General features: G+C 43.3%; 50 protein-coding genes (2 of these 50 cut by a window edge). 35 read left to right on the top strand and 15 right to left on the bottom strand.

The genetic code is table 11. The features are described from left to right. The 14 genes from Bovatus_RS20035 to Bovatus_RS19970 form a co-directional block, all read right to left on the bottom strand. A protein-coding gene (locus Bovatus_RS20035; protein ID WP_004297314.1) for a helix-turn-helix domain-containing protein crosses the window boundary here: on the bottom strand, nucleotides 1-1,081 show its start. 2,870 nt of this gene lie to the left of the window's left edge; 1,081 of the gene's 3,951 nt are visible here — the first part of the coding sequence; the start codon lies at nucleotides 1,079-1,081; its stop codon lies off the left edge, out of view. 713 nt (nucleotides 1,082-1,794) lie between these two features. Next, complete coding sequence (gene tnpC / locus Bovatus_RS20030) at nucleotides 1,795-3,360, bottom strand: IS66 family transposase (RefSeq protein ID WP_004296722.1); 1,566 nt, start codon at nucleotides 3,358-3,360, stop codon at nucleotides 1,795-1,797. A gap of 86 nt (nucleotides 3,361-3,446) precedes the next feature. Beyond that, nucleotides 3,447-3,797: an IS66 family insertion sequence element accessory protein TnpB gene (gene tnpB / locus Bovatus_RS20025; RefSeq protein ID WP_004296723.1), complete on the bottom strand. Its 351-nt coding sequence runs from the start codon at nucleotides 3,795-3,797 to the stop codon at nucleotides 3,447-3,449. Next, the gene (locus Bovatus_RS20020) at nucleotides 3,785-4,189 is read right to left on the bottom strand and encodes a hypothetical protein (protein ID WP_004296724.1); all 405 of its coding nucleotides are present in this window, start codon (nucleotides 4,187-4,189) and stop codon (nucleotides 3,785-3,787) included. The genes tnpB and Bovatus_RS20020 overlap by 13 nt, the downstream gene beginning before the upstream one ends. A 403-nt stretch (nucleotides 4,190-4,592) precedes the next feature. Beyond that, a complete protein-coding gene (glmM, locus tag Bovatus_RS20015) occupies nucleotides 4,593-5,981 on the bottom strand; it encodes a phosphoglucosamine mutase (RefSeq protein ID WP_004297312.1) in 1,389 nt (462 codons plus the stop codon). Between the two features lie 42 nt (nucleotides 5,982-6,023). Next, the gene (locus Bovatus_RS20010) at nucleotides 6,024-6,719 is read right to left on the bottom strand and encodes a DUF4827 domain-containing protein (RefSeq protein WP_004297311.1); all 696 of its coding nucleotides are present in this window, start codon (nucleotides 6,717-6,719) and stop codon (nucleotides 6,024-6,026) included. 118 nt (nucleotides 6,720-6,837) lie between these two features. Continuing rightward, a complete protein-coding gene (locus tag Bovatus_RS20005) occupies nucleotides 6,838-7,875 on the bottom strand; it encodes a DHH family phosphoesterase (protein ID WP_004297310.1) in 1,038 nt (345 codons plus the stop codon). Nucleotides 7,876-7,921: 46 nt separating this feature from the next. Beyond that, the gene (locus Bovatus_RS20000) at nucleotides 7,922-10,015 is read right to left on the bottom strand and encodes a ComEC/Rec2 family competence protein (RefSeq protein ID WP_004323610.1); all 2,094 of its coding nucleotides are present in this window, start codon (nucleotides 10,013-10,015) and stop codon (nucleotides 7,922-7,924) included. A gap of 8 nt (nucleotides 10,016-10,023) precedes the next feature. After that, nucleotides 10,024-10,674 (bottom strand): ribulose-phosphate 3-epimerase, encoded by a 651-nt coding sequence (gene rpe / locus Bovatus_RS19995; protein ID WP_004297307.1) that lies wholly within the window; start codon nucleotides 10,672-10,674, stop codon nucleotides 10,024-10,026. Between the two features lie 98 nt (nucleotides 10,675-10,772). Then, complete coding sequence (fmt, locus tag Bovatus_RS19990) at nucleotides 10,773-11,744, bottom strand: methionyl-tRNA formyltransferase (protein WP_008776731.1); 972 nt, start codon at nucleotides 11,742-11,744, stop codon at nucleotides 10,773-10,775. A gap of 71 nt (nucleotides 11,745-11,815) precedes the next feature. Beyond that, the gene (locus Bovatus_RS19985; protein WP_004297305.1) at nucleotides 11,816-13,609 is read right to left on the bottom strand and encodes a chloride channel protein; all 1,794 of its coding nucleotides are present in this window, start codon (nucleotides 13,607-13,609) and stop codon (nucleotides 11,816-11,818) included. Further along, nucleotides 13,610-14,173, bottom strand: coding sequence for an L-threonylcarbamoyladenylate synthase (locus Bovatus_RS19980; protein ID WP_004297304.1), 564 nt, complete (start codon nucleotides 14,171-14,173; stop codon nucleotides 13,610-13,612). A gap of 202 nt (nucleotides 14,174-14,375) precedes the next feature. Then, the gene (locus tag Bovatus_RS19975; RefSeq protein ID WP_004297303.1) at nucleotides 14,376-16,001 is read right to left on the bottom strand and encodes a RagB/SusD family nutrient uptake outer membrane protein; all 1,626 of its coding nucleotides are present in this window, start codon (nucleotides 15,999-16,001) and stop codon (nucleotides 14,376-14,378) included. Nucleotides 16,002-16,026: 25 nt separating this feature from the next. Continuing rightward, nucleotides 16,027-19,053 (bottom strand): SusC/RagA family TonB-linked outer membrane protein, encoded by a 3,027-nt coding sequence (locus Bovatus_RS19970; protein WP_004323608.1) that lies wholly within the window; start codon nucleotides 19,051-19,053, stop codon nucleotides 16,027-16,029. A gap of 489 nt (nucleotides 19,054-19,542) precedes the next feature. Between Bovatus_RS19970 and Bovatus_RS19960 the strand changes: the two genes are divergently transcribed. The 24 genes from Bovatus_RS19960 (at nucleotide 19,543) to Bovatus_RS19845 (ending at nucleotide 44,271) form a co-directional block, all read left to right on the top strand. After that, the gene (locus tag Bovatus_RS19960; protein ID WP_004297299.1) at nucleotides 19,543-19,974 is read left to right on the top strand and encodes an acyl-CoA thioesterase; all 432 of its coding nucleotides are present in this window, start codon (nucleotides 19,543-19,545) and stop codon (nucleotides 19,972-19,974) included. A gap of 207 nt (nucleotides 19,975-20,181) precedes the next feature. Further along, the gene (locus Bovatus_RS19955; RefSeq protein WP_004297298.1) at nucleotides 20,182-21,705 is read left to right on the top strand and encodes an HAL/PAL/TAL family ammonia-lyase; all 1,524 of its coding nucleotides are present in this window, start codon (nucleotides 20,182-20,184) and stop codon (nucleotides 21,703-21,705) included. A gap of 1 nt (nucleotide 21,706) precedes the next feature. Beyond that, nucleotides 21,707-22,435, top strand: coding sequence for a 3-oxoacyl-ACP reductase FabG (fabG, locus tag Bovatus_RS19950; RefSeq protein ID WP_004297297.1), 729 nt, complete (start codon nucleotides 21,707-21,709; stop codon nucleotides 22,433-22,435). 26 nt (nucleotides 22,436-22,461) lie between these two features. Further along, entirely contained in the window at nucleotides 22,462-23,685 is a 1,224-nt protein-coding gene (locus Bovatus_RS19945; RefSeq protein ID WP_004297296.1) for a beta-ketoacyl-[acyl-carrier-protein] synthase family protein, read from the top strand. A gap of 21 nt (nucleotides 23,686-23,706) precedes the next feature. Further along, a complete protein-coding gene (locus tag Bovatus_RS19940) occupies nucleotides 23,707-23,958 on the top strand; it encodes an acyl carrier protein (RefSeq protein ID WP_004297295.1) in 252 nt (83 codons plus the stop codon). Between the two features lie 2 nt (nucleotides 23,959-23,960). Further along, complete coding sequence (locus Bovatus_RS19935; RefSeq protein ID WP_004297294.1) at nucleotides 23,961-24,878, top strand: LpxL/LpxP family acyltransferase; 918 nt, start codon at nucleotides 23,961-23,963, stop codon at nucleotides 24,876-24,878. Between the two features lie 18 nt (nucleotides 24,879-24,896). Continuing rightward, nucleotides 24,897-25,967 (top strand): class I SAM-dependent methyltransferase, encoded by a 1,071-nt coding sequence (locus tag Bovatus_RS19930; RefSeq protein WP_004297293.1) that lies wholly within the window; start codon nucleotides 24,897-24,899, stop codon nucleotides 25,965-25,967. Then, nucleotides 25,964-26,401 carry a hydroxymyristoyl-ACP dehydratase gene (locus Bovatus_RS19925; RefSeq protein WP_052587878.1) on the top strand — a complete coding sequence of 146 codons (438 nt, stop codon included), beginning with the start codon at nucleotides 25,964-25,966 and terminating at the stop codon, nucleotides 26,399-26,401. Before Bovatus_RS19930 ends, Bovatus_RS19925 begins: the two co-directional genes overlap by 4 nt. Next, nucleotides 26,398-26,841 (top strand): acyl-CoA thioesterase, encoded by a 444-nt coding sequence (locus tag Bovatus_RS19920; RefSeq protein ID WP_004305454.1) that lies wholly within the window; start codon nucleotides 26,398-26,400, stop codon nucleotides 26,839-26,841. Before Bovatus_RS19925 ends, Bovatus_RS19920 begins: the two co-directional genes overlap by 4 nt. Beyond that, complete coding sequence (locus tag Bovatus_RS19915) at nucleotides 26,826-28,598, top strand: beta-ketoacyl synthase N-terminal-like domain-containing protein (protein WP_052587874.1); 1,773 nt, start codon at nucleotides 26,826-26,828, stop codon at nucleotides 28,596-28,598. Before Bovatus_RS19920 ends, Bovatus_RS19915 begins: the two co-directional genes overlap by 16 nt. Next, nucleotides 28,591-28,872: a phosphopantetheine-binding protein gene (locus Bovatus_RS19910; protein WP_004297289.1), complete on the top strand. Its 282-nt coding sequence runs from the start codon at nucleotides 28,591-28,593 to the stop codon at nucleotides 28,870-28,872. Before Bovatus_RS19915 ends, Bovatus_RS19910 begins: the two co-directional genes overlap by 8 nt. 3 nt (nucleotides 28,873-28,875) lie before the next feature. After that, on the top strand, nucleotides 28,876-30,066 hold the full coding sequence (locus Bovatus_RS19905) for a beta-ketoacyl-[acyl-carrier-protein] synthase family protein (RefSeq protein ID WP_004297288.1): 1,191 nt from the start codon (nucleotides 28,876-28,878) through the stop codon (nucleotides 30,064-30,066). Between the two features lie 24 nt (nucleotides 30,067-30,090). Beyond that, nucleotides 30,091-31,089 carry a beta-ketoacyl synthase chain length factor gene (locus tag Bovatus_RS19900; protein ID WP_004297287.1) on the top strand — a complete coding sequence of 333 codons (999 nt, stop codon included), beginning with the start codon at nucleotides 30,091-30,093 and terminating at the stop codon, nucleotides 31,087-31,089. Further along, a complete protein-coding gene (locus Bovatus_RS19895; RefSeq protein ID WP_004297286.1) occupies nucleotides 31,086-31,763 on the top strand; it encodes a polysaccharide deacetylase family protein in 678 nt (225 codons plus the stop codon). The genes Bovatus_RS19900 and Bovatus_RS19895 overlap by 4 nt, the downstream gene beginning before the upstream one ends. Nucleotides 31,764-31,776: 13 nt before the next feature. Further along, nucleotides 31,777-32,412, top strand: a complete 636-nt coding sequence (locus Bovatus_RS19890) for a LolA family protein (protein WP_004323602.1) — start codon at nucleotides 31,777-31,779, stop codon at nucleotides 32,410-32,412. Continuing rightward, the gene (locus tag Bovatus_RS19885) at nucleotides 32,387-32,947 is read left to right on the top strand and encodes a hypothetical protein (protein WP_004324728.1); all 561 of its coding nucleotides are present in this window, start codon (nucleotides 32,387-32,389) and stop codon (nucleotides 32,945-32,947) included. The genes Bovatus_RS19890 and Bovatus_RS19885 overlap by 26 nt, the downstream gene beginning before the upstream one ends. A 3-nt stretch (nucleotides 32,948-32,950) precedes the next feature. Further along, the gene (locus Bovatus_RS19880) at nucleotides 32,951-33,385 is read left to right on the top strand and encodes a 3-hydroxylacyl-ACP dehydratase (RefSeq protein ID WP_004297282.1); all 435 of its coding nucleotides are present in this window, start codon (nucleotides 32,951-32,953) and stop codon (nucleotides 33,383-33,385) included. After that, on the top strand, nucleotides 33,382-34,572 hold the full coding sequence (locus Bovatus_RS19875) for a DUF2062 domain-containing protein (protein ID WP_004297281.1): 1,191 nt from the start codon (nucleotides 33,382-33,384) through the stop codon (nucleotides 34,570-34,572). The genes Bovatus_RS19880 and Bovatus_RS19875 overlap by 4 nt, the downstream gene beginning before the upstream one ends. Further along, entirely contained in the window at nucleotides 34,569-38,426 is a 3,858-nt protein-coding gene (locus Bovatus_RS19870) for a trifunctional MMPL family transporter/lysophospholipid acyltransferase/class I SAM-dependent methyltransferase (RefSeq protein ID WP_004297280.1), read from the top strand. The genes Bovatus_RS19875 and Bovatus_RS19870 overlap by 4 nt, the downstream gene beginning before the upstream one ends. Nucleotide 38,427: 1 nt before the next feature. Continuing rightward, nucleotides 38,428-39,918, top strand: coding sequence for a phytoene desaturase family protein (locus tag Bovatus_RS19865; protein WP_052587873.1), 1,491 nt, complete (start codon nucleotides 38,428-38,430; stop codon nucleotides 39,916-39,918). Then, nucleotides 39,911-41,608 carry a C45 family peptidase gene (locus Bovatus_RS19860; protein WP_004297278.1) on the top strand — a complete coding sequence of 566 codons (1,698 nt, stop codon included), beginning with the start codon at nucleotides 39,911-39,913 and terminating at the stop codon, nucleotides 41,606-41,608. The genes Bovatus_RS19865 and Bovatus_RS19860 overlap by 8 nt, the downstream gene beginning before the upstream one ends. Next, on the top strand, nucleotides 41,592-42,887 hold the full coding sequence (locus Bovatus_RS19855; RefSeq protein ID WP_004297277.1) for a phenylacetate--CoA ligase family protein: 1,296 nt from the start codon (nucleotides 41,592-41,594) through the stop codon (nucleotides 42,885-42,887). The genes Bovatus_RS19860 and Bovatus_RS19855 overlap by 17 nt, the downstream gene beginning before the upstream one ends. A 56-nt stretch (nucleotides 42,888-42,943) precedes the next feature. Then, nucleotides 42,944-43,513: a hypothetical protein gene (locus Bovatus_RS19850; RefSeq protein WP_059365526.1), complete on the top strand. Its 570-nt coding sequence runs from the start codon at nucleotides 42,944-42,946 to the stop codon at nucleotides 43,511-43,513. A 17-nt stretch (nucleotides 43,514-43,530) separates the two neighbouring features. Further along, nucleotides 43,531-44,271 (top strand): hypothetical protein, encoded by a 741-nt coding sequence (locus Bovatus_RS19845; protein WP_004297275.1) that lies wholly within the window; start codon nucleotides 43,531-43,533, stop codon nucleotides 44,269-44,271. A gap of 277 nt (nucleotides 44,272-44,548) precedes the next feature. On the opposite strand, the gene Bovatus_RS19840 is transcribed toward Bovatus_RS19845, so the two are convergent. Continuing rightward, nucleotides 44,549-45,409 carry a phosphodiester glycosidase family protein gene (locus tag Bovatus_RS19840; RefSeq protein ID WP_004297274.1) on the bottom strand — a complete coding sequence of 287 codons (861 nt, stop codon included), beginning with the start codon at nucleotides 45,407-45,409 and terminating at the stop codon, nucleotides 44,549-44,551. 263 nt (nucleotides 45,410-45,672) lie between these two features. On the opposite strand from Bovatus_RS19840, the gene Bovatus_RS19835 reads away from it, so the two are divergent. From Bovatus_RS19835 to dnaG, 11 genes are all read left to right on the top strand, one after another. Then, nucleotides 45,673-45,894 carry a DUF3791 domain-containing protein gene (locus Bovatus_RS19835; RefSeq protein WP_004305471.1) on the top strand — a complete coding sequence of 74 codons (222 nt, stop codon included), beginning with the start codon at nucleotides 45,673-45,675 and terminating at the stop codon, nucleotides 45,892-45,894. A 23-nt stretch (nucleotides 45,895-45,917) separates the two neighbouring features. Then, nucleotides 45,918-46,373 (top strand): DUF3990 domain-containing protein, encoded by a 456-nt coding sequence (locus Bovatus_RS19830; RefSeq protein WP_004297271.1) that lies wholly within the window; start codon nucleotides 45,918-45,920, stop codon nucleotides 46,371-46,373. Next, nucleotides 46,370-46,600, top strand: a complete 231-nt coding sequence (locus Bovatus_RS19825; protein ID WP_004297270.1) for a hypothetical protein — start codon at nucleotides 46,370-46,372, stop codon at nucleotides 46,598-46,600. Before Bovatus_RS19830 ends, Bovatus_RS19825 begins: the two co-directional genes overlap by 4 nt. 205 nt (nucleotides 46,601-46,805) lie before the next feature. Next, nucleotides 46,806-48,524, top strand: coding sequence for a single-stranded-DNA-specific exonuclease RecJ (gene recJ, locus Bovatus_RS19820; RefSeq protein ID WP_052587872.1), 1,719 nt, complete (start codon nucleotides 46,806-46,808; stop codon nucleotides 48,522-48,524). Beyond that, nucleotides 48,517-50,427 (top strand): RecQ family ATP-dependent DNA helicase, encoded by a 1,911-nt coding sequence (locus tag Bovatus_RS19815; RefSeq protein ID WP_004297268.1) that lies wholly within the window; start codon nucleotides 48,517-48,519, stop codon nucleotides 50,425-50,427. Before recJ ends, Bovatus_RS19815 begins: the two co-directional genes overlap by 8 nt. 38 nt (nucleotides 50,428-50,465) lie before the next feature. Next, entirely contained in the window at nucleotides 50,466-51,428 is a 963-nt protein-coding gene (locus Bovatus_RS19810) for a tetratricopeptide repeat protein (protein WP_004297267.1), read from the top strand. Nucleotides 51,429-51,728: 300 nt separating this feature from the next. Continuing rightward, nucleotides 51,729-52,577, top strand: coding sequence for a prephenate dehydratase (locus tag Bovatus_RS19805; protein WP_004297266.1), 849 nt, complete (start codon nucleotides 51,729-51,731; stop codon nucleotides 52,575-52,577). Then, the gene (locus Bovatus_RS19800; protein WP_004297265.1) at nucleotides 52,552-53,730 is read left to right on the top strand and encodes a pyridoxal phosphate-dependent aminotransferase; all 1,179 of its coding nucleotides are present in this window, start codon (nucleotides 52,552-52,554) and stop codon (nucleotides 53,728-53,730) included. Before Bovatus_RS19805 ends, Bovatus_RS19800 begins: the two co-directional genes overlap by 26 nt. Nucleotides 53,731-53,820: 90 nt before the next feature. Next, the gene (locus Bovatus_RS19795; protein ID WP_004297264.1) at nucleotides 53,821-54,882 is read left to right on the top strand and encodes a bifunctional 3-deoxy-7-phosphoheptulonate synthase/chorismate mutase type II; all 1,062 of its coding nucleotides are present in this window, start codon (nucleotides 53,821-53,823) and stop codon (nucleotides 54,880-54,882) included. Between the two features lie 155 nt (nucleotides 54,883-55,037). Next, complete coding sequence (locus Bovatus_RS19790) at nucleotides 55,038-55,811, top strand: prephenate dehydrogenase (protein WP_004297263.1); 774 nt, start codon at nucleotides 55,038-55,040, stop codon at nucleotides 55,809-55,811. Between the two features lie 106 nt (nucleotides 55,812-55,917). Beyond that, nucleotides 55,918-57,671: the 5' portion of a DNA primase gene (gene dnaG, locus Bovatus_RS19785; protein ID WP_004297262.1), read on the top strand. 328 nt of this gene lie beyond the right edge of the window; only the first 1,754 of its 2,082 coding nucleotides appear in the window; it begins with the start codon at nucleotides 55,918-55,920; its stop codon lies off the right edge, out of view.

Below are 57,671 nucleotides of genomic sequence, written 5' to 3'. Positions count from 1 at the left end.
CAAACCATAATCCTCCATATTCATCTGTCAGTATCGAACGTACTTGTCTACTCAAATTAGGTGACATACGATTCAACATCAAATTGGTAGCGATCGAATATTTTTTGGCGTACATCACAGCTCCCTGCCCGTCCGATGCAATCCAAAGCAACCCTTGACGCGGTTCCCTATAAATTCCATAGATTCGGATATTACGATTGACGATCTCTTCTTCATACTTTTTAGAAGTACGTAAACGAATCAATCCATTAGCACGAAATCCAATGATAATATCTTCATAAAAGGGAACAATCCCTGTTATTACTCCATATTTCTGAACGAGTGATGAAAGATTACGAATATAAATCTTGGATTTACGAGAGATATCATACATATATAAATCTCTGTCACAATCTACGAAACAAAAAATACCATTCTGATAGAAAATATCTTCAATTGCTTTCGAATGGAACTTGTTTGTTGAGATAGATAATTTCACCGACAAACTATCCGTATCAAACCTATTGAGTGAGTAATTAAGAATTTGTCCCGTACTAGGTGGAAATACCCAAAGCCCCCCATCATCGGTCACAAATGCACGTCGTTCCATACTATCCACTGGTAAAACAGAAGTTTGTACCCGGATAAAACGTTGATGATGCGTATTATAATAGTAAATTCCGTCTCCGGTAAGTATCCAAGTGTTTCCCTGATTATTAGAATGAACATAATAATCACCTGAAAAATCATAGTTGGCTACCACTTGCCTCGCCTTTTGCGAGAAGCGGTTTACTCCCAAATGGGTAGAAATCCATAAGCAACTGTTATCTGCCTGCGAAATGGAATGAATCACGTTATTGCTCAACGTTTTGCTTTCTGAAAAATCAGAGCGAAACACTTCCATCGTCTTTCCATCCCAACAGTTCACTCCATCATACGTGCCAAACCACATCAGCCCCACATTATCTTGAAAAAGACAAAGCACTGCACTATTGGATAAGCCTTGTTGATAATCTACTTTTGAAAAGAAATAAGTATCATTGTCAGCTATAGCAGCCAATGATCTCATCATTATAAATAATGCTATCAGTTTTATTTTCATGTCGTACGTTTATCAATAAGCTGTTCAAAACCTGTTAGGCCTCTTGCTGATACTGTTACGGACATTAGTAACATTACTGGCAACACTTGTACCGTTTGCATGTTTTTCAATTTGTTAGTTCCTTCCTAGTCTCAACAGAAGTGTATACACAAAAGAAGCGCGAGACCGCTAAACTTATATCCAAGTGCAGGTTCTGGACTACCTCTGTGTTGAATACAAGCAAAAACAGCTCACGCCCTTGACTGTATATCAGCACCTAGGTGCAACATACAAACCAAAGGGAGAACGTTTTGTTTATTTCCTCAACACAGCTCGAATTGTCCAGATTCGCACTTGAGAAAAAGCACTAAACGCTTCCTTATAATAAAAACGTCCTAAAGGACAGTACAAATATACTACAATTTTCCTTTAATTATCCTTTTCACATATCAAATCTACATATATAAGCCGTTTATTTATCATTGATTATAAGATCTATAAACCTTTGTATATCACTAACCTCCTTATACTATATCTATTCTAACGAAGTAGAGAAGTAAGCTATATAGATTAGTTTCCTCTCAATACTGCTTACTTCTCATGTAATCTATTAATAGAAAAGTTGCTCTTGATTAAGTCCAAACTTTCTTTTTATTAACAGTAAAGTTGCTTTTCAGTAAGCGTCTCCGCGATTCTATATAGTGTATTAAAATAAAAAGGCTAATGATCCCTTTTTAGTCATTAGCCTTTTCCCATCTGTCAGGAAGCAGTTCCCTGTATTTTTCAATTGGTGTGTTCGGTTGCCATTCGGCTGTTCTGTTTATCACATCCGTGAGATACTCAAATAGATTCACTTTATGCATCCTACAAGTGAGTGCTATCGTATAGAGTATGGCGCCTCGTTCGGCCCCCTTATGGCTGCCGAAGAACAATGAGTTTTTTCTAGATAAGGATATGTACCGGTTCATCCGTTCAACCATATTGTTGTCCAGATAAGTGTCACCATAATTAAAGATGTCCACCACTGCATTCCACTCATTGCGAAGATAGGTAATGGCTTCCTGCAGTTCGCTCTTAGGTAATAAATCCCCCCGTTCTTCTATTTCATCAAGCACATCTTTTATTTCTCCGAGTATGTCCGGCGCATACTTTTTTCGATGCATAAGATTCTGTTCTACCGTCCATCCCTCAACCCCAACTTTATGCTTATGCTCGTTTTGATAAAGTGCGTTTATCAGCTCCACGATTCTTTTTGCATCCGGCTCCTTCTCACCGCAATCTATAAATTTCCGTTTTATATGTTGCAAGCACGGGATGCGTGTGATATTGGGATAAGCATCGCTTTCGAGCTTCCGGTAAGGTGAGTAACCATCGCTTTGTATGATACCTTTGCAACTGCCTAATTCGTTAAGAATAACTCTTTCAGACCGGGAGCCGTCATCATAGAGCAAGTATATCATCCTGGTGTTTATGCCGACAACCACCCAAAGGTATCCCTTCCTGACTCCTTTTCCCTTGCTGTTCTTTTCTGGGACGAGTATTTTGTAATAGGTTTCATCGGCTGCCTTATAAGGATCACTCAAAGCTGTCTGCCGGATGCACTTATAAAGATTTTCGAAGAGGTTTGAGGCTTTCTCTATCAACTTATGAGCCGTAGGTTTCTTCAGCGTAAAGCCATGACTCTCGAAGTAGTTGATGATTCTTTCAACAGGTAGCGATTGTATATAACGTAATTCCATCAATCCGGCAATAAATGAACCGTCATAGCTGGAATTCAAGAAGGCCGAAGCCGGTGTTTTTCCCTCAAACAGGCGACCTTCTTGCGTATAGGTGTGTATCTTGTAGACATGCTTGATGAAGCGCATGGGTACACATTCATAGCGGACGCATATTCTGGGAACAGTGGTAAACAACCGGGCCTTATTGATGTCAAAATCGGGATCATCGGGATAAACGACATGTTCTTCTTCCTCCATCTCATAATGCATGTCACGTTTGGCCCCATTGTTCTTTCTTGCTTTACGCTTATCTGCTTTTTCCGCTTCTATCTTCTGTCGCTCCTCTTCGGATATGGCAGATTGGGGAGCCTGTTGCTGTTCGGATGTGTTGGATACAAGTTTGGCGAGTCCCTTAGTAAGGCGCTGTTGCTTGCTAAGAGATTCGCCTTTTTGAAGGAGTGCCTCTTTAAGGGAAGAAACCTCCTTTATCAAAGCATCTATTTGGTCCAAGAGTCTGTTGTTGTCATCTCGTAATCCCTTGATTTGTTCCTTCAATAACTCTATGATCTCATCCTTTTTCATGGCATAAAGATATAAAAAATCAACGAATTGGCCAAATAAACCGGATGATATCTTTAGCGCAAATATCTAATAATCAGAATGTTGAATTAGATCCTAAAACGCTTTCTCAACCGTACAGACTTTAATGACACTCCATTTAAGATAAAAGACAAAACCTGATAAGAAATCTCGTAATTACCTGTATTGGGGTTAAATGTCGGTAACTCAAAACTTCCACCTTCGAGGCGCTTGTAGTACAGAAGAAAGCCATCGCCATCCCAACGCAGTATTTTTACACTTTGTCGGTTTTTACCAAAGAATAAAAAGATATCTCCGGAAACGGGAGACAAGTCCTTCATTTCCGATCGTATAATTTTGAATAAACCGTCAATGCCAAGGTTCATACGAACAAAGCCCTGGTACAGATAGTATCGATTGGCTGATGTTAGAGAATACATGGATCTCCCTCCTTTCTTTCGTAATCGCGCAACATTTTAATAACACCACCGGGTGTGGCCCGTTTGACCGAAATGGTGGTTCCACTGTTAAAGGTGATTGTGATCCCGGCAAGACTAAACTCTTCTTCCGACAACATGGCGGGTGCTATTTGAGTGAATGAAGGAGAGGAAGTTGTCGGTTGGGAGGGTTCAACGCCGCCATAATAATCACGGACCACATCTGCCTTGGCTTGTTTAACGCTATAGCCCCGTCTGGACATCCAGGAACTCATACCACCAAAAGTGGTATGCTGATCGCGGCAAACATCGGCTAAAGAACAATTGTAGTCTACTTTCAATGCTTCAAGGAAATGTTTCCAAGTTTTTCCAAATCGATTTTCTGCTAAATCCATAATGCTTCATTTTTATACATAGCAAAAATATAAGAATGAAAAAAGGGCGACAAGATAGAATCGCGGAGACGCTTACGCTTTTCATCCCTTCCAATCTATAAATGCAAGCTTCATTTATAAAAACAAAGGTTCCATTTTTAAAAACAAAACTTGCATTTATAAAAATGAAGCTTGCATTTTAAGTTTGTAAATAACAAAAGAGAAGTTTACTATTGGACGAAAGGAAGTTTAGACTTAATCAAAAGAAACTTTATTGTTAATACTCAAGGAGAAGAGTAACTATCATTATTCAGTGGATATCATCCTAATAAAAAGTCTCGTATATCAATGAGACAACTTATTCAGTTATCTTTATGATATACGAGACTCAAATGTTATAAATAAAATCCTATTTTACAGGATATTATTTTGCTAATTCATTAATCACATCCATTATCTTCTGACCGATTTCCTCGGCAGCTTCCATAGTAGAAGCTTCACTATACACACGGATGATCGGTTCTGTATTACTCTTGCGCAAATGCACCCATTTGTCGGCAAAGTCTATTTTCACACCGTCGATATCGTTGATTTCTTCGTTCTTATAGATTTCCTTCACTTTGGCAAGGATAGCATCTACATCGATTTCCGGAGTCAAGTCTACACGGTTTTTAGCAATGAAGTAAGGAGGATAAGTAGCACGGAGCTCGCTAACCTTTTTTCCTTCGTGAGCCAGATGGCTAAGGAATAATGCGATGCCTACCAATGCATCACGTCCGTAGTGACTAGCAGGATAAATTACTCCACCATTTCCCTCACCGCCGATAACGGCATTGGTTGCTTTCATCTTCGTTACAACATTTACTTCGCCTACGGCAGAAGCGCTGTATTCCATTCCATACTTGCGAGTTACATCACGCAAAGCACGAGTAGAGCTCAAATTAGAAACAGTGTTACCGGGGGTATGTTTCAGTACATAGTCGGCAACAGTAACCAGTGTATATTCTTCACCGTACATTACGCCATTCTCGCAGATCATTGCCAGACGGTCAACATCGGGGTCTACAACAAAAGCTACATCGGCCTTTCCACCTTTCATTAAGTTCATGATGTCACCGAGGTTCTTTTCAAGCGGTTCGGGGTTGTGCTGGAAGTTTCCGGTAGGTTCACAGTAGAGTTTCTCTACATGTTTCACACCTAAACGTTCAAGAAGTTCGGGAAGAATGATACCGCCTACCGAGTTTACACAGTCAATAGCTACCCGGAAATCAGCTTTTTTGATAGCTTCTACATCTACCAGGTCAAGAGCCAATACACTGTCGATATGTTTCTGATTATAAGTCAGGTCTTTGCGGTAAGATCCCAGATGGTCGACATCGGCATAGTCAAATTCTTCAGCTTCAGAAATACGAAGTACTTCGTTGCCTTCGGCTGCATTCAGAAATTCACCATGTTCATTCAGCAATTTTAGTGCGTTCCACTGTTTCGGGTTATGAGAAGCTGTCAGGATAATACCGCCACAGGCGCCTTCCATTGTTACAGCAAGTTCTGTGGTCGGGGTAGAAGCAAGATCAATGTCTACTACATCCCAGCCCATTCCCATCAATGTGCCGACTACTACGTTTTTTACCATTTCACCGGAAATGCGGGCATCACGTCCCACAACAATCTTATTACTCTTTGCCTTGCAGGTTCTACGAATCAAAGTAGCATAAGCCGAGGTGAATTTTACAATGTCAAGCGGGTTCAGTCCTTCTCCCGCTCCTCCGCCAATAGTTCCGCGGATTCCAGAGATAGATTTGATTAGAGTCATAGGTTCTTTAGTTAAAGATTTGATTTATCTAATGTTAGTGCTTTAGCTTTTTGCTTTCTCGAACTTCCGGATATCATAGAAATAAGGATTGACATATTGTTGTGCAGTTGTATGTCCCATCTTAGAAGGTACAATTAGGCGTACATGGGCATTATTACGCAAATATGGTAAAGCAATCAGCCATCCGGATGGAATTGCAGTTCCATAACCATTAGCAACTGTCCACAAATAGTCATAATCAAAATCACCAGATAAAACGATTCCATAAACAGTAGATGAGTTTTGCACATAACGGAATGTTAATGGAGACTTATAATATTCAGAAATATCCATCCATTTTTCCAAAGGAACATTGAAACATGTAGTATCTCCTGTCATCATATCCTGTTCTACATAGCGGGTACAAATGACATTATTGTTAGCAAAAGTATCTACCTCATTAATAACTTCAACTCCATTCTTATCCTCTTTTCCTCCACGATCTACGATCTGCATATATACGCCATTGGAGAAAGCAACGTATTCGTCATATCCATTCCCCGCTTCTTTAGAAGCTGTAATCGTATCCCGTTCAAACTCTTCCAGTGAAATGACACGGATATCATTATCTTTGATGAACTTATTCACCGCATTTTTCTCGTCTTCCAGCATTTCTGCATAAGTCTTCGAATTGTCGCATGCCTGGAACAGACTTCCGGCGGTTAACAAAGAGAGAAATAAAAATACAAGTTTCTTCATTATCTGTTATTTAGCTATATTCCGCACAAATGTATCTCAAAATCATTAAAAGTTGAAAGGGGGAAGTTGAAAGTTCGTATCTTTTAACCTTTCCATATTCACTTTTAACCTTCCATCTTTAGCTTTTCGCTGTTAGTAAAGGTTTATATTTCTCAAGCGCTTTCTCAAAGACCGCTTTTGCCTCTTCCATCGTTCCGAAAAATTCACCGCCCGAAGCATTCAAGTGGCCTCCTCCATGGAAGAATTCGGCAGCTAACTGATTGCATGGGAAGGTTCCTACTGAACGAAGGGATATTTTAATCATCGGTTTCTCGGTATCTTCCCTCAAGAAGCAAGAGAAACAGACATTTTTAATGGAAAGGGGAATATTAACAAAGCCTTCGCTATCGCCTTTTATATAGTTAAATTTGCTTTGCTCTGCTTTTGTCAGGGTGATTAGAGCCGAATTAGATTCCGAATACACAGTCATGTTCGATAATACATATCCCATCAAACGTAAACGGCTCTCCGAATAGGTGTTGTACACCTTACGATAAATATCATCTTTATCGATTCCTTTAGAAAGGAGTTCGCTAATGATAAAATAAATCTCCCGGTTGTTCGAGTTATAGGTGAACCCACCGGTATCTGTCATCATCCCTGTGTAGATACATTCTGCGCCTTCCTTAGAGATATCACTGAAATATCCCATACGGCAGATGAGACGAAATATCAGTTCGGAAGTAGAAGATATTTTGGGATAGGACATTACTATCTTACAGAAATCTTCGGGATATAAATGATGATCGATCATTATTTTACGTGCCGGAGAAGCGGCCACAGCATCTGCCATATCGTCGATACGCTTCAGTGCATTGAAATCGAGGCAACAGATGACGTCTGCTTCGGCGATCAATTTATCTGCAAAGTCTTTGTAACGGTCATACAACAGGATATCCTTACTGCCCGGCATCCACCGCAGAAAATCGGGAAAAGCATTCGGCACAATTACGTTTACTGTTTTCTCTTGTGAATCTAAAAAATGATATAATCCCAATGAAGAACCGATAGCATCGCCGTCAGGAGAAACATGAGATACAATTACTATTTTGTCAGCTCGTTCAAACCATTTAGTAAAATGGTCTATTTTGGCTTGTTCAATTACTTTCGTCAACATACTCTTATACTTTATCAAGGTGCAAATGTACGATAAATCTTTGTACTTAGAGCAAAAAGCGGACAGAACCTTCGTCGGATAGCGAGATAAACCGCAGACCGGATTGCTTGCATTCGCTTTCAAGGAGGTGTCTGCGGTATTCCGAGAGAGATGCGTCCAATATGACGTAAGAGAAAGAAAAGATTCGGGTGAGCTCTTCCAGATGTCCGTCATATCCTTTGCATAAGTAAAGATACTGAATATATAACGGAGAAACGGTGGTTTTGTTCCGCCAATGGTTATCATTTATTACACAAATATGACAGCCATGATAGGATATAATCTGCTGCTGACGATTAAGTTCCATATACCGGCAATCGGCAGTTATTTCTTTGGGAGGCAGAAGATGATGATGCTTCCAATAGTTAGCAGCCATGCGCTTCAGACGTTTTTCATTGGAGATAGTATCTACATAGTTTATCCAGGAACGTCCATCGCTCTCAATGCAATGTACTGCAGGGCAACCGCGCACGTTATAAAAGACCAGGCTTGTCCGGGGACGATCTAGCCAATATAATGTTGAATGATAAGTCCCCAGTAATAAGATAGAAAAAAGACAAATCAATAAATTCCGGTATCGACGGTTCATGAAATAATAGGTTAACAAAAAGCCAACGATATAGATACCCAATATTTCTGACTGATAAAGCCAGATTCCATCTATAGAAGCGTAAGGAAGCTGTTCCACCCATCGGACGAAGAAGTTAAGTCCTTCCAATAGTTTCTTAACACCTTCGGCCACTACGATCTGAAGCCACGAAAGAGGAGTCAGAAGAAGCATAATGACAGCAGCATACAGGATAATCGTAATGAAAGGAATAACAACCAAGTTCGTCAATAGAAAATGTACAGAGAACCGGGAAAAATAAAACATAACAAGCGGAGCCGTTCCTATTTGTGCAGCAACAGACACACTCATCAGTCCCCAAATATATTTTCCTATTCTACCTTTCACCGTAATCAGGTGATAGATTGGTTTTTGAATCAATAGGATGGAAGCAACAGCAAGGAAAGAGAGCTGGAAACCAACATCAAACAACCATGCCGGATTACAGAATAGCATCAACCATGCAGCTGCCGCCAATGTATTTAGAGATAGCGGTTGGCGACCAACCATATCTGCCATTGCTAAAATTGAAAACATACTGACCGAGCGTACTACCGAAGGAGAAAGTCCTGTGAAAAAGGCAAAAGCCCATAATAGGATAAGAAGAAGAACAGAACGTATAGCTCTACCTATATTTCCTCTTCGGGCAATAGGTTTCAGTATGAAAAAGAGCAGTGTATATAAAAGCCCGATATGCAAACCGGATAGAGCTAGAATATGACTTGCACCGGCCACCGAATAACTCTCACGAACCGAATCACTTAATTCCGTTTTGTCTCCTATGGTCAGTGCTGAAAGTACAGCCAGTTCATCACCGGAAAATCCCAGTTTCTGATAAAGTGAAATCATCCTTCTTCGGCAAGAGCTGGCTATACTTTTGAGATCAAGGTTATTCATCCCGTCCTGTTTTGTCCATTTCCCGGATGCAACATATCCTGTTCCACTGATTCCTTTCCGCATCAGGAAGCGGGCATAATCAAATTCATCAAAGTTCCGATTGTTGAGAGGGGGAGAAATACGGGCAGAAATCAGCAGTTCATCTCCACTTTTCAACCGGGTAACGACCGAATCTTGCTGTAGATAAAGAATTACAGCACGTTCTATCGGATATGTGCCGGCAGTATCACGACGTTCCTTTAATAATGTCTGGCAGAGGTAGGTATGTTCTTTCGCTTGAGGTGCATCCGTTATTAAAACCCGATACACTGTTTCTTCTTCCGGAAAAGAGTAGACAGCGTGTTGTAATTGCCAAGTTATTCCAAGCCATCCTCCTATAAAACAAAGGATAGAGACTGCTAATCCAAAGCACCATCGCAATGAATGGCGTTTCAGGAAATAAAGAACAAACAATAAAGCAATACAAAGTCCAAAGGCTAGAACACTCCAAAAAGGTTCCCATGAACGGTCAAAAAAATGATCTCCACAAAAAACGCCTGTTATCCAAGGGATAATCAGGCGTATATAGGGATATCGATGGATGTAAAAAGTACTCAACAGATGAGTTACAGTTCGTGCAACTGACGAATCATCGCCTCCGGATCGGGTGCCGCAAAGACAGCATTACCAGCCACTAACGCATCGGCTCCCGCCTCAACCAAGCGGGCACCTGTTTCCAGATTCACCCCACCGTCTACTTCAATGAGCGCTTTCGAACCTGTCCGTTCAATCAGGGCACGCAGCTCACGAACTTTTTCTACTGAATGTTCGATAAACTTCTGTCCGCCAAATCCCGGATTCACGCTCATGATAAGCACCATATATACATCCCGGATAATATCTTGTAAAAGAGCTACAGGAGTGGCTGGATTGATAGTTACAGCAGGCTGCATCCCAGCTTCTCTGATTTGTTGAATCACCCGATGCAAATGCGGGCAAGCTTCATAATGCACATTCATCGTATGGGCGCCCAACGCTTTTACCTCCGGAATAAACTTTTCCGGATTCACAATCATCAAATGCACATCCAGCGGTTTCTGGCTTAACTTCGCCACATATTTCAGTACCGGAAAGCCAAATGATATGTTCGGAACAAATACTCCGTCCATAATATCAATATGTACCCACTCCGCTTCACTGCGGTTTACCATTTCAATATCCTTTGCCAAATATCCAAAATCGGCAGAAAGAATGGAAGGAGCGATAATCGGTTTCATAATTCTTTTATTTTAGGTTCTAGCCGTCTCTTATTCGGGACGCTTTATTCTATTTATAATCTAATGGCTTGCTCGTTTTAATCTGCTCATCCGATTAATTACTTCATCAGACAACCATCTTCCAGGTGATATCCACGAAGCAATTCATCTATTTTCAGACGTTTTTTACCGGGAAGCTGTAAAGAAAGAATAGATACAAATCCATCCGGTACAGCTACTTTCATGAATTTCTTTCCATCGGTCACAATTGTTCCTGTAGCTAATTGATGTGATTCATAAATCTTCTCGCTTTCAAATATCTTCACGACCACTGCTGCTCCTTCTTCAGAAGTAATCAGTTCACTCCAAGCAGCAGGATAAGGTGATAATCCACGGATAAAATCATATATCTTCTTCACCGGCTGATTCCAGTCAATCCGACAGGTTTCTTTAAAGATCTTCGGAGCAGGACGAAGTTCACCGACAACCGCCATTTCTTCTTGAGGAATCGGTTTTACCGTTCCATTCAATATAGCGTCTACCGTTTCAAGAACCAGTTTTCCTCCCAGTACCATCAACTTATCATGTACCACTTCCACATTATCCGTATCTGCAATAGGTACATGTACTTGCTGAATGACTTCTCCGGTGTCTATCTCGTGTTTCAAAAAGAAAGTAGTAATTCCAGTTTCCGTATCACCATTGATAACCGCCCAATTAATGGGGGCAGCTCCACGGTATTGAGGAAGCAAAGAAGCATGAAGATTGAACGTACCCAGTCGTGGCATATTCCATACCACTTCCGGCAACATACGAAAAGCAACTACAATCTGCAAGTCCGCCTTCCATTCACGCAATGCTTCTACAAAAACCTCATCTTTTAACCTTTCCGGTTGAAGTAACGGTAAATTTTGTTCAAGCGCATATTGCTTTACAGGAGAATACTGGATCTTATGTCCGCGTCCGGCAGGCTTATCGGGCATTGTAATCACACCCACTACATTATAACCGCCTTCTACTAATTGACGCAGGGCCTCTACCGCAAAATCGGGAGTCCCCATATATACTATTCTTAAATCTTCTTTTTTCATAATCGTCTTATAATCTGCATAGCAACCTGTTATCTGCATAAACCCGGCTCCGGCATCTTGCCGATTGTCAGTTAGTCTTCAGAGAAATGTACCAATACTTGCCGGTATGAATTAAATATCTTCGATTTAGAAACAAATCCCTGATATCGCCCTTCTTCATCCACTACCGGAAGATTCCAGGCTTTCGTATCATCAAACGTCTGCATCACCTGTTCCATTCCATCCGTATCAAATATCTTGGCAGGGGCAGATGTCATTAATTTATTAACAGTGAAACGGTGATAAAGTTCTTGCCGGAACATGATGTTACGAATGTCGTCAAGAAGTACAATACCTAACAATTCACCTGTTTTTTTATCTGTCACCGGGAAGACATTTCGATGGGAAGCAGCAATTGCTTTCACTAATTCGCCCAAATCCATTTCCGGATGTACGACAACGAAATCTTTCTCCACCACATTCTCCATCTTCATCAACGTCAACACGGCTTTATCCTTATGGTGTGTAAGCAACTGTCCCTTCTTAGCTAAACGCATCGAATAGATACTATGAGGTTCGAAAGCTATAATGGTCAGATATGAACTTACAGATACAATCATCAACGGAAGAAATAAGTCATATCCCCCTGTCAATTCGGCGATCAGGAACACCCCTGTCAACGGAGCATGCATAACGCCACTCATCACTCCCGCCATCCCCATCAATGCAAAATTCTTTTCCGGCAAATAAGCGGAGAAAGCAAAGTCATTGCTAAAATGAGAAAAGACAAACCCGGCGATACATCCCAAATAAAGCGAAGGCGCAAAGATACCACCACAACCACCGCCACCATTCGTTGCACTGGAAGCAAAGACCTTCAGCAGAATAATCAGCATCAGATAAACCAGCAGCAAATTGCCATAGCCATAAAACATAGAATTGTTCATGACCGTATCCCACTCTGCCGCAGACGTTCCATTCAGCAAAAGATTAATGGTATCATATCCTTCACCATAAAGAGGCGGGAAAAGGAAGATCAATATACTCAACATCACACCACCGAAAGCCAGTTTCTTATAAGGGTTGTTGAGTTTACCAAAGACACCTTCCACCGAATTCATGGCACGCGTAAAGTACAATGAAATCAGTCCGCAAAAAATTCCCAGTAAAATAACAAAAGGAATACGCTCCAGTTCGAATGCCTGATCCAGATGAAACTTAAACATAGCCTCCGTACCGGTGATTATATATGAAACGGTTGCCGCTGTCACGGCAGAAATCAGCAGGGGAAGTAAAGAGGACATGGTCAGGTCGATCATCAAAACTTCCAATGTAAATACCAATCCCGCAATCGGAGCTTTAAAAATGCCGGCAATCGCACCTGCCGCGCCACAGCCGACGAGCAACATCAGCGTGCGGTGCTCCATCTTGAATACACTCCCTAAATTGGAACCGATTGCCGAACCTGTCAGTACAATCGGCGCCTCTGCTCCAACCGATCCACCAAACCCGATGGTGATCGCACTGGCAATGGTAGAGGACCAGATATTATGTCGCTTGATACGTCCCTGTCTACGGGAAATAGCATATAGAATTTTGGTGACTCCATGGCTGATGTCATCCTTTACAATATTACGAACAAACCAACCTGCAAGAAAAATCCCGACTACCGGATATACCAAATACAGGTAGTTAGCTTCCGTTGCATTAAAATTATCAGTTAGGAAATTCTGTATCTGATGGATAAAGAATTTCAATATTAATGCGGCAAACGCTGTGAAAATTCCGACCAGGAAACTTAATATCAGAATAAATTGCTTCTCCTTTATATTCGCTTCCCGCCATTTGATGCAACGCTGTAATAAACTAAGTTTTTCTCCCTTCATTTATTCGCGAATTATCTTTATCACTCCACCTTTTTCCAACTTAATAATACTTGAGGGTCTCGGCCGGCTCATATCGTCCTGGCGAAAGCCAACGATATAATCTACCGCCGATTTGATTTCATCACTGATTTCGCTAAAATTAGCCGCACCCGGCTGCCCGCTGACATTAGCCGAAGTAGAAACGATTGCTTTACGGAACTGCTGACAGAGTCGTCTGGAAAAATCTTCATTCGTCACCCGAATCCCTACACTACCATCCTCGGCCAGCAAATTCGATGCTAAGTTACGTGCTCCGGAATAAATAATCGTCAACGGCTTGTCGGCAACTTCAATCAAATCCCATGCAACATCAGGCACATCCTGTACATAAAAATCTACTTTAACCGGAGAGTCTACCAAGACCAGCATAGCCTTGCTGTCAGCGCGCTTCTTAATCTCATACACGCGGCGTACAGCCTCTTCATTAGTCGCATCACAGCCTATACCCCATACGGTATCGGTGGGATAAAGGATCACTCCTCCTTCATTCATCACCTGACAGGCTTTTTTAATATCTTCTATCATTTCTTGATTAATTTCCGTTAAGAACAAGATGCAAAAATAACACTTTTATTCCATTTAGTGAAATCTAGCCCGACGTTTTTAAGTCCCTCAAAAATATAGATTGACACAACAAACCATACAAAAAAGAAAGAACGATGTAAATTAAGAGATAACCTACATCGTTCTATAAAAAACAGATCATTCAAAAAATCAACCCCTAACGCTATCTATTCTTCCAACTATTGTCCAGATTCGGGTTCAAAATCACATCTTCATAGGGATAAGGAACATACATCTTACTGTCATCCCAAGTTCCGGTGACCGTTACTGCTTCTTTCCTGAAAACTCCGGACACCACTTCAATAGGCTCATTTTTCTTACGGAATTCAAAATGATCCTTATACCGGTACATTCTGAACATATCCCTGGCTCTGCTCGCAATACCGCCCCAATAATAACCGGCCATTTCCCAACCATGTTCATTGTAGGCTGCTTCCGCCAGTTCATCAGGAGACATATCCGTCGTATATCTATTTGTTTTTTCACCGTCTGCCCTGTTGCGCACTTCGTTCAACACTTTAACCGCCTGTTCATTGATTTCTCCCGCACGGCCTGTTGCTTCGGCATACCAGCAATATACTTGCGAAAGACGTAATAACTGGAATGTTTTCTCCCCCGATGCATTGACTACGGCAGGATTTGTATAATCAAATTCAGTTCCGCGTACAGCACCTTCCACGGTCTTCATAAATACAGGTGCCACTACCTCGCGGGAAGCAGGATCGGTATCATACCACCAATCATATAGTTTCCCGTCGCTAAGCATGATTTTCGGGAAATACGTAGCATCTTTACGAGGACCTTCGGGGAAGTTCATCCAGAAATTAATTTCTCCATTCGTATCTCCCCAACCGGCCTGTTTCATATCTTGCAGGAAATCGGTCAAGGGAGCGGATTGTCCTGTCGCATCCCTATTATAATAGATACCCAACAGAAGTTCCGTATTCTTATTATTGTATTCCCATGAATATACCTGGCTATATTCCGGCAGCAGTTTATAATAGTAGCTACCACCATCTGCACCGTCTATCACTTCTTTGGCTTTGGCGGCAGCCAGCTTGTAATATTCTACTCCTTTATTAAGTGGCCATCCTGCCATACACATATAGACATAAGCCATCGTTGCTTTTACGGCTCCCTCACTTACAGCAATGTTCATTCCATTTCTGCCATACGGTTCCTTCGTGTACAGTGCGGGGCAATCGGTTTCTGCTATTTTCAGGTCAGACAGAATCAATTCGTACACTTCCTCTTCCGTCTTCAACGGAGCATTATAATCTATTTCTTCTTTCAGCATGATGGGAACCCGTCCCCAAGTAGTCACCAGATAAAAATAAGAGTAGGCCCTCCAATAATGTGCTTGTGCAATAGCCACTTTTATATCGTCTTTTGATACCTCCGGCGTACGCTCCGCATTATTTATGATAAAATTGGCAGCCTTGATAACTTTGAAACGCTGCTCCCACATACTGGACAACCACGAGTTATTGTCTTTCACATCAAACTGATCGTGTTCACGAAGAGGTTGTTTATTACTGGAAGGATGAGTGGAGATATCATCTCCCACCAGGAAGTTCGTTCCACAAAGATTATTACTAGCCTGTGAACTTGCGATCACGGAATAGAGAGCCGTCAGCGAAGCGTCCAAGTCTTCTTTATTACTGAAATAGGTATCCGAAGGTAACTGTCCTTTCGGATCTTCTTCCAGAAAATCACTACACGAAGTCCAACACAAAGCTGTCAGAAGTACAGGCAAGGCTTTCATTATAAAGGTATATGCTGTTTTCATACGGTTATTGTCTTAATACACGGTTTTAAAATCTGAATTTGGCTCCAAAGGTGATTGTCCGAGGAATCGGATAAGCACCGTAATCCAGTCCGTCATAACTGGTGTACACTTCAGGATCCATTCCTTTGTAGCGGGTGATTGTAAAGAGATCCTGTGCACTGACGGACAGTTGTACACTTGCAAACTTCAGTACACGGCGAGGAATGCGGTACGAGAGGCTGATATTCTTCAACTTGATAAAAGAAGCATCTTCAAGCCAGAAATCCGAATTAGCATAACTCTTGTTGTCGGTATTGGTAAGGCTCGGATAAAGAGCGTCCGCTTTGTTGGCAACATGATCCCATCCTTTGAAGTAGGCATCACGCAAGGTTACGAAACGAGAGACGCCAGTCATGGATGCCGCCATAAAACGGCTGATATTCAACCGGTCATATCCGGTGGCAGCATTAAAAAAGACATTCAGCGTCCAGTTTTTCCAAGTAACAGTATTGTTCCAACCTACTGTCCATTTGGGACTTGCCTGTCCTTTCACAACCAAATCATCGGAAGTCGGATTCGTTGTCAGACTACCATCTGCTTTCTGATAAAGATTGGCGCCTTTATCATCGAATCCTTTCCATTGATAGACATAGAAAGATCCCATAGGATAACCGGGCTTCATAATCTGCATAGGACCTCCCAAATCGCTATAGTTAGCAGTGAGTACAAAGTCATCGCCTGCGAGATCTGCTACTTCATTCTTCACATAAGAAGCATTCAGGCTGGTTTCCCACGTCACAGCCTCCTTTACAGGGAAAGTGGTAAGGGATAATTCGACTCCGGTATTGTTCAGTTTTCCTTGATTCACCCAATAAGTACCACCTCCGTTATATTTAGGCACCTGTTTCTGAAAAAGCAGATCTTTCGTTTGTTTCTTGAACCAGTCCACTGTAATATTAAAGCCTCCGATACTCATATCCAATCCCAAATCATATTGGTAAGTTTTTTCCCAGGTAATGCCGGGTGTAGCAAACTGATATCCCCAATATCCCGTAGAGGAAGTGGAAGTTCCCCAGCCGTAAGATGCCCCCGACAACATACCTAATGTGCTGTAAGCAGCAATATCCTGATTTCCGGTGACACCAAAGCTGGCACGCAGCTTCAGCTGATCGAGCACGTGCTGGTTGCTCATGAAAGATTCTTGTGCAATATCCCAAGCCACAGCTGCGGAAGGGAAATATCCCCATTTGTTGTCTCCCTGAAATTTAGAAGAACCGTCAGCTCTTAATGCAGCAGTAATAAAATATCGTTTCTTATAATCGTAATTAGCACGCACGATGCCGGAAGCCAGAGAAAATTCCGTATATGAATTGCTCGCATCTCTGATAGCAGCATTGCCAAGATTCCAGTACCCAACACTTTCATTGTTCAGATTGGAACCGGTTCCCTTTAGTTGTGAGTCCCACGAACGACTTATTTCCCATACACCCATGGCGGTGAAGCTATGATCTCCGAATTGCTTTTGCCAGGTCAGATTGTTAGTATTCTGCCAATAGTTATGCAATGCGTTGGTATTGCTTGCGCTATTGATAGCACCCGGTGAATCCAGTTTCGACCGGAAAGAATAAGAAGGACTATTATCGTAGTCATAACCTCCCTGAACGGAAAGCGTCAGTCCTTTCATGATCTTAAACAGCAATGTCAGGTTGGCGTTTAAATTATAGCTATAGCTATCGCTATTGTTCACTATCATTTCACCGTAAGGGCTGGAACCGATCATATTATACGGGTCTGTATTGTACACGCCGGTTTCGGGATCTTTCAGCTCCATGGTAGGCGAAAAGTTAGTGACATGCAACCAGTTCGCCCCACCTTCATTGTGTTTGTGAAGACTGGATGCGTTTAATTTTGCAGAGATTGTCAACCAGGGTTTCACTTCCGAGTCGATGTTTGCCCGAATCCCATAGCGTTTATAGTCGGACATGATCGTGATGGCTTCCTGATCAAGCACATTTCCCGAAATAAGGTATTTCACTTTTTCGTTTCCTCCGGATATGGCGAGCCGATAATCCTGGGTGATACCTGTACGAGTCAGAAGATCAGTCCAGTTGATTCCTTTCGTTCCATTTTTATAAGCCTCAAGGTCTTCGGCAGAGATAGTAGACGATCCGCGAATATCATTCAGTGCAGTTGCATATTCGTAAGCGTTCAGCAGGTCATACTGTTTTCTGACAGTCGAAAGCCCTACCGATGCATCGAACGTTACCTGTGCTTTTCCCTCACTACCCTGTTTGGTGGTTATCAGGATAACGCCATTCGAACCACGGGAACCGTAAATGGCAGTGGAGGAAGCGTCTTTCAGTATTTCCATCGACTGGATATCAGAAGGGTTGATACCGTCCAAGCCACTGGAAGAGATGATACCGTCAATCACATATAAAGGATCACTGCTTTTATTAATAGAGGTAGTTCCACGAACGCGCACCTTCATACTTGCTCCGGGCATACCACTCGTAGCAGTGACTTCTACACCGGGAGTACGACCCTGGAGTATATTTTCAACCCGTTGTACAGGTTGATTTTTGTATTGTCTGTTGGATACACCGGACACAGCACCCGTAAGGTCACTCTTTTTGACGGTTCCGTATCCTACCACTACCACTTCATCCAATAACTGATTGTCTTCTTTCAACACAACACGAAGAAGAGATCTCTTTCTGACTTTCACTTCCTGCGTATGATAGCCGATATAAGAGATCACTAAAATCGCTCCTTCCGGAGCTTCGAGAGTAAACCTACCATCCATATCACTGGTAGTTCCGGTATCTTCACCTTTGATAATGACGGAAGCACCAATGATTGTCTCTCCCTGTTCGTCGTTAATCACTCCTTTGATTGTCTTTCCAGCATCCCCGTCGGTATTAGTATCGCTGTTTGTCGTAACTTCATTGTTATTTTCCGGGGCTTCCTGTGTTTCTGTCTTCTGTTTTTCAAGAGGAGGAGCCACCTGCGCAAATAATCCGAAAGGCAGAAACAGCATTAAAAGAATGCATAATAGCCATTTGTTTTTCATTATTACTTCCATTATTGTTCTAAAATTAGAATAGTTATTAGGATAGATTACCATCAATATTAGGCAATTTATGTGCCAAAAGCATAACAAAAGACTGAAACAACGAGACTTGCCAAGTTTAATCAAAGAGATTATATCACTCATTTTCAAATACATAAACAATTTGCAATAAAGAAAAAAAGCATTAATAACCAGATTAAGTTTCAAGTACGATCCTGTGCAAAAATTCCACAGAAATGTGGACATATTCCACAAGATAATAAGTTAAGAATAATCCGTATTTAAAAGTTCCTTTCCATCCTTCTGATTGTTTCCACATATCAGAAGTCAGAATAAACGTTCCAAAACTCCAGTTTAAACGATTATTAACTAATTTCTCCCCCGTCTCCGAGAACAGAATCATCAGAAATATCTATCTTTGCCCCAATTTCAAGCAAGAAAGCAAAAGTGCTATTTTTGTGTCGAATTTAAAACGTTTAAGAGAAAACAATGGAAGAAATCGTATTTCATCACACATTACCTATCCAATTGCGATTCAATGATGTAGACAAATTTGGTCACGTCAACAACACGGTTTACTTCTCCTTTTACGACTTGGGAAAGACTGAATACTTCGGTTCGGTATGCCCGGGAGTAGATTGGGAAAAGATTGGCATTGTCGTTGTTCATATTGAAGCGAATTTCGTTAAGCAAATTTTCGCATCGGACCACATCGCTGTACAAACCGCCGTCTCTAAGATAGGTACCAAAAGCTTTCATCTGGTTCAACAAGTCATTGACACGAAAACCAATGAGGTGAAATGTGTTTGCAAGTCCATCATGGTTACTTTCAATCTTGAAAGACATGAGTCCATGCCACTGACCAAGGAATGGATAGAAGCGATCTGCAAGTATGAAGGACGGGATTTGCAAAAAGCATAGATTGATTCCCCCCCACCGATGAAGACACCCTCCGGCACCAATGAAGGCATCGAGCGGTACCGGGGAACAAATCTCCCACGAATAAGAAACAAAACAAGCAAAACCAATTCCTTAGAAAAAGTTTTATCCTGATTCATGTCCGCTATATAACAGAAATTGCCTATTTTTGCACCTTATTATTAAGGCATAAAATATCTAGTACAGAAAATGATAGCTGACAAAAGTATAAATTTAGATACCCTTCATAAAGTATTGTTTGATAATGAGAAGCTGAAACTCTCTGAAGAATGTATTCGAAAAGTAGAAGAAAGCTTCGATTTTCTGCAATCCTTTTCCAGCGATAAGATTATTTATGGTATCAATACGGGGTTCGGCCCAATGGCACAATACAGAATAGAAGATCAGTCATTGATCGACCTTCAGTATAATATCATCCGAAGCCATTCCACCGGTGCCGGCAAACCGCTTCCCGAACTTTATGTAAAAGCAGCTATGATTGCCCGTTTGTACACTTTTCTACAAGGGAAGTCAGGAGTGCATCTGGAACTGGTTTCTCTCCTCTGTGAATTTATCAACCGCGGAATTTATCCGTTCATACCCGAACACGGAAGTGTAGGTGCCAGCGGCGATCTCGTACAACTGGCCCATATCGCCCTGACGTTAATAGGGGAAGGGGAAGTTTTTTATCAGGGTAAATTGTGTAACGCAGCTACGGTACTTCAGGAAAACGGCCTGAAACCTTTTTCCATGCGTATTCGTGAAGGTTTATCCGTTACAAACGGTACTTCTGTAATGACAGGCATCGGTATTGTCAATCTGATTTATGCAAAAAAACTACTCCGTTGGTCGGTGGCTGCCTCTGTAATGATGAATGAGATTGCCGCCTCTTATGATGATTTTATGGCACAGGCATTAAACGAGGCCAAGCATCATAAAGGTCAACAAGAGATAGCTGCTATGATGAGAGAATGGGTGGCAGGCAGTAAATCCGTGCTTCAAAGAGAGAACGAGCTATACAACCAGGTGCATAAAGAGAAAATCTTCGAACACAAAGTACAGCCCTATTATTCCTTGCGATGTGTTCCGCAAATACTCGGTCCTATTTACGATGAACTGGAGAATGCGGAAGAAGTATTAATAAACGAAATAAATTCCGCCTGTGACAATCCGATTGTCGATCCGGATACACAAAATATTTATCATGGCGGCAACTTCCACGGAGATTACATTTCTTTCGAAATGGACAAGTTGAAAATTGCTGTGACCAAGCTGACTATGCTTTGCGAAAGACAAATTAACTATCTGTTCCACGACCGTATCAATGGCATCCTGCCTCCGTTTGTAAATTTGGGAGTGCTTGGATTGAACTATGGTTTACAGGCTTCGCAATTCACTGCAACCTCCACCACAGCGGAGTGTCAGACATTATCAAATCCGATGTATGTACACAGTATCCCCAACAACAATGATAATCAGGATATTGTCAGCATGGGAACCAACTCGGCTCTATTAGCAAAAACAGTCATTGAGAATTCTTATCAGGTGATGGCTATCCAGTTTATGGGAATGGCACAAGCTATCGACTACCTGAAAATACAGGATCGCCTAAGTTCCAAAAGCAGGCAGGTTTATGAAGAAATACGCAGTTTCTTCCCTGTATTTACCAATGACACACCTAAATATAAAGAGATAGAAATGATGATAGACTATCTCAAAAAAGAAGATAAATAAAATGAAATATGCATTAGTAACCGGAGGAAGCCGAGGTATCGGCCGTGCTGTCAGTTGTAAACTGGCGGAAATGGGCTACTTTATACTGATAAATTATCAGAATAATGACGCAGAAGCGGAGAAAACGTTGCAGTTAGTACAGGAAAAAGGAAGTAATGGCGAGTTGATGAAGTTCGATGTGACCGACCCTGCCGCTATCACCCTTGCTTTGGGCAACTGGGCTTCCCAACACCCTGACGAATATATCGAGGTACTGATAAACAATGCAGGTATCCGCAAAGACAACCTGATGCTCTGGATGACAGGAGAAGAATGGAGCAAAGTGCTCGATATCAGCCTGAACGGATTCTTCAACGTGACACAGCCTTTATTGAAGAATATGCTGGTCAAACGTTATGGACGTATCGTAAATATCGTGTCATTGTCGGGCATTCAGGGAATGCCCGGCCAAGCCAATTACTCCGCAGCCAAAGGTGGCGTAATAGCCGCTACCAAAGCACTGGCACAGGAAGTTGCCAAGAAGAAAGTAACAGTCAATGCAGTAGCTCCGGGATTCATCCGTACGGATATGACGGAAGGAATTGATGAGAACGAATGGAAGAAACATATTCCCGCGGGACGTTTCGGCACTCCGGAAGAGGTTGCCGACCTGGTCGGTTTCCTGGCATCTCCAGCCTCATCCTACATCACAGGAGAAGTGATTTCCATCAACGGAGGACTATATACTTAAAATAAAAGCATAGAATAGACAAAATAATGAAAAGAGTTGTTATCACGGGAATGGGGATTTACTCTTGCATCGGCAAGAATCTGGATGAAGTAAAAGACTCACTATATCATGGAAAATCGGGAATTGGCATAGATCCGGTACGGAAAGAATTGGGCTATTTTTCTGCATTAACGGGGATATTGCAACGTCCCGACTTGAAGAAGTTGTTGGACCGCCGTAAACGTCTCTGTCTGCCGGAGCAGGGAGAATATGCTTATCTCGCTACATTAGAGGCTTTCCGTAATGCAGGGATTGACGAGAATTTTCTCGAATCCAACGAAGTGGGTATCTTGTATGGCAATGATAGTAGCGCCGCTCCTGTTATTAACGCAGTGGACATCATTCGTGAAAAGAAAAACACTGCACTAGTGGGTTCCGGTTCTATTTTCCAGTCGATGAATTCCACCGTGACAATGAACCTATCGGTTATTTTCAAACTTAGAGGGGTCAACTTCACTATTGCCGGAGCCTGTGCAAGCGGTTCTCACGCTATTGGTATGGGTTACCTGCTTATAAAATCGGGATTACAGGATTGTATTCTTTGCGGTGGCGCACAAGAAGTCAATCCTTATGCAGTAGGAAGTTTCGACGGACTAAGCGCATTTTCCACCCAGGAAGCAGCCCCCGAGAAAGCCTCGAAACCTTTTGATAAACGACGTGACGGACTGATTCCGAGTGGAGGAGCCGCCAGTCTGGTATTAGAGAGTTATGAATCGGCTGTAAAAAGAGGAGCTCCCATCTTGGCCGAAGTCATCGGTTACGGTTTTTCATCCAATGGAGATCACATCTCCGTGCCTAATGTGGACGGTCCGAAACGTTCTCTTCAAATGGCCATCAAAGATGCAGGGATTGCACTCGAACAGATCAGTTATATCAATGCACACGCCACCTCAACTCCGGTAGGTGACTTGAACGAGGCGAAAGCCATTGCGGAAGTATTTGAAGGGCATCACCCGTATGTGACCTCCACAAAGTCTATGACAGGACATGAAATGTGGATGGCCGGTGCCAGTGAAGTGATTTATTCCACCCTCATGATGAACAACGGTTTCATCGCTCCCAACCTCAATTTCGAGGAACCGGACGAGGCCTCTGCACAATTAAATATACCTACCCAACGGGTAAACCTGGAATTTGATACGTTCCTTTCCAACTCATTCGGATTCGGAGGAACCAATTCCACGCTAATCATACGCAAAATCAATCCATAATTTACTAAAGAAAACAGATATATGACAAACGAAGAAATCATCGAGAAAATAAGAACCACTCTGGCAGAAGAGTTTGAAGTAGGCATCGACGTTATCCAGCCGGATGCACCGTTAATGGAAACTCTTGAACTGGACAGCCTGGACTTGGTCGATATGGTGGTACTGGTAGAAAAGAACTTCGGTTTCAACGTAACCGGACAAGATTTTGCGGGTATCAAAACCTTCCAGGACTTCTACGATCTCGTTATCACCCGTATGCAGGAAGCCAAGTAAATATGTCGACGTGGAAAGGCAAAACCCGGGGAGGAACATTCGGATACTTATTCTTTATTTACCTGATTAAGTATCTGGGCATTACTGCCGCTTATATATTTCTAAGTCTGGTAGTATTGTACTTCGTACCGTTTGCTCCGAAAGCCACTAAAAGCACCTGGTTTTATGCCCGCCACATCCTGAAATACAACCGAATACGCTCTTTGGGTATGTTGCTGCGCAACTATTACCGATTAGGGCAAATCCTGATTGACAAGGTAGCCATTGGCAACGGAAAAGTCAGTCAATATCGGTTCGAATTCGAACAGTATCCGGAGTTTCTGCAATTACTGAACAGTGAACAGGGAGTGATTATGATTGGCGCCCATGTGGGAAACTGGGAAATAGGCGTTCCTTTCTTCGACGATTATGGAAAGAAAATCAATATCGTGATGTATGATGCCGAACATCGTAGAATCAAAGAGATATTGGAGAAAAATGGTCAGGATAAGGATTTTAAGATTATCCCCGTCAACGAAGATAACCTGACACACGTTTTCCGTATTACCGAGGCGTTAAACAAGAAAGAGTATGTATGCTTCCAGGGCGACCGTTATCTGAATAAAGAGAAACTGCTGACAGGAACACTCCTGGGACAGAAAGCTCCTTTCCCTGCCGGCCCTTTCCTGCTTGGTTCGCGAATGAAAGTTCCAGTGGTATTCTACTTTGCCATGAGAGAGCCGGGCAGAACCTACCGTTTTCATTTTATAAGGACGGAACCAGTCATACGAACCAAAGAAAAGAAAGCAGAGATCGCTCTGCTCGAACAATATACGACCGCTTTGGACCAAATACTGAAACGCTATCCGGAACAATGGTTCAACTATTACTCATTCTGGAAAACCACGAGTGACGGTTCGCCCTCCAAAGGATTGAAATAAAGATATAACAAAATAAAGATGCAACAGAATCAATATGATAAGGAACCGTTGACCGCGGTAGAGGCACAACGCTTGGCACAAGAAATAGCTTTCGGGCCCATCGTGTTTCAGGTATCACGCCTTATGCTCAAATTCGGTATTTTCCAGTTACTAGCCGACGAACGTGCAGGCATGACACAAGAAGAAATCAGCAAGGCTTGTGGCCTGTCTTCTTATGCAACACAAGTTTTGCTGGAAGCCTCATTAACGATCGGTACCGTATTGCGGCACAAAAACCTTTACCGCCTTGCCAAAGCCGGATGGTTCCTGCTCAACGACAGGATGGTACGTGTCAATATGGATTTCAACCACGATGTCAACTATCTGGGAATGTTCCATCTCGAAGAGGCTCTCACCAACGGACGTCCCGGAGGGCTGAAAGTATTCGGCGAATGGAGCACTATCTATGAAGGGCTGTCAAGCTTGCCCTCACAGGTACAAAAGAGCTGGTTCGGTTTCGATCATTATTACTCGGATTGCTCGTTTGACGAAGCTTTGGCAATTGTTTTCGCCCGTCATCCCAAGACTTTACTGGATGTGGGAGGTAATACCGGTCGATGGGCAACCAAGTGCGTAAGCTATGACGACGCAGTGGAAGTAACTATTATGGACCTTCCGCAACAATTGGAGATGATGCGTCAACAAACTAAAGAACTGCCCGGAGCAATGCGTATCCACGGGTATGGCGCCAATCTGCTCGATCCCGAAGTTCCTTTCCCGACAGGGTTCGATGCTATCTGGATGAGCCAGTTCCTTGATTGTTTCTCGGAAGAAGAAGTAACCAGCATACTGACCCGTGCAGCCCGCTCTATGAGCCGGGAGAGCCGCCTCTATATCATGGAAACTTTCTGGAACCGGCAAAAGTTTGACACAGCCGCTTATTGCCTGACACAAATCAGTCTTTATTTCACAGCCATGGCAAATGGTAACAGCAAAATGTATCATTCGGATGATATGGAACGGTGCATCAAAGCAGCGGGATTGGAAGTTGAAAAGATAGATGACCATTTAGGAATGGGACACAGCATTGTACAATGCAGATTGAAATGAACAACAGGGAAGTTATCATACAAGGAGAAGGAATGCTCAATTTGATTCCACAGCGTCCGCCCATCGTGATGGTGGACAGTTTCTTTGGTATCGAAGAGAATCATTCCTATTCCGGACTGACTGTTACTGCTGATAATATTTTCTGCGAAACCGGAAAACTGCAAGAGGCAGGAATTATCGAACACATCGCTCAATCGGCAGCGGCACGTATCGGATTTCTTTATACCCGGCAGGGTGAAAAAGTACCGTTAGGGTTTATCGGTTCGGTGGACAAACTTAAAATCCACGATTTGCCAAAGATCGGGATGAAACTATTTACGGAGATTACCGTTGTACAAGAGGTATTCGACATTACATTGATTTCTGCACAAGTGAAAGTGGAAGACAAGCTGATAGCTGAATGCAGGATGAAAATATTTATAAAAAAAGAATGAAACGGAAAACGAATCAACAGGTTGCAGCTTTGACTAACCGGACTACCTTCAGAGTGCGGTTCAGCGAAATAGACTCCATGCAGATTGTATGGCACGGTGAGTATGTGCGCTATTTTGAAGATGGAAGAGAAGCTTTTGGCAAACAGTATGGTTTGGATTATATGAGTATTTACCGGGAGGGATACATGGTTCCTATCGTGGATTTAACCTGTCAGTTCAAACAATCACTATCTTTTGGTGAAGAAGCGATTGTCGAGACGCGCTATATTGCCTGTGAGGCAGCCAAGATAAAATTTGAATACGTTATCTACCGGGCTACCGACCAGAGTATAGTAGCTACCGGAAGCACCATACAAGTGTTCCTGAACCTGAATAAAGAATTGGAGCTTATGAACCCTCCGTTTTATCTGGAATGGAAAAAGAAATGGAATATCCTTTAAATATATACATCACAGCCCATACGCTGATTAGTTCGTTAGGTTTCGGCATCCCGGAAAACCTGGAGGCCATCCATAACTACCGAAGCGGAATCCGTATGCAAGAAGCCGGCCTAATTTCCGATCATCCCCTATTGGCGGGAATGATTGATTCTGTGGAATTGGAAAAACGGGCGAAGCTGATGCAGATTACGGATTATACCCGAATGGAGCAATTATTCATACTGGCTATCCAAGAGGTTATTTCTCAATCGGGAGCCGACTTGCGGGAACCGGATTACGCCTTGTTATTATCTACCACTAAAGGAAATGTTGATTTATTGAGTGAATTACCTGCTGACAGTCCGGTTTTTCTTTGGAAAATGGCGGAGCGAATCGGAGATTTCTTTGGAGCGACAAATCAGGTAGAGGTCATCTCCAATGCCTGTATATCAGGAGTCTCGGCACTAATCGTCGCTAAGAGATGGATAGAATCAGGACGTTACAAACGAGTGATTGTGGCAGGTGGGGATATTCTTTCTCATTTCATTACCAGCGGCTTTCTATCGTTTCGATCTGTCAGCGCACACCTTTGCCGACCATACGATATACAACGGGATGGATTAAGTCTGGGCGAAGCCTGTGGAGCTGTTCTTTTAGAAACTCAAGGAAACGCGAATCATATTATTCTCTCCGGAGGAGCAATCAGCAATGACGCCAACCATATATCCGGTCCTTCCCGAACAGGGGACGGTTTAGCTCTAGCCATTAATCAGGCAATGGAAGAAGCCGGAGCACTCCCCGAAGACATTAGCTTTATCAATGCACACGGAACAGCTACGGTTTACAATGATGAAATGGAATCCAAAGCCATACATCTGGCGGGATTAGCTGCAGTTCCGGTGAATAGCCTCAAGCCCTATTTCGGTCATACATTAGGAGCTTCGGGCATTATCGAAACCATACTTTGCATAGAGCAACTAAAAGAAGGAAGATACTACGGAACTTTAGGGTATGAAACACTCGGTGTTCCCATGCCTATCACTGTCTATGCCACTCATCAGCCGATACCGATGAAATGCTGCATCAAAACTGCTTCCGGTTTCGGAGGCTGTAATGCCGCACTGGTATTATCCCTCCCCGATGCTCACCTGAAACAGAAAGTAAACTTGCAGGCAACCGACAAAGCGAGTGCTCCGTCAGTTTGCAAAGCAGTGGTGGAATCGGGCAACATGGTCACAATCAGGCCAGGAGCAGTAGAAAGTAAAGGAACAACTGTATTCAGCTCTTCGGAAACTGACTTTGCACCGTTCATCCGGGAAGCATACAAGCATCTGGGAGAAAACAATATGAAGTTCTATAAGATGGACAACCTCTGTAAGCTGGGATATGTAGCTGCCGAATATTTACTGAAAAATACACACCACCGTCCGGAAGAGATTGGAATCATTCTTGCCAATGCTTCTTCCTCTCTGGATACGGACTGCAAACATCAGGCAATCATCAGTAAAGAAGGGGACAAAGCAGCCAGTCCTGCCGTGTTTGTCTACACTCTCCCCAATGTAGTATTGGGAGAAATCTGTATCCGGCACAAGATTCAGGGAGAGAATACATTCTTTGTCCGTCGGCAATCCGATGCTGCCTCATTAGAGGATTATGCAAGGATTGTGATGGCAAAAGGTAAGTTACGCACCTGTATCATAGGCTGGTGCGAACTACTGGACGGACATTATCAAGCAGAATTTAAACAACTTAATAATATATCAACGATTTATGGATAATTTAGATCAAACCAAAAGAGAACTGATGGACGAAGTGAAAGGGAAACTAATCGAAGAGTTGAACCTTGAAGAAATCACTCCGGAAGATATTGACAATGAAGCCCCTCTGTTTGGCGACGAAGGTCTTGGCCTCGACTCCATTGACGCACTCGAAATCATCCTGATTCTGGAACGCGAATACGGTATAAAGATAGAGAACCCCAGTGAAGGAAAACAAATCTTCTACTCGGTACGTACACTGGCAGACTACATCATTGCTAATCGCAAAGCTTAACCGATGAAGATATACGTCACCGGATTGGGAGTTGTTTCGGGCATCGGTATCGGAGTTTCCGAAAATATAGAAGCGTTGAGACAAAGAAAGCATGGCATCGGAAAAGTAACTCTTTTTCCGACTGCTCTCGATGTGCCCGTATCCGAAGTGAAACGTAGCAATGAGGAACTAAAGCAACTGATCTCTTTACCTCCGCAACGCACTGTATCACGTACGGCCTTGTTGGGAATGATAGCAGCCAAAGAAGCAATGAAAGATGCGGGACTCACACCACCATTACGTATCGGTTTTATTTCCGCCACTTCCGTTGGCGGCATGGATTTGAGCGAGCACTTCTATGAATCTTTCAAGAAAAACCCGGGACAGGGACGGTTACGGGAAGTAATTTCACACGACTGCGGAGCCAGTACAGAATTGATTGCTTCGTATTTGGGTATCAATGATTTTATAACCACCATCAGTACAGCCTGCTCGTCAGCAGCCAATGCCATCATGCTGGGAGCAAGAATGATTAAACACGGGCTACTGGATGCTGCTATCGTGGGAGGTACGGATGCACTTTGCCGGTTTACGCTCAATGGATTCAACTCCCTGATGATTTTGGACAAAACACATTGCCGTCCCTTTGACCGCTCACGTACCGGATTAAATCTGGGAGAAGGTGCCGGTTACTTAGTGCTTCAATCGGAAAGTTCACTCCAAAGAACTCCTTATTGCGAACTTAGCGGTTACGCCAATACGAATGAGGCTTATCATCAAACAGGAAGTTCTCCTGAAGGGGACGGTGCCTTTCTGTCAATGAGTGAAGCTATCGCTTCCAGTGGTATTTCCCTTGAAGAAATCGATTATATCAATGTACATGGAACAGGTACTCCCGGCAATGATGCGTCAGAAGGCATGGCGCTCCGAAGAATCTTTGGAGAACACGTTCCGCCATTTAGTTCGGTAAAAGCTTTTATCGGACATACCTTAGGAGCTTCCGAAGGAATTGAAGCTGTTTACTCCGTTCTTTCAATAGATAAAGGGCTGATTTATCCCAACCTGAACTTTACGGATGCGATGCCGGAAACAGGACTGATACCGGAAACCTCTTTTCAAGAAGGAATCCCCATCCGACATGTGTTATCCAACTCTTTCGGTTTCGGAGGAAACGATTCATCGCTCCTCTTTTCCGCAACGAATTTTCCAGCATAAACGCACCTTTAAGTATTTAAGCCTATGCAGCCAGTTTATATTCAACGCATCGCTTCCATTCATCCGCCAAAGGATCATTCACCAGGAAATAATCGCCCTTATCTTCAGGCTTGCGAACCCGATTATAAGGATATTATCACCAATGCGACCTTGCGCAGACGCATGAGCCGTATCGTAAAAATGGGGGTGGCTTGCGGATTGGAATGTATGGGTGAACTATCTCCTGAAAAGATACAAGGAATCATCACAGCAACAGGATTGGGCTGCTTGACAGATACGGAAAAATTCCTGAACAACCTATTGGATAATGAAGAGCGGATGCTGAATCCTACTCCTTTTATCCAGTCGACATTCAATACAATCGGTGCACAAATAGCTCTGATTCATCAAATACATGCCTACAACATGACTTATGTCCACCGTGGTCTTAGTTTTGAAAGTGCTTTATTGGACGCTATGATGAAAATAGGAGAAGGAAGCGAGAATATACTTGTGGGAGCCATCGATGAAATGACAGAAACCAGTTACACGATTCAGCAACGGCTGGGAGTGCTGAAAGGGATAGCAGCCGGAGAAGGTGCTCAATTCTTCCTGTTAAGTCGGGAAGCCGGAGAGCATCCGTTGGCTGAAATACAGGGAATCGAAACTTTCATAGGGAAACAGACTACAGAAGAAATCAGCTCCCGAATCATCCGTTTTTTGCAACGAAATGGTTTAGAATGTCAGGATATTCAGTGGTTGGTTACCGGGAAAAACAAGAAGCCACACAATCAAGATGACTCTCACGAGCAAACTGTTGACAATGGCAACTCTATTTATGAAGAGCTTGAAACAAACCTTTTCCCGGAAAGTGTTCATCTTAGTTTTAAGAATGAATGTGGTGAATATCCTACCGCAACATCGTATGCGGTATGGAAAGCAGTGAACGAATCGGCCAACTGCACTACCTCGACCCATATATTGATTTATAATCATCACCACTCCATCAATCATTCATTGATTCTAATCCGGAAAAGCGTATGATAATCGTTTGCCTCCTTCTTTGCTTGCTCTTGCTCCTGTCTTTTCTCGTTTATGCCTCTTATAGCATTCAATCGGGAATTTACCTCCGGTCATTTTGCAAAAAGCATACTGCGGAAAAGATTGTCGCCCTGACTTTTGATGACGGCCCCGACTCCCTACAGACTCCCAAAGTTCTGCAGGTACTAAAAGAATATCAGGTAACCGCCTGTTTCTTCTGTATCGGTCATAAGGTAAAAGGGAATGAAGCAATCTTGCAAAAAATGGTGGCAGAAGGTCATCTGATTGGAAATCATTCGCATACCCATTCCGGTTTATTCCCGCTATACGGGCTCTCCAAGATGAAAAAAGACTTGCAAACTTGTCAGTGTGAACTAGAACGAGTAACTTCGCAGCCGGTTAGTTTGTTTCGTCCGCCGTTCGGTGTCACTAATCCAACGATTGCGAAAGCCGTTCGACAGTTAGGATATACCCCTATAGGATGGAGCATCCGTACACTGGATACACAACAAGCACCGGATAAAGTCCTTGCCAGGATTCGGAAACATCTTGAACCGGGAGCCATTATTCTGTTGCACGACCGGATGCCTGACAGCGACCAGCTAGTGAAACAAATCTTGGATTTGCTGAAAGAACAAGGATATACCGTTGTCCGTCCGGACAAACTATTGGCATAAAATAAAAAAAGGTATGAGAACTTTATTAATATATTTATCGCTTTTCTTCTTGTCAATAGCCTCTATCCATGCCCAGAGCATGAAAAAGATGGCGCAAAAGACAGAGTTTGAAAGCCGCCTGGCAAAGGAGGCGCAAACCGTAGAGTCCATCGAAAGCGATTTCACCCAAGTGAAATATCTCGATGTATTCGATGAGAAGGTTACTTCCAAAGGGAAGTTCTACTACCAGAAGACCCATAAAATCTGCATGGAATATTTCCGCCCGATGGATTATCTCATCGTGATAAACGGCAGTAAGCTCAAAATCGTTTCGGATGGCAAGAAAAGTATCATGAATCTTAGTTCGAACAAAATGATGGCACAGATGCAGGATATGCTGACCGCGTGTATGATAGGCGACCTGTCTAAAATGTCGTCCAACTACCTGCTGGAGTATTTTGAAGACGCACGATACTATCTGGTTAAAATAAAACCGACCAACAAAGCGGTACAAGCCTATATTGCCGGTATAGAAATCTATCTGGACAAGAAAGATATGTCGGTACACAAACTCCGTCTGTCCGAAACAGCCACAAACTATACAGAATACGAATTCTATAATAAAAAGTTCAACTCCCTGAAGAATGAGACGAAGTTTGCGATTCGTTAGTCTGATGGTTCTGCTGTTCTTATGGATACAGATCCAGACTTCCTGCTCTCCACGGATGAGCGGGGAAGGAAGTACTGTGCTCCCCGCTATCGAACTAACACAAGGAGAAAGCTCGCAAAAATACAATATCCAACTGGATTTCATGAAACATCACATGAGCGGTATGCTAATAGTACGCCGTATGCCTGATAACGAAATCCGGATCGTAGCGTCTACCTACTTCGGACTAAGCCTTTTCGATTTTTCTCTTCGCAACGATCAGTTTACTGTCAACAGTTGCATTGAACCCATGAAAAAGGAAAAGGTGCTGAAACTTCTGGAGATGGATTTCAGACGTCTGTTCTTAAGTGGGAAAGATACTCGTGTGAAAGCGACCAAAGACAGTGCTACTGAAAAAAGAACCAGTGGAAAAGGCTTTGGAAAGTCAGTGGTCTACATCACTGGCAATACTCCGGGCGATCCCGCACAAATAAAAATCAAACATCCGTGGATTCGGTTAACGATCCGTCTGGACAAACTATCTAAAGAGATTTAATATATGCTACTTGATAACTTCTATACCATCCTTTCCTCCGAATCATCGGACTCAACGATCTGGACTATCCAGATAAAGTTGAATCCCGGGCATCCTGTTTATCAGGGACATTTCCCCGGACATCCGGTAGTTCCGGGAGTTTGCCTATTACAACTTATCAAGGAATGTGTAGAAGACATTCGCCAGCAAAAATTGCAAGTAACACAAGTGTCTTCCTGCAAGTTTCTTTCGGCTATCAATCCGATAGAAACACCGCACATTTCGATGGCACTGACTTTTAAAGAGACAGAAGAAGGTACACTTCAGTTGCAAGCGGAAGGGAGTGTAAAGAAGGAAGCTGTAAAAAAGAGTACAGTGAAAGAGAGCACTGTAGAGGAAAATACCGTAAAGGACGAATGTTTCATTAAATTAAAAGCTGCACTTACCCCGACAGTATGAAGGAACAAATAAGTACAGCCTATTGGCACGAGAAGTTGAAACAATTAGGGATCATCGTTATCATCCCAAGTTACAACAATGGAAAGACACTGGCGGACGTCATAGAAAGTGTACGTTTCTACGCCCCCGATATCCTTGTTGTCAACGACGGTTCTACAGATGAAACTGCCGGAATACTTAGCCGAGAATCTAACTTACATACCATCACCCACCCTGCCAATCAAGGAAAAGGAGTAGCTTTGAGACATGGACTATCCTTTGCCAAAAAGCAAGGATTTCGGTATGCAATCACCATTGATTCTGACGGACAGCATTTCGCTTCGGATATTCCCGCATTGATCGAAGCCATAGAAAAAGAACCGGACACATTATTGGTAGGTGCCCGTAACCTCGCCTCGGACAATATGCCGGGAAAGAATACATTTGCCAATAAGTTTTCCAACTTCTGGTTTACCCTCGAAACAGGTATCAAACTGCAAGATACACAATCCGGCTACCGCCTGTACCCCATCCAACGAATGAATGTGGACAAGTGGTATTACACCGCCAAATACGAATTTGAGCTGGAAGCACTTGTCTTTGCAGCCTGGGGAGGCATTACCGTTAAAAACATCCCGGTACATGTTTATTATCCGCCACAGGAAGAGCGGGTTTCTCATTTTCGACCGTTCCGTGATTTCACCCGTATCAGTATCCTGAACACAGTACTGGTGCTCGTCACTTTGCTTTGGATCATCCCCCGAAACTTCTTCCGTAAACTGACCTGGAAGAACTGCAAGCAGTTTTTCTCGGATCATGTCACCCACTCCCCCGAATCTAATCTGCGGATCACGGCTGCCATCACACTCGGCGTATTCATGGGTATCGTTCCGGTATGGGGATATCAAATGCTAATCACGTTATTTCTGGCACATTTGTTCAGACTGAATAAAATCATAGCTATTGTAGCAGCCAATATCAGTATCCCTCCGATGATTCCATTTTTGCTGTACGGCAGTTACGTAACCGGTTGCAAAGTGCTGGGAGATCCTGTCAATCTGCATTTAAACGAACTTTCTTTTGAAAATGTAAAATCAGTCATAGAGCAATATTTAATAGGAAGTGTTATCTTTGCAGTCGTATGCAGCATACTGGCAGGAACCATCGCGTTCATTCTGCTCACGGCGTGTAGGAAAAAAAAGATATGACCCAGTTTTTTATCGGACTATATGATTATTTCGAGAGGCACAAGATTCTGTTCTATTTGTCACTCATCAGTTGTGTCCTGTTAATGGGATTCTTTGCCCTGCAAGTAAGGTTCGAAGAGAACATCACACAATTTTTCCCCGACACTAAAGATTCCCAGAACACAATCAAAGTGTTCGACAATCTCAAGATTAAGGATAAGATTATCATTATGTTATCCTCGGCAGATACCTGCCACCGCGTAGAACCCGACTCCCTGATAGAAGCAGCCGGACAACTGCAACAAACCCTGACTGAAAAAGCCGGAGGAAAACTGATTAAAGGAATTTTCGCACAGGTAGACCAAAGCCTCATCCAAGGAGCCACAGACTTCGTTTATGAACATCTCCCGCTTTTCCTGACAGATACGGACTATCAACGCTTCGATTCCTTACTGACGGATAAAGGGATACAGGCTGTCATGCAGAAGAATTATACCAACCTCCTCTCTCCTGCCGGAATTGCATTAAGAAGTTATATTCTCCGGGACCCGCTCGGACTGGGAAGCGAAACCCTGAAACATTTGCAAGATTTCCAGTTGGAAGCCAACTACGAGATTTATGACGAACATATCTTCTCCAAAGATGGCTCCACCTTACTTATGTTCATTACCCCGGTATTCAGTACAGGCAGCACCGGAAAGAACGACGAACTGATAAAGATACTCGAAGAAGAGCTCAAGCACGTACAGGGAGAATCTCCTACCATTCGAGCTGAATATTTCGGCGGTCCCTCCGTGGGAGTCTACAACGCCCGTCAGATTAAGAAAGATACCATCCTGACCTCCTCCCTGGCACTGCTTATCATCATTGTATTTATCTCACTCGTTTTTAAACGAAAGAGATCGATACCTTTGATTATTACTCCGGTACTGTTCGGAGGATTATTTGCCCTGTTTCTCATTTTCTTTATTAAAGGAAGTATCTCCGCCATTGCAGTGGGAGCCGGTTCGGCAGTGATGGGTATTGCACTAAGCTATTCCATTCACATGCTGGCACATCAGAACCACGTTTCCACCGTACAACAACTTATTAAAGAGATAGCCTATCCGCTTACGGTAGGTAGTTTCACCACCATCGGCGCATTTCTGGGATTGATATTCACCAGTTCCGATCTGTTACGCGACTTCGGATTGTTTGCCTCTCTGGCATTGGTGGGCACCACCCTCTTCTGTCTCATTTACCTGCCTCATTTTCTGAAAGGACAGGCAGACGTCAAACAGGGACGCATACTACGCATCATCGAGAAAATAAACGCTTATTCTTACGAAAAGAATAAATGGCTGGTAGGCGGCATCCTCCTCATTACAGTAATCTGTTTGTTTACTTCGCAAAAGGTGGGCTTCAACAACGATATGATGAGTCTCAACTATGAGCCCCGCCATCTCCAACAATCAGAAGAAAAATTACTGCAACTCTTCGACAACGACGAAAAGACCGTGCTTTTTGTCAGTGTGGGAAAAGACATGAATCAGGCTACCGAAACTTATGCAACAACCAATCAGAAGTTATCTATACTGAAAGAGCAGGGACTCATCAAAGAGTATGCCTCCGCCTCACAGTTTCTGATCTCTCCGCAAGAGCAGCAAAAACGCCTGAAGAAATGGAAAGATTACTGGACGGATGAAAAACAGCAACAAGTCCGTGAACAGTTGGAAACAGTTGCCGCCGAATATCGTTTCCGCCCGGGAAGCTTCGAACCTTTTTATCAATGGATGAACCAGCCTTTCGGTGAATATCATTACACCGCGCAAGAAGACGATTTATCCGGCAAGCTATTGAATGAATGGCAAACCTCTGCCGATTCCATCACCATGCTTATCAGCCAGATACGGATCAGCGAACCGAATAAGGAAGCTGTGTACCAGAACTTTAATAAAGACCCGAATGTAGTCATCTTCGACCGTTCCTATTTTGCCAACAAATGGGTATCGGCCATCAATGACGACTTTTACCTGATTCTGTACATCTCTTCTTTCCTCATATTCTTTGCACTATGGTTCTCCTACGGACGTATCGAACTTACCCTGATGAGCTTTCTCCCGATGCTAATCAGCTGGGTAATCATCTTGGGATTGATGGGAATTCTGGGGATTGAGTTCAATATTATCAACATCATCCTGTCCACCTTTATCTTTGGCATTGGAGATGACTTCAGTATCTTCATTATGGACGGGCTACAAAACAAATACCGTACAGGTCAGAAGGTGTTGAATTCCCATAAAACAGCCATCTTCTTCTCCGCCTTCACCACAGTGGTCGGTATGGGAGCACTTGTGTTTGCCAAACACCCGGCTTTGCAATCCATTTCCCTGATTTCCATTCTGGGTATGATAGCAGTGGTACTGGTGGCTTATACCATTCAGCCACTCATTTTCCGGTTCTTCATCGCAGGCCCCGCTTCCAAAGGATTACCGCCTTATACGCTTATCGGATTGATACGTACCGTGTTGCTCTTCCTGCTTTTCTTTATCGGCTGCATCGTCCTCCGTATATTGATTATTCTGCTTTATCCGGTGCCTGTGCGCAAAAGCAGCAAGCAGCGTTTGGTGTGCCGCCTGATACAAATCACCTGCAAAGGAATTCTGCTACTGGCCACCGCCGTCAAAAAAGAACATATCAACAAAGCCAACGAACGCTTCCGGCATCCGGCAATTATCATTGCCAACCACCAGTCGTTCATCGACATTCTGGTACTGCTGTCTCTTTCGTCTAAAATCCTGATGGTGACCAACCATTGGGTATGGCACTCTCCTTTCTTCGGAGCCATCATTCGTTATGTCGACTTCTATTATATAGGCGAAGGATACGAGCAATATATGGAACGGATGCGGAAAAAAGTGAAGGAGGGCTACTCCATCGCCATTTTCCCGGAAGGCACACGTACCTATAACGGAAAGATGAAACGTTTCCACAAAGGAGCATTCTATCTGGCAGAAGCATTGAAACTGGATATTCTGCCGATCCTGCTTTACGGTAATAACAAAATCATTGCCAAAGCACAGCCTTTCAATATCCGGAAAGGAATCATCTATACAGAAATACTTCCCCGTATACCACTAGACGATCTGTCTTTCGGAAGTACTTATCAGGAGCGTACCAAACGCATATCCGCTTACATGAAAGAGGTTTATGCCCGTATCTGCCGTGAACAGAACACGACGGACAATCCGGCGTTCTACGAAGCTCTTATCCAGAACTATATCTATAAAGGTCCCGTCGTAGAATGGTATATCCGTATTAAAGTAAAGATGGAAAAGAATTACCGGCTATTCAACCGGTTGATTCCCGTCCAAGGGCAAATCACAGACATCGGTTGCGGCTTCGGCCCGTTATGCTATATGCTGTCTCTGCTTTCCGAGGACCGGGAAATCCTGGGTATTGATTACGATGAAGACAAGATAGCGCTGGCGCAGCACGGATGGTTACGCAACGAGCATCTCCAGTTCAAGCATGGCAATGCATTGGAATATCCCCTGCCGGAAAGTGATGTCTTTATCCTGAACGACATGCTTCACTATATGAGCTACGAACATCAACAAACCCTATTGTTGAAATGTGCCGGTCGCTTGCGTTCACAAGGAATGATTATCATACGCGACGGAAATTCAGCCAACGCTTCCAAGCACCGGTTAACCCGGTTCACGGAATTACTATCCACCCGTATCTTCAACTTCAACCGGACAACCGGAGAACTGTATTTCACCACTGAAACCCAATTACGGGAAATAGCAGTCACCTGTGGAATGGCTGTCGAAATCATTCCTAATGACAAATATACATCAAACACCATTTACATATTTAGAAAACCGAACTAGTATGAGCAAATATGACATCATCATTATCGGCAGCGGCCTTGGCGGACTGGAATGCGGAGCGATTCTTAGCAAAGAGGGATTCAACGTATGCGTAGTAGAAAAAAATGCGCAATTCGGCGGATGCTTCCAGACTTACCAACGAAAAGGGCATCTGTTAGATACGGGTATTCATTATGTAGGAAGCCTGGATGAGGGTCAAGTGATGAACCAGTATTTCCGCTATTTCGGTATCATGGACAAGCTGAAAATAAAACGCTTGGACGATGCTGCTTTTGATACGATCTACTATAAAGGAAAAACATACGATTATGCAATGGGATACCCGCAGTTTATTGAAACCATCTGCCGTTCCTTCCCGCATGAGAAAGAAAACTTGAAATGCTATGCCGAACAGCTTCAAGCTGTCGGAAACCTGATTAGCGTAGACCACCTGAAACAAGGCACACTCGCTTTGGAGGGTATGAAATACTTTTGTACCTCTGCCGCCCACCTGATTGCGGATATCACTCCGGACCCCGCCTTACGAAATGTACTGGCAGGTTCAGCTTTACTCTACGGAGGTTTGAAAGATGTCTCCACTTTCTACCAGCATGCCATGATTAATCACTCCTATATTGAAGGCGCCTACCGTTTTGTAGACGGAAGTATGCAAGTCAGTCTGGAGCTAATCAATGTAATCCGGGCAAACGGAGGGACTGTGCTCAATAACAGTGAAGTCACCCGCATCATCGTTGAAAACGAAAAGGTACAAGGGGTTATCATCAACGGGGAAGAGCGACTGGAAAGCGACTTCGTCATCTCCAATATGCATCCCCAACGGACATTGGAGATACTGGATAAAAACCGTAGCATCAAGAATGCCTATATTTCCCGCATCCGTTCGCTGGAAAACACCTACGGCATTTTTACGCTCTACCTGGTAATGAAGAAAAAAAGCACTCCTTATCAGAACCGCAACCTGTATCTGCATGCGAACAATAAAGTGTGGTATGATAAACTGCTCTATCCGGGACGGACTACCAACTGTATGATTTCCATGCAAGCGTCTTCCGAGGACAGTCAATATGCCAGTGTCATTTCCATCCTGACACCTATGTATATAGATGAACTGTCTGCCTGGAAGGACACGACTCCCGAACATCGGGGAGAAGACTACCAATCCTTCAAAAAGGAGAAAGCAGAACAGATTCTCCGCTTCATCCGAGGACATGGCATTGACCTTTCAGAAAACATAGAAGAGATGTATACCACTACTCCATTAAGCTATCGGGACTATACAGGAACAGTGGATGGTTCCGCGTATGGGATTATCAAAGATTATAAATGTCCGCAAATTGGTTTCGTATCTACAAGAAGCCGCTTGGGAAATCTCTTTCTCACCGGGCAAAACCTGAATGTGCATGGTGCATTAGGGGTAACACTAACTGCCATGCTGACTTGTGCGGAGTTTGTAGGACAAGAATATCTGGCTAAAAAAGTAGGAAATGCATAGAATAGTCAAAAAGACACTCCAATACACGGGCTTCCTTTTCCTGTCGCTCATTGTTCTATTGATAGCCGGAATCAGCTATCTCTACTTTTCTGCGGATATGCAAACGCCCAAACATGAGCAAAGCATGACCACAGACAAAGTGATTGATATAGACAGTCTCCACCTCCGGCATTATGGAGATAACTTTCTCCGGCACAGCGACAGCGGCTTATGGGAATTGTTTGTGAAAGGGGATGCTTTCCAGAGAGGAGAAGCTATCGGGCAACTGTCTTCCGACCTGCTCCACCATCAAGAGAAAGTGTTCGTGGATCAAATTCGTGAGATTGTTCCTTCAGACAGTTATCTGAAATTCCTCCGGTTCTTCATTGTATTATTCAACCGTAATCTGGGTGAGAACGTCCTCGAAGAATACCGCGACGAGATTTACGGAATCTCGCTATCATGTACACATGAGTACGACTTCATCGGCACTCCTTACGAACGCCAGTTGAATTACCATTCGGCACACGACCTGGGACATGCCATGCAAGATTATATGTTAGTGGGATGCAGTTCGTTCGCCACTTGGGGAACACAAAGTGCAGATTCATCCCTGCTGATCGGACGTAACTTCGATTTCTACGTAGGAGATGCCTTCGCAGAGAACAAGCAGGTGGCTTTTTATGTACCGGAGCAAGGATACAGGTTTGCTTCCGTCGGATGGCCCGGTATGATAGGAGTGTTATCCGGCATGAACGAGACAGGTCTTACCGTGACAATTAATGCTGCCAAATCTGCTGTCCCCACAGGTTCCGCCACCCCCATTTCCATCCTGACCAGAGAGATTCTGCAATATGCAGCCACTATTGATGAAGCCTTTGCCATCGCCAAAAAACGGGAAACATTCGTCTCCGAATCCATATTGATAGGTTCTGCCAAAGATGGCAAAGCCGCGATTATCGAGAAATCTCCGGAGAAAACTGTGCTTTTCACCGGAAAAGAAGCCAATCGGCTCATCTGCACCAACCATTACCAATCGGAAGAATTCAGCAAGGACGAACGAAACATGGAAAATATCCGCACTTCCGACAGCCCATACCGTTTTGCACGATTAACGGAACTCATTAATGAGGATCTTCCGATCGATGTCTCCAAAGCCGCCTCTATCCTGCGTGACCACAAAGGCCTGCAAAACACAGACCTGGGACTGGCCAACGAAATGGCCATCAATCAGTTTATTGCCCATCATTCCGTCATCTTCCAACCGGAGAAACGGCTGATGTGGGTATCGACCTCTCCCTGGCAATGTGGGAAATACGTAGCCTATGACCTGAATAAGATATTCAAAGACACGATTGATTGGCAACACGAAATATACAGTTCCGACCTGACCATTCCGGAAGATAAATTCATCGACACACCGGAGTTCCAGCATCTTCTCACGTATAAGAAACTGACTCCGCTTTTATTGAAGAAAATCAGAAAAAAGGAACAGATAGAGGAATCTGTTTTAAAAACATACCAAGCCTCCAATCCTTCCCTATACTATGTATATGAAGTAATAGGAGATTACTACGAGGCCATGCAGCAACCTCAACAAGCCATTGCATACTGGCAACAGGCATTGAAGAAATCCATTCCCAAGTTGCAAGAGAAAGAACGTATCCAACAGAAAATTCAAAAACAATCCAAAGATGGAAAAGAATCCTGAAATTCAGTTCCGCTCACCGGAAGATATCAAAAGCTATCAGGAAGAACAGTTAGCCAAAGCGTTAGCCTACCTGCAAGCACATTCCAAGTTCTATCAACAGATGTTTGCCGAACATCACATTGATATCAATCAAATAAAGACGATTGAAGACTTGCAACAGATCCCCGTCACTACCAAGACGGACTTGCAACTCCATAACGATGATTTCATCTGCGTAGACAAAGAGGAAATTATCGACTATGTGACGACTTCGGGCACATTGGGAGATCCGGTCACTTTCGTTCTCACCTCTGAAGACCTGGACCGTCTCTCTTACAACGAATACCTATCTTTCACCACCACCGGATGCACTAAGCAGGATATTCTTCAATTGATGACTACCATCGACCGCCGTTTCATGGCAGGCTTGGCTTATTATATGGGAGCCCGCGAACTGGGTATGGGAGTGATCCGTGTAGGCAACGGCATCCCGGAACTGCAATGGGACACAATTCGACGGATACATCCGACTTGTGGAATGGTAGTCCCCTCTTTCCTTATCAAACTGATAGAGTTTGCCGAAAAGAATCATATCAACCATAATACCTGTTCCATGCAGAAGTGCATCTGTATCGGAGAAGCATTGCGCAATCAGGAATTCCAGTTGAATACGCTCGGACAGAAAATACACGATAAATGGCCTGCCTTGCAGTTGTATTCCACTTATGCCTCCACCGAAATGCAGTCGTCCTTTACCGAGTGTAATGAATTCCACGGAGGGCATTTGCAACCGGAACTTATCATTGTAGAGTTTCTGGATGATAACAATCGTCCTGTGGAAGAGGGAGAAGCAGGGGAAGTGACGATCACGACGCTCGGAGTCAAAGGTATGCCGTTGCTCCGTTTCAAAACAGGTGATATTTGTTACCACCACACCGATCCCTGTGGTTGCGGGAGAAATACCATCCGCCTAAGCTCCATCCTCGGTCGGAAAGGGCAAATGATTAAATACAAAGGAACAACGTTATATCCGCCTGCATTATTCGACATTCTGGATAATATACCTTCGGTAAAAAACTATATTATTGAAGTTTATACCAATGAATTGGGAACGGATGAGATTCTGATTCGTATCGGAAGCGAGAACCGTAGCGAAGCCTTTGCCAAAGAGATTAAAGATCTGTTCCGTTCGAAAGTCAGAGTGGCGCCAAGCATCAATTTTGAATCGGCAGAGTACATTGCCAAGATACAAATGCCTCCGATGAGTCGAAAAACGATAAAATTCATTGATTTACGATAATTATTTTCTACTTTTGGAAGTTAGTAACCAACTATATCACTTTAACATTAACGTATATGAAAAAACTTATTCTATTCTTATTCTTGAGCACGAGCCTGTTCTGTTTCGGACAAGGCAAGAGTGCATTGAAAGACATTCAGTCTATTAAGTTCTATGGGGTAGACTACTCCCAAGTAAAAATTTTCGGTGCAGATGAATCACCGGCACAATTCAAAGATGCTTTCAGACGTATCAATGAACTGTTCATCACAGAAGCTAAGAAGTATAACGTAGGAAAACAATTGAAAAAAGAAGTGACAGAGATTTCACTGGATGCCGTTAATCAGGTGAACGAAAACATCGACCTGACCGAGCTAATGACTGCTAAAAGAAAATATACTCTTAGTAAAGAGCAAATCAAAGCAGCCATCAACGCATTGCCTATCCAGAAAACACCCGGAGTAGGTATGGTGTTTATCGCACAGTTCCTGGACAAATCAAACAATAGAGGTACGTATGAAGTCGTATTCTTCAATACCGAAACAAAGGAAATCATTGAAGAATGGATAACAGATGGAAAAGCACGTGGTTTCGGATTACGCAACTATTGGGCAGGCTCTATTCATAGCGCACTCAAGAAATTATAAACCAATAACATATAAACATGAGAAAACTACTATTAGTACTGACCTTATTGTTAAGTATCAGTACTTATGTCGCAGCACAGAACTACACAGAAGTAGTGTATTTAAAGAATGGCAGCATTATCAAAGGAGTAATCATTGAACAAGTGCCCAATGTTTCTTTAAAAATCAAAACAAGTGATGGCAGCCTCATCATCTGTCAGATGAGTGATGTGACTAAAATCACAAAAGAAGAGCGGTACACAAGAGATTATCGTAAAGATACCAACGACCGCAAAGCCGCAAGAAATACATTAAAAGGCTATAAGGGTTTTGTAGACTTTGCATATATTGGCGATGTGAGTGACTACAATGCCTCTAAAATTGAATTATCAACCACACATGGTTATCAGTTCAACAATTATTTCTTTGTAGGTGGCGGTGTCGCTCTCAACTACTATACAGATGCAGATCTTGTTGCAGCACCCATCTATGCCAACTTCAGAGCTAACTTCATCAACAAAAAAGTGACTCCGTTTGCCGACGTAAAAGCCGGATATGCTGTAGGAGACATAGAAGGAGCGTATGCTTCAATAGGAGTAGGAGTACGTTTTTCTTTAAAAGGAAAAAAGGCCTTGAATTTAGCTTTGATATATAACTTCCAAGATTATGACACCACAACGGATTATAGTTACAGCTATGGAGGACATTATTATCATAACACTTGGGATGATACATGGGAGTTACATGGAGTAGGAATTAGATTCGGATTTGAATTCTAAGTCTGTTTGCAATACAGATAAATTTCTTACCCTACTATTGCTTTTCACTAATTAATTTTGTATCTTTAGTAATTTTCATCCTTTTGAAGATAGCTAGTCACCTTATAGAATGATAAATGTCACCCTATAAGGTGACATTCGTCTTTTTATAAAGTGCCCATTGTCCCGTTACAACGGGACGACTACCCGACTGCATAAAAAATCACTAGTTTCTGCACTGAAAAGTCTTAATCTATGCACTGAAAGACCTTAAATACAATGATGAATAATGGAAACGTTATTGATGCGTTATATAAAGAATATTAGGAACTTTACGTTCGCCGGCATGGTCAAACCGCCCATTGTCACAAGGATAATTAACGACTCCATTATCCGATGCACCGGACAACCAAAGAGTAGTAGATCCACCTCCATCCAAATTTAATGCATCCTCCCCCCCTAAAACACGAATCAGATGTGCCAATTCCGGAATATTCACTCCTCCTGCTTGTTCAGGAAAACGCCCGTCTACCGTTATCAACAGTATTTTTCCATCCTTAGTAGTAGCAACAGCACTACGAGGGTGCTTCGTCCGGATAAAATTCGGTTCACACGAGTTCCAATCACAAACCTGTCCGTCTTTCAACATTAACGGACCGGAAGCTAGTATCGTACCTGCTTTGCCTTTATAATTCTTTTCTATCTGTTTGTTCCAAGGAATTAATTTCATTCCCCTTTTGCGCACACTAATGGCTCCTGTGACACGCTGTTTAAACTCACTCTGCAGCGTTGTATCAATAACTTGGCGATCCGTCTTCAGGAAACAGACCGAGTTTCCCCGTTTCATGTCAAAATAGGAGCCATTAATGGCTGCAATAGCGTTATATTCAGAAGCAATCTTACTTGTTTCTTTCATTTTATCCGAAACGGCAACATCAACTTTCAAGCCCGCACCGGGATCAACTTCTATCAGACTAACAGACTGGGGTCCCTGATACAATCGGGGGATAGAAGCATACTTATAAATGAGTCCTTTTTGAGGACTTTCCACCTTCCATTGGGCAGATACGATTGCCAAAGAATCGGATGCGGTTTGCCCTTTCAATGTTCCGATAGAACATAAAATCAAGATAGCAATTAACAAGTTTCTTTTTATCATAGATAGAGAAATGAATCATTTAGGCCGCTAAAGCTAGTTAATAATCGCCATTCATCCAAAAATCCCTGTAACTTTCCGCTCGCTCCATTTTCTCTACCTCCCTTTTTTACTATCCAGATAATCCATATCTTCTGACTGCATCTAATTCAGAGTGAGCAACAGAGCTTTAAGTCAACTTTTAATAGCTTCTTATTTTTGATATTGCAGAGTTTTTCCTATCTTTGTTTTCGGAAGGTAATACAAATGAAGAAAGGAGAACCATGATGTCTCGCATAGAGAAAAACAAATTGAATTTTACTGTAGCTTTAATCGCAGAGTTCGCAGCGACTTATCAAATCAAGCAAAAACAGGCATTCAACTATTTGAATCGTTTTAAAGGCCTTGTTTTTTTACAAAAACACTATGAAGTAATGCACACACAATCTTTCGAAGATTCTATTGAAGCTTTATCAATGGTATGCCGTAGAAATGGAGGACAACTGTAATGAAGCTATAACATGGTTCAAATATGGAAATAAACAAGCCGGACCTATCTCGTTCAAAGCCCTTCAAAGACTTTGGCCAAGGATTTTATCTTTCTCCCGGTTATGAACAGGCACATGCCTTAGCCAAACAAAAAACCGATCAATTACAATCCGGAGAGCCATGTGTGACCATCTTCGAACTGGAAGATCAAATAATAAAGACTTCAGATCTGCAAATAAAAATATTCGATGATTACTGTGAAGAATGGGCACAGTTCGTTTTACTCAACCGCGACCGTAGCCATACACATCCTGCACACACTTACGATATAGTCATTGGTCCTATTGCCGACGACGGAGTAACCTATCAGTTACGTCGTTACAGCATGGGAGACATTTCAATGAGCAGATTGATTGAAGAACTAAAATATGCCAACGGGTTGACCATACAATATTACTTCGGCACTGAACATGCCCTTTCATACCTAAAGAAACTATGAAGCTGACGAATACACAAATAGAATGTATGATTGAAGATTTAAGTAGTGAAATCATACGGATACTCATGGAGGAATGGCAGTATAATATGACGCAAGCAATGGAAATCTACTACAATTCCGACACCTTTGAGCGTTTGAGTGATCCGACTACGGGACTTTATTACCAAAGTGCCGGTTACGTGTACGACTTTCTAAAAAAAGAACTGACCACAGGACAAGTTAGTTAGAATAGAGTTTCACACTTGCTTGTCAGCATCCCATATCTTTCACAAGTAAAAAAGCTACCTTTATCAAACCTCTGTTTTCTACAGCCTTGAAATATTTTCGTCTTATCTACTATACACTTCCGCTTTTTTTCGTACTTTTACCCCTTGTTGGAAAGAAGTGCCTTTTCAACCCTTGAGAACAGAAAAAGAAAAAACAATATATAAAATGAATCACAAATGGAATTATCGACCCATTACACCCGAACAGGCAGAGACAAGCCAGACATTGGCCCAGGAACTAGGGATTAGCCCGATACTTGGACAACTTTTGGTGCAGCGGGGAATTACGAAGGCAGCAGATGCCAAGAAGTTTTTCCGCCCGCAATTGCCCGACCTGCATGATCCGTTCCTGATGAAGGATATGGATATTGCAGTAGAACGTCTGAACAGGGCGATGGGAAAGAAAGAACGTATTCTAATTTATGGAGATTATGACGTAGACGGTACTACTGCCGTAGCATTGGTCTACAAGTTTATTCAACAGTTCTATTCGAACCTTGATTATTACATACCCGACCGATACAATGAAGGGTATGGCATTTCTAAAAAAGGAGTGGACTATGCCGCAGAAACCGGCGTAGGACTGATTATTGTACTCGATTGTGGAATTAAAGCAGTAGAGGAAATCACTTATGCCAAAGAGAAAGGGATTGATTTCATCATCTGCGATCATCATGTACCGGATGATGTGCTTCCGCCTGCCGTAGCTATTCTGAACGCCAAACGCCTGGACAATACGTATCCGTACACTCACCTTTCCGGTTGTGGAGTCGGCTTCAAGTTTATGCAGGCATTCGCTATCAGTAACGGTATCGAGTTCCACCACCTGATTCCTTTGCTTGATATTGTAGCCGTGAGTATTGCATCGGACATCGTTCCGATTATGGGTGAAAACCGTATCCTCGCCTACCACGGTCTGAAGCAACTGAACAGTAACCCGAGCATTGGTATGAAGGCTATTATCGACGTATGCGGACTTTCTGAAAAGGAAATCACCGTCAGCGATATTGTGTTTAAAATCGGACCGCGCATCAATGCATCAGGACGTATTCAAAACGGAAAAGAAGCCGTAGACCTGCTGACGGAAAAAGATTTCTCGATAGCGCTTGAGAAAGCCGGACAAATCAACCAGTACAACGAAACCCGGAAAGACCTCGACAAGAGTATGACGGAAGAGGCAAACAACATCGTTGCCAATCTGGAAGGATTAGCCGATCGCCGCTCCATCGTGCTCTACAACGAAGAATGGCACAAAGGAGTGATTGGTATCGTAGCTTCCCGTCTGACAGAAGTGTACTACCGCCCTGCCGTGGTACTGACCCGGACGGATGATATGGCAACAGGCTCCGCACGTTCAGTTTCCGGCTTCGACGTATATAAAGCAATCGAACATTGCCGCGACCTGCTGGAAAACTTCGGAGGGCATACATACGCCGCCGGACTGTCGATGAAAGTGGAGAATGTGGATGCCTTTACCAAACGGTTCGAAGAATACGTTTCACAGCATATCCTGCCGGAACAAACCAGTGCTGTAATCGAAATTGATGCTGAAATCGACTTCAGGGATATTTCATCCAAGTTTTTCAACGACCTGAAGAAGTTTAATCCTTTCGGTCCTGATAACACGAAACCCATTTTCTGCACTCATCATGTCTATGATTATGGAACGAGTAAAGTGGTGGGACGTGACCAGGAACATATCAAGCTCGAACTGGTTGATAATAAGTCGAATAATGTAATGAACGGTATTGCGTTCGGACAGAGTTCGCATGTGCGCTATATCAAAACGAAACGCTCGTTCGACATCTGTTACACCATTGAAGAAAACACGCACAAGCGTGGTGAAGTACAACTTCAAATCGAGGATATAAAGCCGATTGAATAAGTATCAGGAGATATTAAAACAATATTGGGGATATGACTCCTTCCGCGACTTGCAGGAGGAGATCATCACCAGTATCGGCGAAGGCAAAGATACACTGGGACTTATGCCGACCGGAGGCGGTAAGTCCATCACTTTTCAAGTGCCTGCTCTCGCCCAGGAAGGGATTTGCATTGTCATTACTCCTCTCATCGCCCTGATGAAAGATCAGGTGCAAAACCTGCGTAAACGCGGCATCAAGGCGCTTGCTGTCTATTCGGGCATGACGCGGCAGGAGATTCTCACTGCTCTTGAGAATTGCATCTTCGGTAATTATAAATTCCTCTATATTTCTCCGGAACGTCTGGACACGGACATATTCCGTACCAAACTGCGATCAATGAAAGTCTCCATGATTACGGTCGACGAAAGTCACTGTATCTCACAATGGGGATATGACTTCCGTCCTGCTTACCTGAAAATTGCCGAAATACGGGTATTGCTACCGGGAATTCCGGTACTGGCACTTACAGCCACCGCCACTCCGGAAGTAGTGAAGGATATTCAAGCTCGCTTGGATTTCCGTGAAGAGAATGTTTTCCGCATGAGCTTCGAACGGAAAAACCTGGCGTATATCGTCCGACAAACGGATAACAAAACTCAAGAGCTGTTGCATATCTTACGAAAGATACCCGGCAGTGCCATTATCTATGTCCGCAACAGACGACGCACCAAAGAAATCACCGAGTTACTGGTAAACGAAGATATTACCGCCGACTTCTATCACGCCGGACTGGATAATGCCGTAAAAGACCTCAGACAAAAACGCTGGCAAAGCGGAGAAGTTCGTGTAATGGTAGCTACAAACGCCTTTGGAATGGGGATTGATAAACCCGACGTGCGTATCGTATTGCATCTCGATCTCCCCGACTCTCTCGAAGCTTACTTCCAGGAGGCCGGTCGTGCAGGAAGAGACGGTGAAAAAGCGTATGCTGTGATCTTATACACCAAAACGGACAGAACGACGCTACACAGGCGCGTTGTGGATACTTTCCCCGACAAGGAGTATATTCTCAATGTCTACGAACATCTGCAGTATTACTATCAGATGGCAATGGGCGACGGTTTCCAATGTGTCCGCGAGTTTAATCTGGAAGAGTTTTGCCGGAAGTTCAAATACTTCCCGGTTCCGGTAGACAGTGCACTGAAAATATTGACTCAAGCCGGCTATCTGGAATATACGGACGAACAGGATAATGCCTCTCGTATTCTTTTCACGATTCGCCGGGACGAACTATACAAATTGCGAGAAATGGGAACGGAAGCCGAAGCACTGATACAGACGATTCTCCGCTCTTACACCGGAGTATTCACCGACTATGCCTATATCAGCGAAGCAACCCTGTCCATACGTACCGGACTGACCCGCGAACAAATTTATAATATACTGGTCACGCTTACCAAACGTCGTATCGTGGATTACATTCCGCACAAAAAGACACCTTATATTATATACACCCGCGAACGGCAGGAACTTCGTTTTGTGCATATTCCTCCTTCCGTCTACGAAGAACGCAAAGCCCGGTATGAAGCCCGCATCAAAGCGATGGAAGAGTATGTCACTTCGGAGAATGTGTGCCGGAGCCGGATGCTGCTCCGTTACTTCGGAGAGAAGAACGAGCACAACTGCGGACAATGCGATGTTTGTCTTAGTCACCGTGCAACCGATGCCCTGACCGAGAATTCTTTCGATTTCGAGGAACTGAAAAAGAAAATATCAGAATTACTCACCCAGAAACCGCTGACACCAGTAGAAATAGCCGATAAGATAGAAGCGGAAAAAGAGAGCATCAGCGAAGTCATCCAATATTTATTGGAGGAAGGTGAATGGAAGATGCAGGATGGAATGATACATATTTCAAAATAAGTTACTACCTTTGCAAAGTAACTCAAAAATAACACACCATGCCGAACTTTTTTAAATCTTTCTTCTCCGGTAAGTCGGAAACTCCGGAAAGTGAAAAACAGAAAAACGATCAGAAAAATTTCGAGATTTTCAAATACGACGGTTTACGTGCGCAACGCATGGGACGTCCAGATTATGCAGTAAAATGTTTTATTGAAGCTCTTGCCATCAAGGAAGAGTTTGAAACAATGGGCTATCTTAGCCAACTCTATATCCAGATGGGGGAAACGGCAAAGGCCCGCGAGCTATTGGAAAAGATGGCTGCTATGGAACCTGACGTCACAAGCACTTTCCTGACACTGGCCAATGTATGCTTCATCCAGGAAGATTATCAGGCTATGGAAGAAGCTGCCAATAAAGCGATTGCCATCGAAGAAGGAAATGCCGTGGCTCATTATCTATTAGGGAAAGCCCGTAAGGGACAGGATGACGACCTGATGACTATTGCCCATCTCACCAAAGCAATCACTTTGAAAGATGATTTCATTGAAGCTCGCCTATTACGTGCGGAAGCTTTGATGAACCTGAAACAGTATAAAGATATGATGGAAGATATAGATGCTGTGCTCGCCCAGAATCCGGAAGAAGAGACAGCCATGCTCCTGCGCGGAAAAGTGAAAGAAGCAGACGGCAAGGACGAAGAGGCAGAAGAAGATTACAAACTGGTGACGGAAATAAACCCGTTCAACGAACAGGCATACCTTTATTTAGGGCAACTTTATATCAACCAGAAAAAACTGACGGAAGCCATCGGCCTGTTTGATGAAGCCATCGAACTGAATCCGAACTTTGCGGAAGCCTACAAAGAACGCGGACGCGCTAAATTACTGAATGGTGATAAGGACGGTTCGGTAGAGGACATGAAGAAATCTCTGGAATTGAATCCGAAAGAGGAAGCTGGTCTGAACGGAGAATTCAAGAACCTGGGACCAAAGCCTGAAGCACTTCCCGGCATCTTTTAAGTATCCTTTTCATCTATTTTAGGCAAGAAAACAAAAAAAGTATCGTTTTTTGTTTGCATCTAACAGAAAATTATTACTTTTGCCCCAGAATTAAAAACCAAAGCAAAAAAGATAGATTCGAATGAAATCATTTACTTATGCATATTACTTCTTTTTTTACTTTTACTTTAGCAACAAAGTAGAGCGGGAGTTTGTATGTATCAAGTGACAGTGATGCTTAAGGACTGAATAGAGAAATCAATCATATGAATCCCGCTCCAATATGGACGCGGGATTTTTTTATATAATATATTTAGAACAATGAAAAAGATAGCAATTCAAGGAACACTCGGCTCATATCATGATATCGCCGCACACAAGTACTTCGAGGGAGAAGAAATAGAGTTAATCTGTTGTGCCAACTTCGAAGATGTGTTTACTTCGATACGGAAAGACAGCCAGGTTATCGGAATGCTAGCCATCGAGAATACGATTGCGGGAAGTTTGTTGCACAACAATGAATTGTTGAGACAAAGCGGCACACAGATTATCGGTGAATACAAACTGCGCATCTCGCACAGTTTTGTCTGTCTCCCCGATGAGAACTGGGAAGATCTGACAGAAGTCAACTCCCACCCTATCGCCCTGATGCAGTGTCGCGAATTTCTGAATCAACATCCGCAGTTGAAAGTGGTGGAAGGTGAAGATACGGCCCGCAGCGCAGAAATCATCAAGAATGAAAATCTGAAAGGACACGCTGCCATCTGCTCCAAAGCAGCAGCTGAACGTTACGGTATGAAAGTCCTTCAGGAAGGTATTGAAACAAACAAGCACAACTTCACCCGTTTTCTGGTTGTTGCCGATCCCTGGCAAGTAGACGAACTCCGTCAACATCATGCCAATGCAACCAACAAGGCAAGTATCGTATTCACTCTTCCACATACGGAAGGCAGCCTGTCACAGGTTTTATCCATTCTATCGTTCTATAATATCAATCTGACAAAAATTCAATCGTTGCCTATCATCGGACGGGAATGGGAATACCAGTTTTACGTAGATGTAGCTTTCAACGATTATCTAAGATACAAGCAGTCTATTGCTGCAATCACTCCATTAACCAAAGAACTTAAATTATTAGGCGAATATGCAGAAGGAAAGTCAAACGTATAAAATCGCTCCTGCCGACAGATTGGCAAGTGTTAGCGAATACTACTTCTCAAAGAAGCTAAAAGAGGTAGCACAGATGAATGCAGAGGGAAAGGATGTTATCAGCCTCGGTATCGGAAGCCCCGATATGCCTCCCTCAAGGGAAACCATCGAAACATTGTGCAACAATGCTCATGATCCCAACGGACACGGTTACCAACCGTATGTAGGTATCCCTGAACTGCGCAAAGGCTTCGCTGCCTGGTATCAACGCTGGTATGGAGTGGAACTGAATCCGAATACGGAGATACAGCCTTTAATCGGCTCTAAAGAAGGAATTCTCCATGTTACGCTGGCATTCGTCAATCCGGGTGAGCAGGTGCTAGTCCCGAATCCGGGATACCCTACCTATACTTCTTTGAGTAAAATACTCGGAGCGGAAGTTATCAACTACGACCTGAAAGAAGAAGATGGCTGGATGCCTGACTTCGAGGCACTGGAAAAAATGGATCTTAGTCGCGTAAAACTGATGTGGACCAACTATCCCAACATGCCGACGGGAGCCAATGCAACTCCGGAAATCTATGAACGTCTCGTTGACTTTGCCCGTCGTAAGAATATCGTAATTGTGAATGATAATCCGTACAGCTTTATCCTGAACGATAAGCCTATCAGTATCCTAAGTGTACCGGGAGCCAAAGACTGTTGCATCGAGTTTAATTCTATGAGCAAGAGCCACAATATGCCCGGCTGGCGTATCGGCATGCTGGCGTCAAACGCGGAATTCGTACAATGGATACTGAAAGTGAAAAGTAATATCGACAGTGGTATGTTCCGTGCTATGCAACTGGCTGCAGCAACTGCTCTTGAAGCCGAAGCGGACTGGTATGAAGGCAATAACGAGAACTACCGCAACCGTCGTCACCTCGCCGGTGAGATCATGAAAACATTGGGATGCACCTACGACGAAAAACAAGTAGGAATGTTCCTTTGGGGAAAGATTCCCGCTTCCTGCAAAGATGTAGAGGAACTGACAGAAAAGGTGCTGCATGAAGCAAGAGTGTTTATCACTCCGGGATTTATCTTCGGCAGCAACGGAGCAAGGTATATTCGTATCTCACTTTGTTGCAAGGACAATAAGCTGGCGGAAGCTCTGGAAAGAATTAAAAGAATCTAACCTCTTACAAAGAGAGAACGACAGCAGAATGAGACAACAGAACAATTTCAATGAAAACAAGTTATTAAAAGAATAAAAACAAATAAGAATATGGAACTCGAATCAATTTTATTACCGGGCGTTGAAGCTAAAAGACCGATTGTCATTGCCGGCCCGTGTAGCGCAGAAACAGAAGAACAAGTAATGGATACAGCCAAACAACTGGCTGCTAAAGGACAAAAAATATATCGTGCCGGAATCTGGAAGCCGCGTACCAAACCGGGAGGTTTCGAAGGTATCGGTGTAGAAGGTCTTGCCTGGTTGAAAGAGGTGAAGAAAGAAACTGGAATGTATGTTTCTACAGAGGTAGCAACAGCCAAACACGTTTACGAATGTCTGAAAGCGGGAATCGATATTCTTTGGGTAGGTGCACGCACCACTGCCAATCCTTTCGCCGTACAGGAAATCGCTGACGCACTGAAAGGGGTTGATATCCCTGTATTGGTTAAGAACCCGGTGAACCCGGATCTCGAATTATGGATCGGAGCACTGGAACGTATCAACAACGCTGGTTTGAAGCGTCTGGGTGCTATCCACCGAGGTTTCAGCAGTTATGACAAAAAGATCTATCGGAATCTTCCCCAATGGCATATTCCTATCGAACTGCGCCGCCGCATCCCTAATCTTCCGATTTTCTGTGATCCGAGCCATATCGGTGGAAAACGTGAGTTGGTTGCACCGCTTTGCCAACAGGCTATGGACTTGAATTTCGACGGTCTGATTGTAGAAAGCCACTGCAACCCGGATTGCGCATGGAGCGATGCTTCTCAACAAGTTACTCCGGACGTACTCGACTATATCCTCAATCTGTTGGTAATCCGTACGGAAACACAGTCTACCGAAAGTCTGGCACAACTCCGTAAACAGATTGATGAATGTGACGACAATATCATTCAGGAATTAGCAAAAAGAATGCGTGTGGCCCGTGAAATCGGTACTTACAAAAAGGAGCACGGAATCACAGTTCTTCAAGCCGGACGTTACAATGAGATTCTGGAAAAACGTGGCGCGCAGGGCGAACAATGCGGTATGGACAGCGAGTTTATGAAGAAGATTTTCGAAGCCATCCACGAAGAATCAGTTCGTCAACAGATGGAAATTATTAATAAGTAGTTAGAGTGAAGGTGTGTCATAATGAATAATAAAACGCAGATTAACGCAAATTATCGCAGAAATAATTTTATAAGTCGTTGATTAATATATCAATATAGTTGAAATAATCTGCGATAATTTGTGTTTTGACACACTCTCACTAAATAATAAACATTATGAGAATATTAATCCTTGGAGCTGGTAAAATGGGCTCCTTCTTTACTGATATTTTGAGCTTTCAACACGAGACGGCCGTGTTCGACGTCAACCCGCACCAGTTGCGTTTCGTCTATAACACGTATCGTTTCACTACATTGGAGGAGATTAAGGAATTTGAACCGGAACTGGTTATTAATGCTGTTACAGTGAAGTACACGTTGGATGCCTTTCGCAAAATACTGCCTGTATTACCGAAAGACTGTATCATTAGTGACATTGCCTCTGTAAAAACAGGATTGAAGAAGTTCTACGAAGAAAGTGGTTTCCGCTACGTTTCCAGTCACCCTATGTTTGGCCCGACTTTCGCAAGTCTTAGCAATCTAAGCAGTGAAAATGCCATCATTATCAGTGAAGGCGACCACCTGGGAAAAATATTCTTCAAAGACCTCTACCAGACATTACGGTTGAACATCTTCGAATATACATTTGATGAGCACGACGAAACAGTAGCCTACTCGCTTTCTATTCCGTTCGTATCGACGTTCGTATTTGCTGCCGTAATGAAACATCAGGAAGCCCCGGGAACTACGTTCAAAAAGCACATGGCAATCGCCAAAGGGCTGCTAAGCGAAGATGATTACCTGCTTCAGGAAATACTGTTCAACCCACGCACTCCGGGACAAGTGACTAATATCCGGACAGAGTTGAAAAACCTTCTCGAAATCATCGAAAACAAGGATGCGGAAGGTATGAAAAAGTATCTGACGAAGATCCGGGAAAAGATTAAATAATCAATACCGGTGCCAAGATTTAACGATCCCCTGCAAAAAAGTTCTTTGCAGGGGATTTTTTTATGTGTACCTTTGTATCCGCAAAAACGGATTCACAGGAGAAAGAATGATAGATCAAGTTACCATAGACCGGATATTGGACGCGGCACAAATTATGGATGTCGTTTCGGATTTTGTCACCCTGCGCAAACGTGGTGTCAATTATGTCGGTTTATGTCCGTTCCACAGTGATAAAACCCCTTCTTTTTATGTCTCTCCCGCCAAAGGATTATGCAAATGTTTTGCTTGTGGAAAAGGTGGAAATGCCGTGCATTTCATTATGGAACACGAGCAGATGTCTTATCCGGAAGCATTGAAGTACCTTGCCAAGAAATATAATATTGAAATCAAGGAGCGGGAATTAAGCGATGAAGAGAAGTTTGTGCAAAGCGAACGCGAAAGTCTGTTTATCGTTAATAACTTTGCACGCGACTATTTCCAGAATATACTAAAAAATCATGTAGACGGGCGTAGCATCGGTATGGCCTATTTCCGCAACCGTGGCTTTCGCGACGACATCATTGAGAAATTCCAATTAGGTTACTGCACTGAAGCCCACGATGCATTCGCCAAAGAAGCAATCCAAAAAGGATATAAGAAAGAGTACTTGGTAAAAACAGGACTTTGCTACGAAACGGACGACCACCGGTTACGGGATCGTTTTTGGGGACGTGTTATTTTCCCTGTACATACGCTTTCCGGCAAAGTGGTGGCTTTTGGCGGACGTGTACTTGCCAGTGCAACGAAAGGGGTTAAAGTCAAATACGTCAATTCGCCCGAATCGGAAATCTACCACAAAAGTAACGAGTTATACGGTATATATTTTGCCAAACAGGCTATTGTAAAACAAGACCGTTGCTTTTTGGTTGAAGGCTACACGGACGTAATCTCCATGCATCAATCCGGCATAGAGAATGTGGTTGCTTCCTCGGGAACAGCCCTTACACCGGGACAAATCCGTATGATTCACCGGTTTACCAACAACATGACTGTGCTTTACGACGGCGACGCAGCAGGTATCAAGGCTTCTATCCGGGGAATTGACATGTTATTGGAGGAAGGTATGAATATCAAAGTCTGTCTTCTTCCCGATGGGGACGACCCGGACTCTTTTGCCCGCAAGCACAACTCAACGGAATTTCAGACTTTTATCTCGGAACATGAAACGGACTTTATCCGCTTCAAAACGAACTTGCTACTGGAGGATGCAGGAAAAGATCCCATCAAGCGTGCGGAACTGATTGGTAATCTGGTGCAAAGTATTTCTGTCATCCCTGAAGCAATTGTCAGAGACGTCTATATCAAAGAATGCGCGCAGCTACTTCATGTAGAAGATAAGCTGCTAGTATCAGAAGTTGCCAAAAGACGGGAAACTCAAGCAGAGAAGCGAGCTGAACAAACGGAACGGGAACGCCGGATGGCTGAAAGAACGGCTATGATGTCACAGGGCAGCACATCTCCTGAAGATGTTCCAATGCCTAATGGAGATATTCCGTTACCTCCTGAAGTGGATGGCGGATATACAGATGTTCCTCCTGCTCTGCAGGAAGACAGTTATGCTTCCTTTATTCCGCAGGAAGGAAAGGAAGGGCAGGAATTCTACAAATTCGAGCGACTGATATTACAGGCGGTAGTTCGTTATGGAGAGAAAATCATGTGTAACCTGACCGATGAAGAAGGAAACGAAATTCCGGTAACCGTCATAGAATATGTGGTTAATGATCTGAAAGAGGATGAGTTAGCCTTCCATAATCCGCTGCACCGCCAAATGTTATCGGAAGCTGCTGCACACATGCACGATTCCAACTTCATTGCCGAACG

This window comes from Bacteroides ovatus (assembly GCF_001314995.1).
Taxonomy (GTDB): Bacteria; Bacteroidota; Bacteroidia; order Bacteroidales; family Bacteroidaceae; genus Bacteroides; species Bacteroides ovatus.
Note: the sequence above shows the minus strand (reverse complement) of the source record. Positions and strands in the feature narration are given on the sequence as shown.

What these genes read in the sequence shown, in the direction of transcription:
- Bovatus_RS19890 (WP_004323602.1), top strand. Translation starts at nt 31,777, where the DNA reads ATGAGAACTTTATTAATATATTTATCGCTTTTCTTCTTGTCAATAGCC.
- tnpB (WP_004296723.1), bottom strand. Translation starts at nt 3,797, where the DNA reads ATGTATTCTCTAACATCAGCCAATCGATACTATCTGTACCAGGGCTTT.
- Bovatus_RS19915 (WP_052587874.1), top strand. Translation starts at nt 26,826, where the DNA reads ATGGAATATCCTTTAAATATATACATCACAGCCCATACGCTGATTAGT.
- Bovatus_RS19835 (WP_004305471.1), top strand. Translation starts at nt 45,673, where the DNA reads ATGTCTCGCATAGAGAAAAACAAATTGAATTTTACTGTAGCTTTAATC.
- Bovatus_RS19830 (WP_004297271.1), top strand. Translation starts at nt 45,918, where the DNA reads ATGGAAATAAACAAGCCGGACCTATCTCGTTCAAAGCCCTTCAAAGAC.
- Bovatus_RS19865 (WP_052587873.1), top strand. Translation starts at nt 38,428, where the DNA reads ATGAGCAAATATGACATCATCATTATCGGCAGCGGCCTTGGCGGACTG.
- Bovatus_RS19905 (WP_004297288.1), top strand. Translation starts at nt 28,876, where the DNA reads ATGAAGATATACGTCACCGGATTGGGAGTTGTTTCGGGCATCGGTATC.
- Bovatus_RS19900 (WP_004297287.1), top strand. Translation starts at nt 30,091, where the DNA reads ATGCAGCCAGTTTATATTCAACGCATCGCTTCCATTCATCCGCCAAAG.
- Bovatus_RS19870 (WP_004297280.1), top strand. Translation starts at nt 34,569, where the DNA reads ATGACCCAGTTTTTTATCGGACTATATGATTATTTCGAGAGGCACAAG.
- Bovatus_RS19910 (WP_004297289.1), top strand. Translation starts at nt 28,591, where the DNA reads ATGGATAATTTAGATCAAACCAAAAGAGAACTGATGGACGAAGTGAAA.
- fmt (WP_008776731.1), bottom strand. Translation starts at nt 11,744, where the DNA reads ATGAAAAAAGAAGATTTAAGAATAGTATATATGGGGACTCCCGATTTT.
- Bovatus_RS19845 (WP_004297275.1), top strand. Translation starts at nt 43,531, where the DNA reads ATGAGAAAACTACTATTAGTACTGACCTTATTGTTAAGTATCAGTACT.
- Bovatus_RS19800 (WP_004297265.1), top strand. Translation starts at nt 52,552, where the DNA reads ATGCAGAAGGAAAGTCAAACGTATAAAATCGCTCCTGCCGACAGATTG.
- Bovatus_RS19840 (WP_004297274.1), bottom strand. Translation starts at nt 45,409, where the DNA reads ATGATAAAAAGAAACTTGTTAATTGCTATCTTGATTTTATGTTCTATC.
- Bovatus_RS19925 (WP_052587878.1), top strand. Translation starts at nt 25,964, where the DNA reads ATGAACAACAGGGAAGTTATCATACAAGGAGAAGGAATGCTCAATTTG.
- Bovatus_RS19895 (WP_004297286.1), top strand. Translation starts at nt 31,086, where the DNA reads ATGATAATCGTTTGCCTCCTTCTTTGCTTGCTCTTGCTCCTGTCTTTT.
- Bovatus_RS19980 (WP_004297304.1), bottom strand. Translation starts at nt 14,173, where the DNA reads ATGATAGAAGATATTAAAAAAGCCTGTCAGGTGATGAATGAAGGAGGA.
- Bovatus_RS19810 (WP_004297267.1), top strand. Translation starts at nt 50,466, where the DNA reads ATGCCGAACTTTTTTAAATCTTTCTTCTCCGGTAAGTCGGAAACTCCG.
- Bovatus_RS19880 (WP_004297282.1), top strand. Translation starts at nt 32,951, where the DNA reads ATGCTACTTGATAACTTCTATACCATCCTTTCCTCCGAATCATCGGAC.
- Bovatus_RS19930 (WP_004297293.1), top strand. Translation starts at nt 24,897, where the DNA reads ATGCAACAGAATCAATATGATAAGGAACCGTTGACCGCGGTAGAGGCA.
- Bovatus_RS19975 (WP_004297303.1), bottom strand. Translation starts at nt 16,001, where the DNA reads ATGAAAACAGCATATACCTTTATAATGAAAGCCTTGCCTGTACTTCTG.
- Bovatus_RS19920 (WP_004305454.1), top strand. Translation starts at nt 26,398, where the DNA reads ATGAAACGGAAAACGAATCAACAGGTTGCAGCTTTGACTAACCGGACT.
- glmM (WP_004297312.1), bottom strand. Translation starts at nt 5,981, where the DNA reads ATGACTCTAATCAAATCTATCTCTGGAATCCGCGGAACTATTGGCGGA.
- Bovatus_RS19850 (WP_059365526.1), top strand. Translation starts at nt 42,944, where the DNA reads ATGAAAAAACTTATTCTATTCTTATTCTTGAGCACGAGCCTGTTCTGT.
- Bovatus_RS19795 (WP_004297264.1), top strand. Translation starts at nt 53,821, where the DNA reads ATGGAACTCGAATCAATTTTATTACCGGGCGTTGAAGCTAAAAGACCG.
- Bovatus_RS19970 (WP_004323608.1), bottom strand. Translation starts at nt 19,053, where the DNA reads ATGAAAAACAAATGGCTATTATGCATTCTTTTAATGCTGTTTCTGCCT.
- recJ (WP_052587872.1), top strand. Translation starts at nt 46,806, where the DNA reads ATGAATCACAAATGGAATTATCGACCCATTACACCCGAACAGGCAGAG.
- Bovatus_RS19885 (WP_004324728.1), top strand. Translation starts at nt 32,387, where the DNA reads ATGAGACGAAGTTTGCGATTCGTTAGTCTGATGGTTCTGCTGTTCTTA.
- Bovatus_RS19875 (WP_004297281.1), top strand. Translation starts at nt 33,382, where the DNA reads ATGAAGGAACAAATAAGTACAGCCTATTGGCACGAGAAGTTGAAACAA.
- Bovatus_RS19955 (WP_004297298.1), top strand. Translation starts at nt 20,182, where the DNA reads ATGATAGCTGACAAAAGTATAAATTTAGATACCCTTCATAAAGTATTG.
- Bovatus_RS19860 (WP_004297278.1), top strand. Translation starts at nt 39,911, where the DNA reads ATGCATAGAATAGTCAAAAAGACACTCCAATACACGGGCTTCCTTTTC.
- Bovatus_RS19960 (WP_004297299.1), top strand. Translation starts at nt 19,543, where the DNA reads ATGGAAGAAATCGTATTTCATCACACATTACCTATCCAATTGCGATTC.
- Bovatus_RS19855 (WP_004297277.1), top strand. Translation starts at nt 41,592, where the DNA reads ATGGAAAAGAATCCTGAAATTCAGTTCCGCTCACCGGAAGATATCAAA.
- Bovatus_RS19940 (WP_004297295.1), top strand. Translation starts at nt 23,707, where the DNA reads ATGACAAACGAAGAAATCATCGAGAAAATAAGAACCACTCTGGCAGAA.
- Bovatus_RS19985 (WP_004297305.1), bottom strand. Translation starts at nt 13,609, where the DNA reads ATGAAGGGAGAAAAACTTAGTTTATTACAGCGTTGCATCAAATGGCGG.
- Bovatus_RS20010 (WP_004297311.1), bottom strand. Translation starts at nt 6,719, where the DNA reads ATGAAGAAACTTGTATTTTTATTTCTCTCTTTGTTAACCGCCGGAAGT.
- rpe (WP_004297307.1), bottom strand. Translation starts at nt 10,674, where the DNA reads ATGAAACCGATTATCGCTCCTTCCATTCTTTCTGCCGATTTTGGATAT.
- fabG (WP_004297297.1), top strand. Translation starts at nt 21,707, where the DNA reads ATGAAATATGCATTAGTAACCGGAGGAAGCCGAGGTATCGGCCGTGCT.
- Bovatus_RS19790 (WP_004297263.1), top strand. Translation starts at nt 55,038, where the DNA reads ATGAGAATATTAATCCTTGGAGCTGGTAAAATGGGCTCCTTCTTTACT.
- tnpC (WP_004296722.1), bottom strand. Translation starts at nt 3,360, where the DNA reads ATGAAAAAGGATGAGATCATAGAGTTATTGAAGGAACAAATCAAGGGA.
- Bovatus_RS19935 (WP_004297294.1), top strand. Translation starts at nt 23,961, where the DNA reads ATGTCGACGTGGAAAGGCAAAACCCGGGGAGGAACATTCGGATACTTA.
- Bovatus_RS19825 (WP_004297270.1), top strand. Translation starts at nt 46,370, where the DNA reads ATGAAGCTGACGAATACACAAATAGAATGTATGATTGAAGATTTAAGT.
- Bovatus_RS20005 (WP_004297310.1), bottom strand. Translation starts at nt 7,875, where the DNA reads ATGTTGACGAAAGTAATTGAACAAGCCAAAATAGACCATTTTACTAAA.
- Bovatus_RS19945 (WP_004297296.1), top strand. Translation starts at nt 22,462, where the DNA reads ATGAAAAGAGTTGTTATCACGGGAATGGGGATTTACTCTTGCATCGGC.
- Bovatus_RS20020 (WP_004296724.1), bottom strand. Translation starts at nt 4,189, where the DNA reads ATGGATTTAGCAGAAAATCGATTTGGAAAAACTTGGAAACATTTCCTT.
- Bovatus_RS19805 (WP_004297266.1), top strand. Translation starts at nt 51,729, where the DNA reads ATGAAAAAGATAGCAATTCAAGGAACACTCGGCTCATATCATGATATC.